This window comes from Donghicola sp. XS_ASV15 (assembly GCF_041224595.1).
GTDB lineage: Bacteria > Pseudomonadota > Alphaproteobacteria > Rhodobacterales > Rhodobacteraceae > Donghicola.
The window spans coordinates 1-55408 of sequence record NZ_JBGFGN010000108.1 but is presented as its reverse complement, the minus strand read 5'-3'; the positions used below and the strand labels follow the sequence as shown (position 1 = coordinate 55408).

Sequence of the window (55408 nt, the reverse complement as noted above, 5' to 3'; positions counted from 1 at the left end):
TGAAACCATGGAAGTCTGGGACCGCAACGCGCCCCTCCCCATGGAGACCGAGCGCAAGATCGCGTGGCCCGAAGCGGAGAAGATTGTCATGGACGCCTATGGCGACTTCGACCCGCGCATGGCCGAACTGGCCGAGCCGTTCTTCTCCAAGGGCTGGATCGACGCGGGCGTCAAACAGGGCAAAGCGCCTGGTGCCTTTGCACACCCCACCGTCACCGATGTGCACCCCTACGTGCTGCTGAACTACCTTGGCAAACCGCGCGATGTGATGACACTGGCCCACGAACTGGGACACGGCGTCCACCAGCGTCTGGCCGCTGGTCAGGGCGAGATGCTGTCCTCGACCCCGCTGACGCTGGCGGAAACCGCGTCGGTGTTTGGCGAAATGCTGACCTTTCAGAAGATGCTGGCCGGCGCCAAGGACGACAACGAGCGCAAGGTCATGCTGGCTGGCAAGGTCGAGGACATGATCAACACGGTCGTCCGCCAAATCGCCTTTTACGACTTCGAATGCAAACTGCACGAGGCGCGCCGCGGTGGTGAACTGACCCCCGACGACATCAACGCCCTGTGGATGAGCGTCCAGGCAGAAAGCCTTGGCCCCGTCTTCGACTACATGCCGGGTTACGAGACCTTCTGGGCCTACATCCCGCACTTCGTCCACACGCCCTTCTACGTCTACGCCTATGCGTTCGGCGACGGCCTGGTGAACGCCCTTTACGCCGCGTATCAAGAGCAGCCCGAAGGTTTCCAGGACAAATATTTCGACATGCTCAAGGCGGGCGGCTCGAAGCACCACAAAGAGCTGCTGGCCCCGTTCGGCCTTGATGCGTCCGATCCGAAATTCTGGGACAAGGGCCTGTCAATGATCGAAGGTTTCATCGACCAGCTCGAGGCGATGGAATAACCCAACCGCCCGCACCAAGAATACAGCACGCCGCCCGATCAGGGCGGCGTTCCTTTTTGTTGATCAGCGCTTTGCGTCAGCGAACACGCGGTCGATCATGGCCTGTGTCCCCTGTGAAAACTCCAGCGGCACCGGATAAGCCGAACGGTCCCCGGCGATCGCTGCACAGAAATTCTCGACCTGTAGCTTGTAGTGCTGCGCGGCCGAGAAGCGCTCTTCTCGGATGACACCACCAGAACATTCCACGGTCAGACGTGCCTCGCCAAATGCCTGCGCATTGAACGGTGCAGTCAAAGCCAAAGTGCCTTTTTCCCCGTGGAACTCCATCCGCTGACGGTTCGCCATTCGGATCGAGTTGATCAGGGTAAACGTGATATCCCCGAACCGCCCCGTGACATTGGCATAGGTGTCGACGCCGTTCTCGAATTCGACATCCGCACGCAATTCGGTCGGCTCTTGCCCCGTCATAAACCGGGTCGAGCCATACGTATAAACGCCAATATCACGGATGCCGCCCCCGCCGGTTTCCGCCTTGTTGCGGATGTTGCCTGTGTCTGCGCGGTTATCAAATGTAAAGATCCCGCTCACATGGCGCAGCCGTCCGATCTCGCCGCTTTCGACGATCTCTTTGGCGCGCTGCCATTGGGGGTGGTGCAAGATCATATAGGCTTCGGCAGCCATCAGGCCGGTCTCGTCCCGAAGGGCGATGATCTGGTCTATGTCTGACGCTTCCATTGCGATCGGCTTCTCGCACAGCACATGCTTGCCCGCCTTCAGGGCCTTCAACGCCCACTCAACATGCAAATGGTTCGGAAGCGGAATATAGACAACGTCAATCTTGGGGTCATGGATCAGCGCGTCGTAGCTTTCGTAGACACGGATGTCCGGCGCAAAGGCGCGGAACGGCGCGGATTTGTCGTAGCTCGAGGTTGCCAAACCCGCCAGACGGGCCTCATTCGCCAAATGGATTGCAGGCCCCATCTGTTCGCGCGCAAACTTCGCTGCCCCCAGAATACCCCAGTTGTAGATTTCGGTCATAATGCCTCCCAAAATAAAATCTCCCCGAGCCTAGGGCCCGAGGGGATGTTCTACAACTCTGTCTGGGGGTCAGACTGCGGGGAGCATGCCCTTTTCCCGCGCAAGACCGGTCATCCGCTTCTGTAGCTTTTCAAACGCACGCACCTCGATCTGGCGAATGCGCTCGCGGCTGACGCTGTATTCTGAAGACAGATCTTCGAGCGTGATGTTCTCTTCGCTCAGGCGGCGCTTGACTAGGATGTCTTTCTCGCGGTCATTCAGCACGTCCATCGCTTCGGCCAGCAGTTCGCGGCGTGAGTCCATTTCGTCTTGCGCCTCGTAGGCTGCGGCTTGGTTCGCATCTTCATCCTCAAGCCAATCCTGCCACTGAGCGCCGCCATCATCCTCGGACCCGACAGTCGCGTTTAGCGACGCATCACCACCCGACAGGCGGCGGTTCATGCTGATCACTTCGTCCTCGGTTACGCCAAGGTCGGTCGCGATCTTCTGCACGTGCTCTGGACGCAGGTCGCCATCTTCCAGCGCTCCGATGCGGGACTTCGCCTTGCGCAGGTTAAAGAACAACTTCTTCTGCGCAGAGGTTGTCCCCAACTTTACCATCGACCAGCTACGCAGGATGTATTCCTGAATGCTGGCGCGGATCCACCACATTGCGTAGGTGGCCAGACGGAAGCCCTTTTCGGGGTCAAAGCGTTTGACCGCTTGCATCAGACCCACGTTCGCTTCGGATATCACCTCTGCTTGGGGCAAACCGTAGCCACGGTAGCCCATCGCGATTTTAGCCGCGAGACGCAGGTGGCTGGTGACCATCTTGTGGGCCGCCTCTGTGTCTTGTTCCTCGACCCACCGCTTGGCCAGCATATATTCTTCTTCAGGCTCCAGCAGAGGGAACTTGCGGATCTCTTGCATGTAGCGCGACAGTCCGCCCTCTGGGGTCGGTGCCGGAAGATTTGCATAGTTTGCCATTTGTCCCTCCTGAATGTAACAGGCTTTAACATGCAGCTAGGTAGCTGACTTCATGTATTCAAGTCCTCAGCCTCGCTTTGGTTCCATATAAAATGATAGATACTTGGCTGGATAGAGGGATTACTGCGCACTCACGCACACGTGCGTGAGGATCACTTCTTGGTGCGCAGTGCGTCGAGGAGTGAAACCATGTCATCGGGCAGTGGCGCTTCGAAGGACATTTCCTCTTCGGTGACGGGATGGATGAAACCGAGGATGCGCGCATGCAGGGCCTGACGCGGGAAATTCGCTGCGGCCTCAATCCCTGCAAGGGACAATGCCTTGGGAGAGAGCTTCCGCCGTCCACCATAAACAGGGTCACCGATCAGAGCATGGCCTGCATGTGTCATGTGCACGCGAATTTGGTGAGTCCGCCCCGTTTCCAGCCAGCAATCCACCAACGTCGCACAGACGGGTGTCCCGAATGTTTCAACCACCCGCGCACGTGTCACCGCATGACGACCGGTGTTGAAGCTGACGGCCTGCCGCTGACGATCCGTCTTGTGGCGTCCAAGAAACGAAGTGATCTTGATGATATTGCCGGGCTCAAAGCTAACGCCCTTCACCCCTTTTAGCCGGGGCTCGTTGCTATCCGGCACTCCGTAGACCACAGCCGAATAGACCCGCTCTACGCTGTGGTCCTCGAATTGAGCAGCGAGGCCATGGTGGGCACGGTCTGACTTGGCAACGACCAGCAAACCGCTCGTTTCCTTGTCGATACGGTGCACGATGCCCGGCCGCTTCTCGCCGCCGATGCCAGAGAGCGTATCCCCGCAATGGTGCAGCAGAGCGTTAACAAGCGTGCCACTCGGCGAACCGGGTGCAGGGTGGACCACCATGCCTGCAGGCTTATTCACCACAATCAGATCATCGTCTTCATAGATGATCTCCAGCGGGATATCCTCGGCGACGGTATCAACCTCTGCCGCAGCCTCGACCTGAATGGCGATTTCGTCATTCTCAGCCACCTTGGCTTTGGGATCGGTCAAGACCTCTGCCCCACGCGACACCTTACCCTCGGCGATCAGTTTGGCCAGCCGTGTGCGCGACAGGGACGCTTCCTCTGGCACATCGCGCGCCAAAGCCTTATCCAGACGGGGCGGCGGATCTGCCGCGATGATGACGGTAACCAAGGTCTCGCCCATGTCGCTTCCTTCTGACCAGACGCCCCCAGACGCCATGTTCCTGCGCCGCCTTGTGACGGCGCTGACCGTGGTGATGATGGCAGGCATGATCGCCATCGCCCTGGTCATCGTATTTCGGTTTCCAGATCCTACGCCAGTCCTGCCAGAGAACCTGACCCTGCCTGCGGGATCAACAATCAGCGCAGTTACACAAGGCAAGGGTTGGATTGCAATCGTCACCGATCAACAAGAGATCCTGATCTATGATGCGAAAAGTGGTGCGCTGAGGCAGACAGTTCACGCAGAAACTGACTAAAATGTAGTCATTGTAAGAAATTCTCACACCTTATCGCACATTCTGCGGTCACATTCGGTTTTCGCATCAATTGACGCAGGGTTTTCATGTTTCCAGAAACCGGATTGAGACACCATCTAATACCAGTTTGATATTTATTGTAATCTTTAATTACAAATATAATGGTTTGATTGCGTCAATAATGCAATTGATCAAGATCAAATCTCTAATTGCGCCTTTCAACCTTGACGGACAATCCGCCCCGCAGCTAATCGGTAACTGTAAATTTTCACGCATAATTTGGTGTTCAGGTCTACTTACACTTGAGCCCAATCGACAATTAGGTGACGAACCATGGGCGGTGATTTAGCCAGTTACGATCGATCCCTGATCTTTGGGGTCTACTCGACAATCAACATAATCGTTTTCATCAGTGGCGTCTTGATTTTCCTGATGCAAGCCGGGTTCATGATGCTCGAGACCGGCGGCATGTCGCGGAAAAACGCGATCAACAATATCTTCAAAAACTTCGTGGACGCCTGCGTGTGCGGCATCTTTTTCTACTGGTTCGGTTATCCGATTATCACCGGAGACTCTATGCTGGTCGATTGGATGCGTGAAATGGGATTTGCGCACAGCACTGAAAACAACTCCCCCGGTCCGATCGTGAGCCTGAACGACGACATCTCGCTGTTCTTCAACTTCGCATTCGCCGCGACATGCGTCACCATCTGCTCGGGCGCGGTCACCGGACGAATTGCGCCGTACGCCTACCTGTTCTTTGGCGCCGTTTTTTCTGCCCTGATTTACCCTGTTGTCGCCTTCACGGTTTGGAATGCTGATGGGATGCTCTACGGCATCCTGCACGACTTCGCCGGTTCGCTTGTGGTCCACGCGCTTGGCGGATTCGCAGGCCTCGCTGGCGCGATCATGCTGAAACCACGAATCGGTGAATTCGACTACGGCAAAGGCCAGATCGATTCCTATCGCTTTGCCGGATCGTCGATCAGCAACTCGGCGCACAACATTCCGGTCAGCGCGCTTGGTGTGTTCCTGCTGTGGATTGGTTGGTATGGCTTCAACGCAGGCAGTACCTTTGCCGGCGGTTTCGATTTGGCCTCTATCGACCTAAGTGCGACCGAGAACCAGCCTGATTTGGTGGCGAACGCGATCTTTGAACAGCTGATTGGCGGGTTTGGCCAGGTGGTCATCAACACCACGCTCGCACCTTGTGCTGCTGTTTTCTCGGTGCTGGCTTTCTTTATGGTGACGCAGAACAAGTACAACATCTCCGATCTGATGAACGGCGCGCTGGCTGGCCTTGTTGGCATCACCGCGAATGCCGACGCAGCGACCGCACCCGTTGCGGTCCTGATCGGGATACTTTCCGGTGCAGTCTACGTTCTGGCAGTCATCTTCATCTTCAAAATCAAGGTCGACGATCCCATCGGTGCCTTCCCCGTGCACGGAGCGGTGGGCCTGTTTGCGGGCGGTATGTTCGCGCTGACCACCGGCGACATGGAGCTTGGTCCGATCGTGTTCGGCACCCAAATGTTCTATGGCGCCCTGATCTGCCTCTTTGGCTTCCTGTCGGCGATTGTCACCTTCTGGTTGGCGTCGCGCCTGATGTACGTGATCAAGAAGCTGGGGAATTCGAAGTACTTCGATTACGGCGCGATGCCCCGGAACCACTTGCGAGTCACCCCCGAGCAGGAACTGGCAGGGATGGATCTGGAGCTGCATGGTCAAGACGCCTACTCGATCAACCTAACAGCTCCGGGCAAGGCAAAGACCACGTTCTAAGCTCAGTTTAGGGACACAGATTTCAAGCGCGGTGCTCTCAGGGTGCCGCGCTTTTCCTTTGCAGCGCTCGGAAACAAAGACACGAAAAAAGCGCCACACAGGGCGCTTTCGAACATCGGCAGAGGTGAGGATGGTACCACCTCCCCGGCTCGAACGGGGGACCTCCTGATCCACAATCAGGCGCTCTAACCTACTGAGCTAAGGCGGCACTGGGGGTCATTTACCCCTAGCGAACTCGGATTGCAAGAAGCAGTATAACAAAAAATTCACATGATATTGCCAAGAGCCCGAACAGGGTTTACCCGCGATATTCAACAGGAAAACGGAGCCTTTCATGGGTATCAACACAGAACGCGACATCGAAGCCAGCTTGCAGATCGGACCGACAGACAAAGGCATGATCCGCCTGTATATCGAAGCGGGTGATCTGGAAATCCCGATGGACTTCACGCCGGATGAGGCCGAAGAGATCCTCGAGGAAATCAAGTCTGCCATCCAGACCGCCAGGGATCTGGGCAGCAAAGGCCGTCGCTGATTACAGCCGTGGATCGCGCAGGGTCTGAAGACGCAGTGCCGCCGTGCGGGCAAAGTCACGCGTCAGGACCTTGCGGCGGGCCGCAGCGAGCGGCATTGCATCCGGCATGCGAATAATCTCTGCGTCATACGCGTCTGCGATCATCAAACCTGTCCCTTCGGGCAGGAGGTCCGTCGGAAAATCAGCGTCCACAGCCCAGAAAAATCGCTCGCAGTAGGGCAAATAATTCTGCCATTTGGAATCACTTTGGAAATCTGCGCGGCAGGATTTGCACTCCACACACCAAAGCTCCCCCTTCTTTCCCATCCCCATGACGTCCATGCGCAACCCACGCGCGGGCACGAATTCGTCGAGGCAGGCAAAGCCAAGTTGCGCCAAGTGGCGTGCAACACCGCGCGCCAAGAGCTGACCTGGCTTGGGATCAATGGGAGTTTGGCTAGGGATGATCTGCATATCATCCAATATGAACATAAAGAGAACAAAATCAAGTCACATGCCCCCTTGTCGAATGGGGTTTGTCACATTACCTGTGCTGCGTGGCGGGCGCTGCCCCTCTCGTATGTCGGTTTCATTCCGGTGGCCTTAAGCAAATCCGAGGGAGCTGGCTCTGTTCTGGCCCTGGCCTGATTACCTGGCGCCCACCTGTATATACAGGTCCTCGGGAATGCAAAAACCTAGACGGTCGCGCGCGGGCCCGCCACACTGAACTCCCTAAAAATATTTGAGAATTTCACGTCGAAAGACATGAAAAAAGGGGGCGTTGCCCACGTCGCGCAAAGCGCGCCTCCCCCAGAGTATTTCTGCAAAGGTGAAAGCGCTGAGTGGGTGTTCTTAGATGTGGCGGCGCTTGCGCTGCTCATCCGCACGCACTGGGATTGGCGCGAATTCCCGAACAAGAGCTTGCTGGCGGGGGCCACGAGGCGTGTCATCATCGTCAGCCAAGCGCATGATAGAGATGCCGAACTGCACACCCGCGAAAACAATGCCGTTGAAAACCCAAAGCATGATCACAGCCAGAAGACCGCCAGTCGAGTGTGTAACAAGATGCCAGAGGTTTGCGACATTCAATGTCAGGAGCGCAGCAACAAAGGCGGCAGACAGGCCGAAGCCCATGATCACTTGGCTAATGTAGAGACGTACGAGCTTGGGCATTTTGCATCTCCTGTGCTTTGCACAAGAAAGGTAGTGCCGCACGGAGGGAGTGTCTACCTGATCAAGCGGATAATGGGCGAAATCGCGCCGTTGTGACACATCCTGACGGAACGGAAATCCCGGCTGCGAGGATCGCGCCGGGTTGTGTCAGTCTCTTTGTCTCAGCCGATCAGAAGGATTCGGGGCGCATCTCGCGGGCGATGTGGTCGAGCACCGCGTTGACGAAACCGGCTTCCTTGCCCTCGGGGAAGAAGGCGCGGGCCACGTCAACATATTCGGTGATCACCACCTTGGGCGGCGTCTCTTTGGCTTGGAACTCGCCACCAGCGGCACGGAAGAGCGCGCGCAGAGTGGTGTCGATCCGGCCCAGGGGCCATTTCGCAACCAGCGCGCGGTCGGTGCATTGGTCAATCCGCGCCTGCCAGTTCACAGCCGCTTCGAGGATGGTCGAGAACAAGTCAATATCACCGTCGATGAGCTCTTCGCCGTCGATCTCTGCGCCAAAGCGCAGGTCCAGGAACTCTGCTTTGACGCGGTCAAAAGACAGGCCGGTCAATTCCATCTGGTAGAGCGCCTGCACCGCGTACAGACGGGATGCCGAGCGCATCTTGCGCTTCTGGTTGCCAGACAGGGGTGCGGAATCTGTGGTCATCGGGTCAGCCTGAAGATGGGGTTAAGCGATGCGGTAACTGTCATCCTCGGTGGGCATGAAGCCAACGCCACGCTTTGAGCCGCCCCAGTTACGCGCCAATGCGATCAAATGCAAGGCCGCAGTCGCCGCTCCGCCACCTTTATTCTGCCCGTCCGGTTCCGCGCGGACTTCGGCCTGTTCACGGTTTTCCACGGTCAGGATGCCGTTTCCGATGCAGTGCCCCGATAAACCCAGCAGGGTGATCCCGCGCGAGCTGTCGTTGCAGACGGTGTCGTAGTGGGTCGTCTCGCCACGGATCACGCACCCCAAGGCCACGTAGCCATCGTAGTTGGCCAGACGTCCGGCCATGCCAATCGCGGTGGGGATTTCCAGCGCGCCCGGGACCTCGACCGTCTCGTGGGTGCCCCCAGCGGCTTCAATTTCGGCGCGGGCACCAGCAAGCAGGTTGTCCGCGATATCCTTGTAATAGGGTGCAACGACGATCAGGATTTTCACGGGCTTGTCGAAAGTCGGGCGCTCTAGAGTGTAGTGCTGTTCATTGGCGGCCATCAGTTTGCCTCCGGAATTTTGCGGGTGCCGGTGATTTCGATACCGTAAGCATCAAGGCCGATCACCTTTGGGGTGGGCGAATTGGTGAGAAGGGTCAGCTGTTTCAGGCCCAAGTGTGTCAAGATTTGCGCCCCAAGGCCATACTGGCGCAGGGTTTGGGGGCTGGCCCCGCCGCCAAGCTGCATGGTCAAGTCGCGGAGCAAGACGATGACACCCCTGCCCTCTTCGGCAACCATCTTCATTGCCGAGCTGAATTCAAAGGCGCGGCCTTTGGGGCCCGTCCCCAACATATCAAGCATCGGGTCGAGGGTGTGCATACGGGTCAGGACCGGCGCATCGCCAGTGATGTCCCCTTTGATCAGAGCAATGTGCTGTGCGCCTTGGGTCGTGTCCGTGTAGACCCGCATGGTCCACTCACCACCGAATTCAGAGGTGATGTTGCTCTCGCTCTCGACCTTGACCAAATTGTCGTAGCGGCGGCGATAGGCGATCAGGTCGCTGATCGTGCCAATCTTGAGCCCATGCCGTTGGGCAAAGGCCACCAGATCAGGCAGACGCGCCATGGAGCCGTCGTCATTCATGATCTCGCAGATCACACCAGATGGGTTCAGGCCAGCCAGACGGGCCACATCGGTCGCAGCCTCGGTGTGGCCAGCGCGGACCAGAACGCCGCCGTCGCGCGCGCGCAGGGGGAAGATGTGGCCGGGGGTGGCGATATCGGCAGCCGTTTTGCTGGAATCAATCGCGACCGCCACAGTACGGGCGCGGTCATGGGCGGAAATGCCGGTACTCACGCCTTCGCGCGCTTCGATCGAGACTGTGAACGCGGTTTCGTGGCGCGAAGAATTTGTGGTCGCCATCAACGGCAGACCCAACGCATCAATGCGTTCGCTGTTCAGGGTCAGGCAGATCAGGCCGCGCGCGTGGGTGGCCATAAAGTTGATGACCTCGGGCGTGCACATCTGCGCGGGGACGCAAACGTCGCCTTCATTCTCGCGGTCCTCGTGGTCCACCAGGATGTACATGCGACCGTTGCGGGCATCCTCGATCACATCCTCGATCGGAGAAATTGCATCGCGCAGGTTTTCTTCGACGGGGCCGGGTGTTTCAAAACGACTGTTTTCGGACATACCGTCTCTCCTTCATCGTGTACCGCTAGGTACCGCAGCAGGCCCCCTCGAACCACCCGAAGGTGTGGGGGTGCGGCGCTCGGTCCCTGTGCGGCAAAGCACGTTTCCGGCTCTACTCTTGATCCTTAAACATCCATGCGTCCAGAGCGGAACCGACCCTCTGTTCGACCCAATGGACTTCGGACTGCATCTCACTGCGAAATTGGGCGCAAATCTCTGGCTGGCGGCGACGGCTGCGCACACGCGCCAACATCTCGGCCACCACGCTTTGTCGTCGACGTGGCAGGGATGGCAAAGAGCCCGCGTCTGGTCTGATCCCCAGAAATGCACAGAGCTGCGCCACAGCCGCATGAGGTGCGCGCTCAGCCTCTTCTGCTATCAGGATCAAAACGTTGTCGCGCCCGAAAAGGTCATCCACAGGCTCGATTATCTCGCGATAGCGGCTACCCCGTGCATACTGCAGAAATGGGGAGCCACCCTGCTCTTTCCGTTCAGACTCGAGCAACAGAGCCTTCTCGAAATGGGGCTCGGTTTCAACATCTAGCGTCAGATTATAAGCATGTGCCGTCATGGCCCTTTGAACGGGTGCTTCGAGCATGAAAACCAGCTTGGCATCCGGTGCGTCTTTGAACATCCGACGCGCTGCACCGGGCACGAGGGAATAGACCGAAGACCCGTCTCCACTCAGCCTCCCGCCCGACGGGACAAAAGCCTTGGCATACCGGTTCTGGTCTTCGATCACATCCAGAAGGCGCGGATCTTCGGGCCTGCCCAAAAAGGTCTCTAGATCCGGGACAGCATAAAACCCCAGCTCCCGCCGAGCCGGCAAGAACAGATCAGGATGGGCGCTCAACCAGCGCCACATCGTTGTGGCAGATCGACTGGGTGGCCCCATCAGAAAGAAATCTGGATGACGCAAGGTATCCTTTAGCCTCTATCCGTGGTTACCTCCACGATGTTGCCGTCCCGAGAGATACGGTAGAGAGCAAAAAGGATAATCGCGTCTAACCTTTGAAGTGCCAGAGTGCAGGCAAGAAGCGATAGCTGCCCGCTTCGCGCATAACATGGCCAACGCCGGGGAACGGGAAGTGGTATCCACACACCGTAATGCGGTCTTCGGCGGCCCGGTCCAGCAGGCTTTGGCGCGTCGCGACAGTCTGCGCGCCGTCCATATCAAAGCCATTATACCAATCTGGATGAGCAAAGTTCGTGTAGGCGTGATTCATGGAATCTCCAAGGGCGACAAGCTGTTGACCCTCGCTTTCCACATGAACAGAGATATGGCCCGGTGTGTGACCGGGGGTGGCAATCGCGCGGACCCCCGGACAAATTTCGTCACCATCCGACAGGAGCACCCAATCTGCGCCCTCAACGTTCAACGAGTTCACGGCACCAACCACGAACTGCTGCATCTCTGCCGGAGAGGAGGCCGCCAGCCCGTCTTGCAGCCAGAACGCATGTTCGTCAGCCCCGATGAAATATTGAGCGTCGGGCAAGATCGCCTCGTCGAAGTCATCGCGGACACCCCAGATGTGATCTGGGTGCGCATGGGTGATGACCACATGAGTGATGCTGCTGGGGTCGATTCCCGCAGCTTCGAGGTTGGCCATCAGACGGCCCGCTGTAGGCATAAAGCGGCTGCCAGACCCGACATCCACCAGCACCCGCGCCTCGCCCAAGTCGATGATCAGATGGTTGGTGTGGGCGAGACTGCTCTCGGTAGAGAGGTAATGCGCAGCCAGAAAGGCCTGCACCTCTGCAGGGTCAGCATTGACGCCAAGGCCGCTCACAGGCGTTTCGAAAAACCCGTCTGAAATCACGGTGACCTGCGCAGCGCCAATGGCAAATTTGAAATGCGCTGGGTTATCTGATGTAGGGGCTGCGACTTGGGCCTTGGGCGCCGTCGCGGTCAAGGCAAAGGCGGGTGCCATCGCAGATAGCTTGAGCAACTCGCGACGGCTGGCTTTGAATTTGGTCATAGGTTTCCTCCCTGTTCGGGAGGAATGCTAGATCATTTTTTGCGACGGACAAAGAAATATGAATATGTGCAGCTGTTAGTCCCATTCACGCAGACGCGCGACATACCGAGCCAAGGTGTCAATCTCTAGGTTGATACGCTGACCGACTGCCACGCCGCCCCAAGTGGTGACCTGTTTGGTGTGTGGAATAAAGTTGATGCCGAAATCGCAGCCCTCGACTTCGTTAACGGTCAAGGAGGTGCCGTTTAGCGCGACAGACCCTTTGGGCGCGATGTACTTTGCCAGAGCTTCGGGTGCACGTAGTGTCACCCGCGTGCTGCCGCCATCCTCTTCAATTTTGACGACCTCGGCGACACCGTCCACGTGGCCCGAAACAATGTGCCCTCCAAGCTCGTCGCCGACCTTGAGCGCCCGCTCGAGATTCACGCGCTTGTCGACCTGCCAATCCCCGATATTGGTCTTGGAGATGCTCTCGGCGCTGATCTCGACATCGAACCAGTTTGGCCCCACCTCAACCACGGTCAGGCAGCAGCCGTCACAGGCAATCGACGCCCCCAGATCCACAGTGGACATGTCATACACTGTCTCGATTCGTGCGCGCAGGCTATCGCCGTGGTGCAACTCTGCGAGCCGGCCCATATCTGTAATGATGCCTGTGAACATAGGGATCCTCCATCGTTTCCAAGCCGAGGTAGACCTTTGACCTAGATTTCTCAAGCATGTGCCACTGTTTCCACTTATTTTTGACGAAGGACTCCCATAGAAATGATGAAATATAGTCCGTTATAAGTACCCATGACCCAGTTACCCAACTCCGACCGCACATTCCTGTTCTTGCAGGGGCCTCACGGGCCGTTTTTTGCCCGTCTGGCAGAGATGTTGTGCCACGCCGGAGCGCGGGTTCTGCGCGTTGGGTTCAACGCTGGGGACGCGGCCTTCTGGCGGGACAGCGCAACTTACATTGCGTTTGACAAGCCCCAAGCCGAATGGGCCGACACTTTTGAGACACTGATTAAGGACCGTAATGTGACGGATATCGTTCTTTACGGCGATGTCAGGTCAATCCACGCCAGCGCGGTCGAGATCGCCAAAGCGCAGGGCTTGAACATTCACGTCTTCGAAGAGGGCTACATGCGCCCTTATTGGATCACCTACGAGCGGGGCGGCAGCAATGGCCATTCCCGCTTGATGGAGATGACCGTCAAAGAAATGCGAGAGGCGCTCGCCGGCATTGATCAGGACGCTCCTCTTCCGCCCGCGAAATGGGGCGACATGCGTCAGCACGTATTCTACGGGGCGCTCTACCATTGGCACGTGATGTTCCGGAACAGAGCCTACCGGAACTTCCGCGCCCATCGCGACATTCCAGTGGCGCAAGAATTCAGGCTCTACCTGCGACGCCTGTTGCTAATGCCCGCGCAATGGCTGGAACGGGTACTTGCGACAGCGCGCGTTCGGCGGGGCGGGTTTCCCTACCACGTGGTTCTCTTACAATTGGCCCATGACAGCAGCTTTCAGGCGCATTCATCCTTTGGCTGCATGCGGGACTTTCTGGAAACTGTGATTGACGGGTTCACCAAGGGTGCGCCGAGACATCATCACCTCGTTTTCAAAGCCCATCCGTTAGAGGATGGCAGGGTCCCCGTGCGCGCCGACATCCGCGCCCTCGCGCGGGAGCGCGGGATCGAGGACCGTGTGCATTATCTACGTGGCGGCAAGCTAGCAGCGCTGCTAAATGATGCGCGAAGTGCTGTGACCGTAAACTCGACCGCCGCACAACAGGTGTTATGGCGAGGCATGGCCCTGCGCGTCTTTGGCCGAGCAGTCTATGACAAGCCAGAGTTCGTGAGCACCCAACCCCTGCCCGAATTTTACGCCCAACCGACCCGTCCCGACTTGCGCGCCTACAAGGACTATCGCCGCTATCTTCTTGAAACTTCTCAGGTTGGGGGCGGATTCTACTCGGCCCAAGGGCGACGGCAGGTCTTGCGGCAGGTGGTTGATATGATGTTGATGGCGGATGACCCCTATGATGCGCTTTTGCACGGGACCGCGGCACCTCGGCAACATCTTCGAGTCGTGCACTAACTGTTCTTGCCCATCGCGCTAGCTTTTTAATTGCTTTTCCGCTAGCCTCTTCAAAAAACAAGGCAAAATAATAGGTCGAGGAGACCTGAGCAGTGAAGAAAACATCATCGCGTCTGGTGCGTGGGGCCATTCTGGCCGCTATGACTATTGGTCTGACCGCTTGCGGATTGCCGCGCTCTGGTCCCTCCAAAAACGAGATTTTCGAAGGCTCCGTCATGCGCAGTGGCGATGCCTTTGTTGTTAGTGTGAATTCGCGGGTCACCCGTGCCACCGCTGTCACACCGGCACTTGGTTTTTCTGACAGTTTCGTCAACGCAGGCATTCTGGGGTCCGACACCATTCGCCCTGGTGACACCCTGGGTCTGACTGTCTGGGAAAACGTTGATGACGGTCTGTTGTCCGGTGCCGAGGGCAACGCGACCACCCTGCAAGAAGTGCAGGTTGATGGCGCGGGCTTCATCTTTGTGCCCTATGCCGGTCGGATCAAAGCGGCGGGAAACACCCCCGAAGCCATTCGCCGAATCATCACCACCCAGCTCGAAGAGCAAACCCCTGATCCGCAGGTCGAGGTCCGGCGTCTTGCCGGTGACGGCGCGGCGGTCTCGGTGATCGGCTCTGTCAGCAGCCAAGGCCTCTATCCGATCGAACGCCCGAGCCGGACCCTCTCCGGTATGCTGGCACGTGCAGGCGGCATCACCATTGAACCGGAAATCACCCAGATCACCGTCGTACGCGGCAATCAGCAGGGCGAAGTTTGGTTCCAAGACATCTTTGACGACACCCGTCTCGACATCGCGCTGCGCAACGGCGACCGCGTTCTGGTCGAGCAGGACACACGCAGCTTTACCTCGCTTGGCGCAACCGGCAACCAGACCCGCGTTCCTTTCGAGAGCCAGACCATCTCGGCCATCGAAGCGATCGCGACCGTGGGCGGCTTGCAGACCAATGCGGCGGATCCCACCGGCGTCTTCATCTTCCGCAACGAACCTGCAGAAGTAGCGAACATGGTTCTTGGCCGCAGCGATTTGATCGGCGCCCAACGCATGGTCTACGTTCTGAACCTGACCGAACCCACCGGCATGTTCGAAGCCCGCGACTTCGCGATCCGTGACGAAGACACCCTCTACGTCACCGAAGCGCCCTTCGTTCGCTGGAACAAAACCATCAGCGCCCTGCTTGGCGGCCTGAACTCGGTCAACTCCCTCGCAGGGGCAGCTTCCGGCCTTGGCGGCTAAGACCCTGTGACGGACCCGTTCGATCATCCCACCGCCGAAGGACAGACCCTTCGGCGGTGTTTTGCATCCAGCCTCACCATGCTGACAGATGCGCGCCTGCGGCGTATTCTGTCTCTCGCTGGTCACACGCCGCGGCTGGGATGGCCATCAGAGCGCGACGGCCTGCTGATCTGGGGGGCCGCGGGTACGTCAGAGCGCGGTGCACGCATCGTCAGCAAGACCGGTGCGCAACCGATCTATCTCGAAGATGCCTTTCTCAGATCAATCCACCCGGGCCGCGCAGGCGATCCGCCGCTAGGGCTATTGATCGACGATAGGGGCCTGCATTTCGATCCATCCCGCCCCTCTCGGCTCGAAAACCTGCTTGGGCATCATCCGCTAGACGACACAGCGCTTCTAGAGCGTGCGCGGGGCGCGATTGCCCGCTTGGGTGCTCTGCATTTGTCCAAATACAACGCCTTTGACCCATCGGCCCCTGCCCCCGCGCCGGGCTATGTCTTGGTAATCGATCAGGTGGCTGGGGACGCCTCGGTGCACGCCTCCAAGGGCTACCGCGCACGCTTTCAGGAAATGCTGTGCGATGCCCAAGAGGAGAACCCCGGCCAACCCATTCTGATCCGCACGCATCCCGAAACAACCCAAGGGCACAGAACGGGAATGTACGGCGCAGAGGATTGCAACGACCGGACGCAGATCTTTGACGCGCCGATCAGCCCCTGGCACCTGCTCGAAGGCGCCACAGCGGTCTACACCTTGTCCTCTCAAATGGGCTTCGAAGCGATCCTCGCAGGCCACCGTCCTCACGTCTACGGGCAGCCCTTCTACGCGGGATGGGGCCTGACCGAGGACCGAGATCCCATCTACCGCCGCCAGCGCCGCCTAACGCCCGCACAGCTCTTTGCCGCAGCGATGATCCTCTATCCCACGTGGTATGATCCCTATGGTGACCGGCTCTGCGAGCTTGAGCAGGTGATCGATACGCTTGAGGCTGAAACACGCGCTTGGCGCGACGACCGCAAAGGATGGGTAGCCTCCGGTATGCGGCTCTGGAAACGCGGAACTTTGGCCAAATTCTATGGTCATGGCGCCGGAGTGCGCTTTGCCACTGACCCAGAAAACGCGGTCGAACTGAGCGCAGAGACCGGCCATGAATGGATGGCATGGGCGGGCAAGACAGAGCCCGATTGGGAGGTAACGCGGGTCGAGGACGGTTTCATTCGGTCGCGAGGACTTGGCGCGGAACTGGTGCCGCCGCTATCCTTGGTGACCGACAAACGTGGCATTTACTACGATCCCACGCGTAAGAGCGATCTTGAGGTCATCCTGAACAACTCCACCGGTCTTCGGCGCGACCAGATCACCCGAGCCGAGCAGCTGATCCGTACGCTCATTGATCAAAACATCAGCAAGTACAATTTGGAGGGCGATCTGCCCGAGTTGCCAAAACGGCCACTCATTCTGGTGCCTGGCCAGGTCGAGGACGACGCCTCAATCAGACTTGGCGCGGGGAAAGAGAAGTCGAACCTCGCCTTACTACAGCGTGCGCGTGCGGAGAACCCGGATGCAACGATCCTCTATAAGCCCCATCCAGATGTCGAAGCGGGCCTCCGTACCGGCGTGATCCCAGAAGGTCAGATGAACGAACTGGCCGATCTGGTCGTGCGAAATGTCGATCCGGCAGCATTGCTCGGGCATGTAGATGAAGTGTGGACCATGACCTCGACCCTTGGGTTCGAGGCGCTGCTGCGCGGGGTGCCTGTCACGACCCTTGGCGCGCCGTTCTACGCGGGCTGGGGCCTGACACGAGATTTGGGGCCAGTCCCCACACGCCGCCGCGCGCGACTGACCCTGCCAGAGTTGGTGCACGGCGCGCTGATCTGCTATCCGCGTTATTTCGATCCGCTGACGGGCCGCCCCTGCCCCGTCGAAGTGGCCGTCGCACGGCTAGCAAGCGGCCAAGGCCCGAAGGCTGGCCTTTCCCTGCGTCTATTGTCCAAAGCCCAAGGATTGCTGGCAGGCTACGCCCACCTTTGGCGCTAGATTATCGCCGCCGGAGCCAGCGGTGCAGCACATCGGGCCCAATGGGGCGTGTCTCGACCAGATCAAAGCGCGGCGCCTCTGCCAAGGCATCAAGCCCCATCGCCCCAATGGCCGGTTGCCCCTCGGCCCCCAGTGCGAGACCAGCGGTATACCCGACCAGTTCATCTACCAGGTCCGCTTGCAAGAATGAGCCTGCCAACGCACCACCACCCTCGCAAAAGACGCGCGTGAGGCCATGATCCCCAAGGCCCTGCAGCACGCTTTGCACATCCACGCGGCGCCCATCGAGCGCGCATTCCACGAGCGTTCCACCCTGATCACGCCAAGGCGCCAGTGTGTCTTCGGGCAGGTTTGGCCCGTGGCACAGGATCATTGGGACCTCGGGGATGCTCTGCCACATGCGGCCTGCGCGGGGCAAATCCAGCTTGCGCGAGACGATGACGCGCGTCGGTTGGTGGCTGACGCCCATGTCGCGCACGGTCAATTGCGGATCGTCGGCGCGGGCTGTGCCGCCACCGACCATGACCGCATCGTGGCGCATCCGCATTCCATGGACATGTCGGCGCGCCGCTGGCCCTGTGATCCATTGGCTTTCGCCCGAGGCCGTGGCGATCCTGCCGTCAAAACTGCTGGCCAGCTTGAGGGTGACTCTGGGTCGACCTTTGGCTAAGCGAAAGAAAAAGCCGGACAAATCCTCTAGCGCTTCGGCCTCCATCAGGCCGGTTTCGACGGGGATACCTGCGTCCCGAAGCTTGGCGATGCCCTGCCCTGCAACGCGCGGGTCCGTGTCCGTTGCGGCAACGACAACGCGGGCCACACCCGCCTCGATCAAGGCATTCGCGCAGGGCGGTGTTTTGCCGAAATGAGCGCAGGGCTCTAGCGTGACATAAGCGGTGGCGCCACGCGCTTCAGGACCCGCCTGGGCCAGAGCTACAACCTCTGCGTGCGGCCTGCCGCCGGGTTGGGTCCAACCGCGACCAACAATGCGCGCACCGTGGGCCAGCACGCAGCCGACGGCGGGATTGGGCCACGCATTGCCCATACCCCGACGCCCCAAAGACAGGGCGAGCGCCATGAAGCGCCGGTCTTGATGTCGGTCGATCACTCTGTCGTGGGCTCTGCCGGAGCGGTCGGGCGCAGCTCGCTGACAAACTTGTCAAAGTCATCCGCCGCTTGGAAATTCTTGTAAACGCTTGCAAACCGCACATAGGCAACGGTGTCGATGCGGGCCAACGCCTCCATCACGATCTCGCCGATCATTTTGGACGGGATGTCCGTGTCGCCAAGGCTTTCGAGACGGCGCACGATGCCAGAGATCATCTGATCCAGACGCTCAGGCTCCACGGGGCGCTTCTGGGCCGCGATGCGGATCGAGCGTTCCAACTTGTCGCGGTCGAAATCCTCACGGCGGCCAGAGGTTTTCACGACCACCAAATCGCGCAGCTGCACACGCTCATAGGTTGTAAATCGACCACTGCACGACGGGCAGAAACGTCGACGTCGGATCGCCACGTGATCCTCTGCAGGGCGGGAATCCTTCACCTGAGTGTCGACACTTCCACAAAACGGGCAGCGCATGGCAATTTCCTTTGTTCAGACCGCTGAATTGGGGGCGCCGCCCCAGTTATCCACAGGCACTATAGGACTGCCTCTACAATTTGGGTAGAGCTTTCTTGATCCCCCTATATGCGGCCTGCACTTTCGTCTTAGCCCTGAATCAATTTTGCAACGACTTCGCGGTGATGGGGGCGATCTCGGTGTTCAAACAGGTAGATGCCCTGCCATGTTCCCAGCGCCAGCCGCCCACCAATCACAGGAATCGTCAATGAAATCGGCAGGATAGAGGCTTTGATGTGCGCGGGCATATCATCTGGGCCCTCGTAGGTGTGGGTCAGATAGGACATGCTGGGATCAGTCGAAGGCGGCACGAGGCGCGAGAAGTAATTGACCAGATCCACTTTCACTTCGGGGTCGGCATTTTCCTGGATCAGCAAGCTGGCCGAGGTGTGCCGGATGAACAGGGTCAGCACCCCGTCCCCGCGCACCCAGTCAGCGACATCGCGGGTGAATTCGTAGATGCCCTGACCGCGGGTCGAAATGGTAAAGGTGGTGTGCATGGCGCGCTCTGCTCTTTTCTAGGGTCTGCGCAGCGTACCCTGCTGCGCGCCGCCCGTCACGGCCCAACCCCTTGATCCAGCGGCCAAAGCGGATGCCAGCTCGCGTATGGTTTACGTATGGCTCACGTCATGACGTGGCTCGCGCCAACGTGACCTTGGACCGCGCGCCGGATTTGGAACGATCCCGCGCATCTCCCGTTGAGCCAGCGACGCGGCTGCGGCCTCGAATTTGAATAGTTTACAGGAGATTACCATGACCCGCTTTACCGGAAAAACCGTCATCGTGACCGGCGCCTCTTCGGGGATCGGCGCGGCAACCGCCCGCCGCTTTGGCCGCGAAGGCGCGCATGTCGTGCTTGTGTCCCGCAGCGAGGACAAGCTTCAGGACGTGGCCAAGGATATCCCGAACAGCACGGTCGTCGTGGCCGATGTCAGTCAGCAAGAGGGCGCGGACAAGATCGCCCAAGGCGCGCTCGACGCTTATGGCCAGATCGACGTCTTGGTGAACAACGCGGGCACCGCCGTCATGGGCAGCATCGACGATGTCACCCCCGAGGACTGGCACAAGGTCATCGAGACCGATCTGACCAGCGCCTATCTGGTCACCAAGGCTGCGTGGTCCGCGCTGAAAGAGTCTAAGGGCAACGTGGTCATGACCAGCTCTGTGTCGGGGATCGGTGGCGACTGGAACATGTTTGCCTATAACGCGGCCAAAGGCGGCGTCACCAACCTGACCCGCGCGCTGGCCTTGGATGCCCGCAACAGCGGCGTGCGTGTGAATGCCGTCTGCCCGTCCCTGACGAAATCCGAGATGACGACGGGCATCTTGGGCAATGACGACAAAATTCAGAAATTTATGGAGCGCATCCCCCTTGGCCGCCCCGCCGAGCCCGAGGACATCGCGGACGTCATCGCCTTTCTGGCCTCGGACGATGCGCGGTTTGTCAACGGCGTGAACCTGCCCGTGGATGGCGGCCTGTCCGCCAGCAACGGGCAACCGCCGCAAGCGTAAGCGGCGGCAAGACGTGCAAAGGGCGCCCCATGGGGCGCCCTTTTCGTTTGGGTCAGAGTATCAGCCACAACACTTATGCGCGGCCAGTTTTGCCTGGGCTTGCGGTGACAGCGATACAGTGTCTGTGGCCGCCGCTGGCGCCTTGGCCGCAGCGGGTGCTTGGGTCGGCTGAGGCGATGACGCAGCAACCTGTGCTGCCATCGCGCTGCTTGCAGACGAAACGTTCATCGGTCTTTTCCTGATTACAAGTTACAGTCACAAGGTGTCCCTGCGATGATTGGCACCACCGCGGTTAGAAACGCCTTGGAGTGTCCAACGACCTCTCACTCAAACTGTTAGCTTGCCCTAGGGTCACCCAGAACGCCACGCGCCTGCGGCACCCGTCAGGGTGTATTCTTGGCGTCCGCGTCCAGCCTGGCCCGCGCGGCGGGGGACAGGGAGATCGTGTCCGATGCACGATCCGCCGGGGTCTTTTGCGGAGCATCGCCTTGTTCCAGCTCCGGCTTATTGGTCGCTGCGATCTGTGCAGCCATCATTGATGACGAAGAAGAAACTTCCATGACTGACCTTCCCTTGATGATTTCATCGAAGCGCGCTTTGCCCCGCTCCCAAAGGCCGATGAGGCCTCGCAAATTGCCTGTGCGCGCACTCCCTTTGAATAGGTACGACTTGGGCAACACCCGTTTTAGAGCGCCCCCAAGCGAAACGGCGTCAGGGGACGGAAAACCCTTCTAAGAAAGCCACCGCAAGAGCAGTGCCAGCGCCAACAAGATCATGAGGTAAACAAAGATAGGCAGGCCAAGCGTGAAGGAGGACAGCAGGATCATGGCATACACGACCTCTGCCATGTAGCGCAGGTCGGGCGTATCAACGACGCAGTAGTCCACCTGCATCGTGCCTTCGTTCCAGCCACCACAATTGAAAAGCGCGAGGATCGGTATCCCGATCCCCGCGCCAAACACGATCAAAAATATGACCAGCGTCCTCACTGGTCGAGGAAGCTACGCAGCTTGCGCGACCGCGAGGGGTGCTTGAGTTTGCGGAGCGCCTTCGCTTCGATCTGGCGGATACGTTCGCGGGTCACGCTGAACTGCTGACCGACCTCTTCCAGAGTGTGGTCGGTGTTCATGCCGATGCCGAAACGCATACGCAGAACGCGCTCTTCGCGCGGTGTGAGCGAGGCCAGTACACGGGTGGTGGTTTCGCGCAGGTTGTCCTGAATCGCACTGTCGAGGGGCAGAAGCGCGTTCTTGTCCTCGATGAAATCGCCCAGTTGGCTGTCCTCTTCGTCGCCGATGGGCGTTTCCAGAGAGATCGGCTCTTTGGCGATCTTCATGACCTTGCGGACCTTCTCCAGAGGCATCTGGAGCTTTTCTGCCAGTTCCTCGGGGGTGGGTTCGCGGCCAATTTCGTGCAGCATCTGACGGCCGGTGCGGACCAGCTTATTGATGGTCTCGATCATGTGGACAGGGATACGGATGGTCCGTGCCTGGTCCGCAATCGAACGGGTGATCGCCTGACGGATCCACCATGTCGCGTAGGTCGAGAACTTGTAACCACGGCGGTATTCGAACTTGTCCACGGCCTTCATCAGGCCGATGTTGCCTTCCTGAATGAGGTCGAGGAACTGCAGACCACGGTTCGTGTACTTCTTCGCGATCGAGATCACGAGGCGCAGGTTGGCCTCGACCATCTCTTTCTTGGCCTGACGGGCTTCTTTCTCACCCTTCTGGACCTGCTGCACGATGCGGCGGAATTCGCTGATATCAAGGCCCACATAGGTGCCGACCTGCGCCATGTCGTTGCGCAGATCCTCGATCTTGTCCGAGGAACGGTCGATCAGCGCCTGCCAGCCGCGGCCGGACTTCTCGCGCATGCGATCCAGCCAGTTCGGGTCCAGTTCGTGGCCACGGTATTCGTCGATGAACTCGCGGCGGTTGATGCGGGCTTGGTCCGCCAGCTTTACCATGGCCGAGTCGATGGACATGATGCGGCGGTTGATGCCGTAGAGCTGGTCGATCAGAGCTTCGATACGGTTGTTGTGCAGGTGAAGCTGGTTCACCAGAACAACGATTTCCGAACGCAGCTGCTGGTAACGCGCCTCTTCCCCGTCAGAGAAGCTCTCGTCCTCGTTCAGAGTTGCGCTGATCCGCAGGTCCTGCATTTCCGACAGAAGCTCGAAGTCAGCCGCGATCTGGTCCAGCGTTTCCAGAACGCGGGGCTTGAGGGCAGCTTCCATCGCGGCCAGCGACATGTTGGCCTGTTCGTCTTCGTCGTCGTCATCGTCGTTGTTGATCGGGTTGCCGTCGGCGTCGTATTCCTGCTCGTTCGAGCGGGTTTCCGAGTTGGTGTTCGCAGGCGCCGCAGCGGGCGCACCGATCACGGGCTCGTCGCCTTCTTCGCCATCTTCACCACCCGAGCGGCCAAAGGTCGTCTCTAGGTCGATCACATCGCGCAGCAGAATGTCTTCGGACAGAAGTTCGTCGCGCCAGATGGTGATCGCCTGGAAGGTCAGCGGGCTCTCGCAGAGGCCTGCGATCATCGTGTTGCGGCCAGCCTCGATCCGTTTCGCGATCGCGATTTCGCCTTCGCGCGACAGCAGCTCAACGCTGCCCATCTCGCGCAGGTACATGCGGACAGGGTCGTCCGTGCGATCCAGCTTCTCTTTCTCGGCACCGGCTACGGCGACAGCGCCGCCCTGCTCTTTGGTGACGAGTTCGGTCGAGCCCTGCTCTTCTTCTTCGGCTTCGTCATCTTCGATGATGTTGATGCCCATCTCGGACAACATCGACATGACGTCCTCGATCTGCTCCGAAGACACTTGATCGGGCGGCAGAACCTGATTGAGCTGATCGTATGTGATGTAGCCCCGTTCCCGCGCCTCGCCGATCATCTTCTTGACCCGGGCCTGGCTCAGATCGAGCGAGATTTCCTGGTCCTGATCCTGATCGTCGGACTTACGGTCTTCGGTATCTTTGGCTGCCATGTGGTCTTTGCTCCTTGGCGGGCGTGATTCGCGCCGGTCAGTACGACTCAATAACTGATTCGTTCTGATTCGCGCACCTCTTGATCAGGGTTTTTCGCCCGATTCCCCTTAACGTTCAATGTTTCGGCGTTTTTCCGAGGTTCGCGAGCAGCCCATGAAGGGCCTCGCGCTCTTTTCGGTCCACGCGCATGCCGTTGTCGGCCTTCTCGTATTCTGTTGTGTCTTCCTGCTGTGCGCGGGTCGCACGGTCAAAGGCCAAGGCAGCCTGCCCCAGCCGGTAGGTGATCGCTTCGTCCGCGGCGCCTGTCAGCTCTTCGGTTGCCTCGGCTATTTCCGCCAGACGGCCATGTGCTGCCTTCAGCTTTGCCGTCTCTTCCATGAGGGTCAACTTGGCCGTTTCCAGATCGCCTGCACGCCGGACCGACGGGCAAATGGAGATATGGTTCTGTCTCAGCAGGTTTTCAAGGATTTCACCGCCCACCAATGCCTCGAGCTCCGCGCGGAAGGCATTGGACCGTCCGTTCATCATCAGCAGCGCCCCGCGCAGGGTGTTGTGATCGGCGGACTGACATTCCATCGCCTCAAGCAGGTCCATCGCCTCTTCCAGCACCATGGGGGTCGATACGATGGTAGCCAGCACCACGGCCTCCCGCAGGGAAATTTCGAAATTCTCGTCCTGCACCAAGGCCGACGTCAGTGTCGTACCCAACGGTTTCGACGGCGGCGCCCCCCAAGGACGGCGCCCCCCGCCCTGACGCGGCTGCCAATTCTGGCGCGGGGTCCATTCGCGGCGCGGCTCTTCGGCGCTGACCGCAGTGCCAAAGAGCCCTGCCCGCAACTCCTTGATCGCGTGGCCGTAATGGCTGCGCAGATCAGGGCTGCGTATCTGTTTGATCTCTTCGCGCAGGCGTTTGTCCAAGCCGGCCTTACGCTCTGGGCTGTCGAACACCTGATCCTCGATGGCGCGGCGCCAGAGGATGTCGATCAAAGGCATCGCGGTGCCCAAAATCTCGGCCATGCCCTCGGGGCCTTTGGCCTTGATCAGATCGTCGGGGTCCTGCCCTTCGGGCATCAGGCAAAAACGTAGGGCTTTGTCCGCTTCGAGTAGCGGCAGCGCCACATCCACCAACCGGTAGGCGGCGCGCACGCCAGCCTTGTCCCCATCCAAAGCAATCACAGGCTCGGGGCTGATCCGCCACATCAGTTGCAGCTGCTCTGGCGTGATCGCCGTGCCGAGTGGCGCAACCGCCCCCTCGAACCCCGCCAAAGCCAGCGCGATCACATCCATATAGCCTTCGGCCACAATCAGGGTCTGCCCCCGCCCCACCGCCTCGCGCGCAGGTCCGTGGTTGTACAGGCTGTTGCCCTTGTCAAAGAGCTCTGTCTCGGGACCGTTCAGGTATTTCGCCCGCGCATTCGGGTCCATCGCCCGCCCGCCAAAGGAAATACACCGCCCCCGTGCATCGCGGATCGGGAACATGATGCGCCCGCGAAACCGGTCATAGGGCGCCCCGCCCCGATCAGACTCCGCGCACACTCCGGTGGCAATGATCATCTCGTCGGGGATGCCCTTGCCCTTCAGATGGTTCCACGTGGCTTGGCTCTCGTTCGGAGCATAGCCGATCTCGAACCGGTCCTGCCCTTTCATCCCCAAACCGCGCCGATCCAGATAGGCCCGCGCGTCCTGCGCGGCCCCTGTCTTGAGCTGCATCCGATAGAATTTGACAACCTCTTCCATGACCTCAGCCAATTGGCTGCGGCGGTCCGCCTTCTTGGCGGCCTGCGGATCACGGGCGGGCATAGGCATGCCAGCTTCACGGGCCAGAATCTCGACCGCTTCCATGAAACCGACATTCTCGGTTTCTTGAACAAAGGTCAGCGCGTCCCCTTTGGCATGACACCCAAAGCAATAATAAAATCCCTTGCGGTCATCCACATGAAAAGACGCAGATTTTTCCTGATGAAAGGGACACGACGCCCACCAATCCCCCTTGGCGCGGTTGGACTTTTTCGACCACACGACCTTGCGCCCGACCACTTGGGACAGGCTCACACGGGTGCGCAGCTCTTCGATGAAATTGGGGGGCAAACTCATTGGCCGAATATCCCCCCACGCTCGCGGGATGTCCAGCCCCCGAACGCAGAGACAGGCCCACCCTTTCGCGCGGACCTGCCTCTTTCTGCTTTGCAAAAATACTCACGGCTCCACGTAGACCAAACAGCCCCGCCGCCGCAGAGTGTAGCGCTACAGTCCCTTGGCCTGATAGCTCATCGCAACCTTGCTGATCGCCACCAGATAGGCGGCCGTCCGCAGATCCTCAACGTCATCACGGCTGTGCCAGACCTCGCGCATGGCCTGATAGGCAATCCTCATGGTGTCATCGAGGCCAGAGCGGACCAGTTCCAGCTCTCCTGCCCCGCGCAGGTATTTCTCTTTGAAATCCGGTGTCATCGACCAGCTGTCGCCCAGATAGTGGTCCAGACGCTCCAGTTCCTTGACGATCAGCTCGTGCCGCGCCTCTTCCTGACGGCGCTGCATCCGGCCAAAGCGGATCTTACTCAGGTTCTTGACCCACTCGAAATACGACACCGTCACACCGCCCGCGTTGGCGTACATGTCGGGGATGATCACAGTGCCCTTCTTGCGCAGGATGTCGTCCGCGCCCGCCGTGACGGGGCCGTTCGCGGCCTCGATGATCAGGGGCGCTTTGATCCGGTCGGCGTTGCCCATGTTGATCACGCCTTCCATCGCGGCGGGGATCAGGATGTCGCACGACTCTTCCAGAACCGCGGCGCCCTCGGCGTGGTGGGCGGCGTCGGGATAGCCGCTGACCCCGCCATGTTTGATGATCCACTGGCGGACGGCTTCGACGTCGATCCCGCTCTCGTCAAAGAGCGCGCCGTCCCGCTCGATGATGCCGATGATTTTGCAGCCATCTTCTTCGCCCAAGAACTTGGCCGCGTGGTAGCCCACATTACCCAGACCCTGCACGATGACTTTCTTGCCCTCGAGCGTGCCCTTGAGGCCTGCGGCCTTGATATCCTCTGGGTGGCGGAAGAATTCGCGCAAGGCGTATTGCACACCCCGCCCCGTGGCCTCGACCCGTCCGGCGATCCCGCCCGCGTTCAGGGGTTTGCCGGTGACGCAAGCCTTGGCGTTGATGTCGGTGGTGTTCATCCGCGCATATTGGTCCGCGATCCAAGCCATCTCGCGCTCGCCAGTGCCCATGTCAGGGGCGGGCACGTTCTGGCTGGGGTTGATCAGGTCGCGCTTGATCAGCTCATAGGCAAAGCGGCGGGTGATCTGCTCTAGCTCGTTGACCTCCCACTGGGTGGGGTCGATGCAGAGCCCGCCCTTGGAGCCGCCGAACGGCGCCTCGACCAGCGCGCACTTAAAGGTCATGAGCGCCGACAGGGCCTCGACCTCGTCCTGATCGACGGACAGGGCATAGCGGATGCCGCCCTTTACAGGCTCCATATGCTCGGAGTGGTTCGAGCGATAACCTGTAAATGTGAATATCTGCCCGCGCAGCCGCACCCCGAACCTGACAGTATATGTAGAATTACACACACGGATCTTTTCCTCTAGGCCCGGGGACAAGTCCATCAGCGCCACGGCGCGGTTGAACATCATATCGACGCTTTCGCGGAATGTCGGTTCCTTTGGTGGACGCATCGGCAGGCCTCTCCCTTGATTACTGACCATCTTCTCCACGCCTGTGGATAAAACAGCCTCCCACAATCACCTGCACCGCGCATCTGAACTATCGAGACGATGCCTATCCTTCGAGGCAGGCATCATCGAACTACGCCAAACAAAAAGGAAATTCCGTTAATACAAAATTAACTATTACCCCAAGTTTGCCCGCCGGATGCCCCAATCCTGCCATAAGGTATTGAAATACACCCTTTCGAATATGAGTGACCTTTTTCGAGAGTAAGATGAAGAAGTCGGAGCAAACCACCAATACAATCGCCCGCCGGTTCAAGGGCTTTTGCGCCCAATTTGGGCGCAACGAGGATGGTGTCATCTCGCTTCAGTTCCTCTGGCAATTCCCCTTCATGATCTGGTTCGGCTACATCGCAATCGACGTCATGATGCACGAGTTCGAGCGGACGCGACTTCAAAACACTCTGGACCGTGCGGTTCTGGCTGCAGCAGACCTTGACCAAATGGCAGACCCCGAAGAGGTGGTGCGCAGCTACTTTCGTGCCGCAGGGATCGAAGAGTCTCTTACGTCGATCAACGTCGAAGAAGGCCTGAACATGCGCCGAGTCGAGGCGACGGCGTCAATTGACGTGCCGACCGTGTTTCTGAACGCGACCGACGCAGGCTATCGCAAGAATGCGGACACGCCCTACGCCTACGACAAAGATTCAAAGTCCATGGACAATTTCGAAGCCAATGGCACCAGTATGCCCGCCCGTGCATCTGGCGCTGCCGAAGAGTCCGTGAACAACGTGGAAATCTCGTTGGTGCTGGATGTGTCCGGGTCCATGGGCAATAACGGACGTCTCGACCGGATGCACACCGCGGCCAGCGATTTTGTCGATGCGGTCGTCAAAGAGGGTGAGGATGGCATGACCACCGTGTCTATCGTCCCCTACTCCGCCACAGTGAATGTGGGCCCCCAGATGGCGGGCTACTTCCCAATGACCACCGAGCATAGCTACTCTCAATGCATGAGCTTCAGCTCCGAGGATTTTAACACCACCGCGTTGTCGCTGTCGAAAACCTATCAGCGCGTGGCCCATTTCGATCCCTACTCGAACGATCAGAACAGCACATCTATCACTCAGCCGTGGTGCCCGACGGGAGACACCGCCGCGCTGTGGCCTCTGGCGAACAACACGGGCTGGATGAAGGCCCACATCAAAGCCCTGACTGCGGGCGGCGCCACGGCAATTGACGTCGGCATGAAGTGGGGGGCAGCCCTTCTTGATCCGGCCTTCCGCCCGATCACGCAACAAATCGCCGGATCAGCGTGGGTCGATGCGCGCGCGGCAGACCGCCCTGCCGACTTTGACGACGAAGATACGCTCAAGGTTATTGTCCTTATGACGGATGGTGAAAACACCAGCCAATACGACCTGCAAGACAAATTCCGTAGTGGAGACTCGTACGTCTGGATTGATGATCGCGGCAACAGCAACCCCGCTGACGACCGGTTCAGTTACGATCTGTCCAGATTCAACCACGGAACCATCTATTTCTGGGAACGGCTGGAACAGTACGAGGAAAGGTACCGCTACCATAGCTCTATAGACGGCGGATCGAACGCACGTCGCATGACCTACCCCGAGACCTTTGCCCGGTGGGCCACCGCATCAATGGCTTACAAGTTCATTGAATACCCCTACTATGATCGGCGTGCGCCACTCGATCAGTTCTACGATTACGCCTACGCCTATGAAGAGACGGCAAACGCAGCCACGGCCAACGCCCGCCTGAACTCAATCTGCAACGCGTCCAAAACGAACGGGATCATCATCTTTACGGTCGCGTTCGAGGCCCCCGACAACGGCAAGACCGTCCTGCGCAACTGTGCGTCGACCGAATCCCATTATTTTGACGTCACCGGCGTCGAAATCGAAGAGGTCTTCTCGGCCATCGGTCGCCAGATCAACCAGTTGAGACTGACCCAATGATGTGTGTTCTCAAATCCCTGCGGAACGCCCTGCGCCGCGACGACGGCACGGCCTCGGTCGAGTTCGTCATGGTCTTTCCGATCTTTCTCTTTGCCCTGCTCTGGAGCATCGAGACCTGCGTTTGGATGTTGCGGGCCACTTCGTTGGAGCGCGGACTGGATATCGCAGTGCGAGAAGTCCGGATCGCAACCCAGAACAACCAGCCGACCTATGACGAGCTGAAAACCCTGATCTGCGAGGGTTCTGGCATGCTTGGGTCGGACTGTTTCACCGACTTGATGCTGGAAATGCAGGTCGTGTCGCCCCGCGCCTTTGCGGGCCTACCCGCCCAAGCAGATTGCCGCGACAACTCTGAACCGATCCGGCCTGCGGTGAACTTTAACCCCGGTCAGCCGAACCAACTGATGCTCATGCGGGCCTGCGCGCGAATCGAACCGATCTTTCCGACTTTGCCGATCGGGAATGCGATGATGCGCGAAACTGACGGGGGTGTCGCCCTGATCGCGCTGAGTACCTTTGTTCAGGAGCCCTGATATGATCAATGCACTTCACCAGAAGCTGCGCCGGTTCCTGAAGCGCACCGATGGCAGCATCACCCTAGAGGCTATCCTGTATATGCCGCCGATTCTGACCCTGTTCCTGATCTCTTTGGTGCTGTTCGACGGGTTTCGTACAAACAACCTCTCGCAAAAGGCGTCCTATGCCATCGCGGATGCGATCTCGCGCGAGACGGTGCCGATGGACGATGACTTTCTCAACGGGATGGAGCAGGTTTACACCGAAATCGTTGGCCGGCGCGCCGGGTACGGTCTGCGATTCACGGTGTTGCGCTGGAGCGATACGAGCGACGCCTACCTCGTGGATTGGTCTCGTGTGCGCGGCGATTTGATCACGAACACGCTCAATGACGCCGATCTGACCGGGATGGAGGATTCACTGCCCATTCTTCAGAACGGTGAGCGCATTATCATGGTCGAGTCGCGAACCGATGTGAACGTCCCGGATGGCCTGCGCAGAGAGGATGGCACATGGGCGCCTCCGCTCGCGATGCGGCTCGACATGGACAAGTTCGAGATGGCGGCGAACGTGATCACACGCCCACGCTTCACTCCGCAGGTCTGCTGGGAAGCGTGCTAGGGAATTACAGTTCCATGCCGGATTTGCGGACGGCGATCATATCGGCCACGGCCTTGGTCTCGCCTCCGGGCAGGACACCGCCAACGGCCACGCGGCGCCCCATGCGCCACCACACCCCCGGAAACCATGCGCGCGGCATGGGTTCGTTCAGGTGAAGCAGGAACCCGTGCGATGGTTTGAACGCGAAAGCCCCGCGTTCGACCTTTTCGATATTATCGATGGTGGCGACCACACGGCCGGCACTGTCTGTCAGGCTGTCGCCCTCTAGGATCAGGGACAGCTGACCCGATTGCATCATTTTCCAACCGCCAAAGATGGCGAGCCCCGCGAACACCAGAAGGAAGCCCCGCAACACCAAGGTCACAGGCGTATGCCCCAGCGCCAGATAAATCAGGATCGCGCCCAGCCCCATCATGGCGGCCACGCCCAGCCAGATGCGCATAGGCGACGGGGAGATACGGATCGAGATGCTATCGGTCATAACCATTGTCCTGCGCTGGATCATTTCAGTGCAATCAGGTCGCACGGGCAGGCCCAGAGGTCAACGTAGACCCGTATCAGGACCAAAAATCTGGGCAAAAAAATACGGGGGCCGAAACCCCCGCTGTAAGTATGAGTGCAAGGAGAGCGGCTACTTGCACCCCGGTCCGATGGTCTGCAGGGAACTTGCTGACCGTCTCGCCGTGTAGGCATATATGTAACTCATAATATCATATTCGGCTATAGCGACAGGTGCAGGACTGACGTTGCATTTCCGCATTAACCATTGATTTTACTTGCACATTTCCGAATGCGCGCATGTGCAGTTTCGCACGAAACCCCTGTTCAGCCCCACAGAGCTAAGGTTTGGAAAGGCCCACGGGGCACCCTATATCTGGCGTAACTTCAAATTGGAGATGCGCCAATGTCCCTGCGACCGACCCTAGAAACCCGCCTTGCCCAGCCCACGATGGAGGGCGCGGGCGTGCACCTGCACCGTGCCTTTGGGTTTCATGATCCGTCAGAGCTGGACCCGTTCCTGCTGTTCGATGACTTCCGGAACGACATTCCGCAGCATTTCGAGCGTGGCTTCCCTTGGCATCCCCACCGCGGGATCGAAACCATCACGTATGTGCTGAACGGCACCGTCGATCACGGTGACAGTCTGGGGAACACGGGGACGCTTGGCGCGGGCGATGTGCAGTGGATGACGGCTGGGTCCGGCATCTTGCATCAGGAAATGCCCAAGGGGAACGAGAACGGACAGATGCATGGCTTTCAGCTGTGGGCGAACCTGCCCGGCAGCCTGAAAATGACCGCGCCGCGCTATCAGGATGTTCAGGGCAAAGAGATCCCTGAAATCATCGATGACGACGGCACACGGGTCAAGGTGATCGTCGGATCGTTCTGGGGCAAGACCGGCCCTGTCGATGGGATTGCCGCTGATCCGCAGTATCTGGATATCTTTGTGCCTGCGGGCGTGAAAAAGACCTTCAAGATCGACACCTACCGCCGCGCGTTCGCCTATGTGTTCGAGGGGGCCGGTGCCTTTGCCGATGCCAGTGCACCCACCGGCGTACTGCTGGAGAAAGAGATCATGGGCGAAGAGGTGAACATTCGCGACATGTCGGGCAACCGCACCCTGATCCGGTTCGGCACGGGCGAGGAAATCACCGTGCAGGCTGGCGAAGAAGGCATCCGGTTCTTGCTGATTTCCGGCGCCCCGATTCAGGAACCTGTGGCATGGCATGGCCCGATCGTCATGAACACGCAGGCCGAATTGCAGCAGGCGATGCGGGAGTTGCGCAACGGGACATTCATCAAGCCCGCCCACTAAAACAGCTTTGGCCCCTGCGCACTGCGCGGGGGCTTGTCGTTTTAGGCCCCGACCGCCTTGCGCACCATGTCCCAGTAGATCGTTTCGACTTCGGTCAGGGTCAGGCGCCCTTCGCGCCGGTACCACGTGGTCACACCGTTCAGCATCGAAATGATGGCGCGGGTCGCCACGCGCGGATCGACCAGAGTGAATTCGCCTGCCTCGACCCCTGCGCGCAGAATGCCCGAGAGTTCATCCTCGTATTTGCCGCGCAATTCTTCGATCACTGCGAAGTTTTCCGGCGTCAGGTTTCGCAGCTCCATGTAGGCGATGAAAATCTCGTGCGGGCGCTCTTCGTGATAGCTGATGTGGAACCGCGTGAAGGCTTCGAGCCGATCCGTCGGCGTGCCTGTGGTGCCAGCCTCTGACCGCGCAGCCAGCAGGTCCTCCATGTGGCTGTGCATCAGATCGAACAGCAGGCTTTGTTTATCGGGCGTGTAGTTGTACAGCGCCCCTGCCTGCACCCCCACCTCGGCTGCGATTTTCCGCATGGAAACGGCGGCATAGCCTTCGGCCGCGAAAAGACGCAGGGCGACCTCGCGGATGCGGGGACCAGTGATGTCGGAATGAGAGCCTGTGGTACGTGCCATATCCCCATCAATAACTGAACGGACGTTCATGGCAAAGCCCTCCGTTCGTGCTTGATGCGAAGGTCGGGTCTGCCTATGCAGGTCTGGACCATTTGATTGCCGACGGAGAGCCCGCATGCGCCCGATCATCTGCTTTGCCAGCCTTGCCTGCCTGTTGGCGGCATGCGAGCCGATGCCCGACCTGACCGAGGTCGAAAGCGCCTATGTCGAGACGGCCCCCTACCCCGACCTGATCACGTTGACCCCCGGCATCTCTGCCCCCGCGCCGACGGACTCGGACGACGAATCCATGGCGGCGCTGCAGGCGCGGGCCGACCGGTTGGCGGCTCAGGCCCAATAAACCTGCGTCTATTGCGCCAATAGCCCCTGCGCCGCATTGAAGCGGTCCACAAAAGCGGCTAGATGGCGCGCGATCAGAACTAACCAAAGACAGAAAAACTGGAGGCCCCGATGACCCAACCCCTGCGCCTTGGCATTGCCGGTCTGGGCACCGTCGGCATCGGCGTCGTCAAGATCGTGAAACAGCAAGCCGAATTGCTGTCCGCCCGCACCGGTCGCAAGATCGAAATCAGCGCCGTGTCCGCGCGCACCCGCGACAAGGATCGCGGCGTCAGCCTGAGCGGTTTCGCATGGGAAGACGATCCCGTTGCACTGGCGACCCGTGATGATGTGGACGTGTTCGTCGAACTGATGGGTGGCAGCGATGGCCCCGCCAAAGCCGCGACCGAAGCCGCCCTAAAAGCTGGCAAGCACGTGGTCACCGCCAACAAGGCAATGCTGGCCATCCACGGTCAGGCCCTGGCCGAAGAGGCCGAGAGCGCAGGCGTGAATCTGCGGTTCGAAGCGGCGGTCGCTGGCGGCATCCCTGTCATCAAGACCTTGACCGAGAGCTTGGCAGGCAACCAGATCACCCGCGTCATGGGCGTGATGAACGGCACCTGCAACTACATCCTGACCCGCATGGAAAGCGCGGGCCTGACCTACGAAACCGTCTTTGACGAGGCAAACGCGCTTGGCTACCTCGAGGCAGACCCGACCTTGGACGTGGGCGGCATCGACGCGGGCCACAAGCTGGCCATTCTGGCGTCGATCGCGTTTGGCACGCAGGTGGACTTCAACGGGATCGAGATTGAAGGCATTGAGCGCATTTCGATTTCCGACATCCGCCATGCGCGCGACATGGGCTACCGGATCAAGCTGCTGGGTGTCGCACAGATGTCTGGCCGTGGTCTGGAAAGCCGTATGTCGCCTTGTCTGGTGCCTGCGAATTCGCCCCTTGGCGCGCTCGAAGGGCCGACCAACATGTGCATCCTCGAAGGGGACAGCGTGGGCCAGATCGTGCTGCGCGGTGCCGGCGCGGGCGAAGGTCCGACCGCAAGCGCTGTGATGGGCGACATCTGCGATATCGCACGCGGTCTGAAGATCGCGACCTTTGGCGTTCCGGCGGACCAGTTGGTTCAGGCGGAGTCGGCCCGCAGTGCGGTCCCTGCCCCCTACTATCTGCGCATGGAACTGGCCGACAAACCCGGTGCTCTGGCCAAAGTTGCGACCATTCTGGGCGAAGCTGGCATCTCGATCGACCGGATGCGCCAGACTGCACACAACGAGTCGACCGCGTCTGTGCTGATCGTGACCCACAAGTGCACTCGCGATTCGCTGGACAGCGCACTGGCGGCGCTGCCTGCGACCAATGTCTTGGACGCAGAGCCCGTCGCTCTGCGCATTGAGCAGGTTTAACTGACTTTTGCGCCCTGTTTCGATAGGCTAGAGGCAGGGCGTATTACCAAAAAGGAAGTTTTTATGTCTGCGCCGGATGATTTTCAGGACCGTATGCTCGCCCTTGGACTGGGGCGCGTTGCCGAAAAAGCAGCTCTTGCCACTGAGTATCTGATCGGGCGCGGCGATGAGCGCGCGGCGGACGAGGCGGCAGGTCAAGCGATGGAAGCCGAACTCAGCCGGCTGGACCTGCGCGGGACCGTTGTGATCGGTGAAACCGACACGAACCGCATGAGCGTTGGCTCTTCGGTCGGCAACGGTGATGGTCCCGAGCTTGATGTGGCCGTGGACCCGCTAGAGGGGACGACCCTGACGGCCAAGGACCTGCCCAACGCCATGAGCGTGATCGCAATGGCCCCCAAAGGGTCAATCACGCAGGTCCCGAATATTTACATGGAAAAGCTGGCCTTTAGCGGCACCTACGCGCCGGACACGGTCACGCTGGACATGACCCCGACCCAGCGCATCGAGGCCTTGGCCAAGGCCAAAGGCTGCGCACCCAAGGACGTGACCGTCTGCATGCTGGAGCGTCCGCGCCATATGCCCATGATCGACGAGCTGCGCGACACCGGCGCGGCTGTGCGTCTGATCACTGACGGCGACATCTCTGCGGTGATCAACTGCGCAGAGCCCGAAGACACCGGCATCGACATGTATATGGGGTCCGGCGGCGCGCCCGAAGGTGTGCTGGCGGCGGCAGCGCTGAAATGCTTGGACGGGCATTTCTATGGGCAGCTGATCTATCGCAATGAAGATGAACGCCACCTCGCCCGCTCCTTCGGGAATCGCGAGTTGGATCGCGTGTATACGCGGGATGAACTGGTCACCGACCACGTGATTTTTGCCGCAACCGGCGTGACGAACTCCAGCCTGTTGCGCGGCATGATCCGTGCCCCGCGCTATGTGCAGACCGAAACCCTGCTGATGCGCAGCAAAACCGGATCCATCCGGCGCATGAGCTACCGTATTCCGAGGACACGCAGCTGATTTGGCCTTTCTGGACGTAGAGTATTCCCTGACCGGACGCACATGGGAGGGGCCCGGCCCCGAAGTGGAGCGTTTGGGACTGGCCATGGCCCAACAGACCGGCCTGCCAGAGCCGCTTTGCCGTGTGATGGCGCGGCTCGGGGTCTCTGCGGATGGTGCGGAAAAGTATCTGCGTCCTCAGCTGCGCGACCTGCTGCCTGACCCGCGCTCTATGCGGGACATGGAGGTCGCGACGCGCCGGTTTTTGGCTGCAGTCAAACGGCGCGAGAAGATTGCGGTTTTCGGTGATTACGACGTGGATGGGGGCAGCTCAGCGGCGCTGCTGCTGGTGTGGCTGCGGGCGATGGGCCGCGAGGCAACGCTCTATATCCCAGACCGTATTGACGAGGGCTACGGCCCCAACGTGCCCGCTATGCAGGCGCTGGCGCGGGATCATGACCTGATCATCTGTGTCGACTGCGGGACGCTGTCCTTTGAACCGATTGCAGCGGCCCAAGGCGCGGATGTCATCGTGCTGGACCACCATATGGGGCTAGAGACCCTGCCTGATTGCGTGGCGGTGGTGAACCCGAACCGGCAGGATGAGTCCGGTGATCTGGCGCATTTGTGCGCGGCAGGCGTCGTGTTCTTGATGCTGGTCGAGGCGGGACGACAGTTGCGCGAGGATGGTGCCAAAGGGCCCGACCTGATGGGCCTGCTCGATCTGGTGGCGTTGGCGACTGTTGCGGACGTGGCCCCGCTGATCGGGGTGAACCGCGCGCTGGTGCGTCAAGGTCTGGCGATCATGGCGCGGCGCGAACGGCCCGGTCTGGTTGCCCTGTGCGACGTGTCGCGGATGGACACTGCGCCGACCTCTTATTCGCTTGGCTTTGTTTTGGGGCCGCGCGTGAACGCCGGTGGCCGCGTGGGCCAAGCCGATTTGGGCGCGCGCCTGTTGGCCTGCGCAGATCCACACGAAGCACGCGCTCTGGCCGATCGGCTGGATGGCTACAACACAGAACGCAGAGAGATCGAGGCGGCCGTGCGCGCCGCCGCGATGGAACAGGCCGAGGGGCGCGGTCTGGAGCTCCCTTTGGTCTGGGCTGCGGGCGACGGCTGGCATCCGGGCGTCGTGGGTATCGTCGCCTCGCGCTTGAAAGAGGCGACCAACCGCCCCTCGGTCGTGATCGGTTTCGCGGATGGCGAAGGCAAAGGGTCGGGCCGCTCGGTGAACGGCGTTGATCTGGGGGCGTCAATCCACAAGCTGACCCAAGAGGGACTGCTGCTCAAGGGCGGCGGCCACAAGATGGCGGCTGGTCTGACCGTCTCGCAAGAGCAGTTGGAGCCCGCGATGGCGCGGCTGTCAGAACTGCTTGAACGCCAAGGCGCTGGGGCTGGCGGTCCGCGCGCTCTGCGCATCGATTCCCCGATCATGCCTGGCGCGGCGACACCTGAACTGATCGAGCAACTGGAATCGGCGGGTCCCTATGGCGCGGGTGCGCCGGGGCCGCGCTTTGCCCTGCCCTCGTGCAAGATCACCTTTGCCAAGCGCGTCGGCGAAAGCCATCTGCGGCTGACCGTATCCGACGGCATGGGGGGACGCCTGCAGGGCATTTGCTTTGGCGCGTATGACACGGACCTCGGGTCGCGGCTCGAAAATCATAATGGCGCGCCATTCCATCTCGCCGGGCGTCTGGAACTGAATCACTGGCAGGGGCGCACCAGCGTTCAATTGCGGCTCGAAGATGCGGCGCCCGCGTCCGAAGGTTGAGACTCCGCGCAAAGGTTTTCAAATACCGCTTTGTTATCACGTGGGTTTTCGGAATTCTGAAAAATGATGCTATGTTCTGCATTTTGTGCTTGCACCAATCTGCGCAGAACAGTAAACACCCCTTCACCGACAGGATGGTCCGTTCGTCTATCGGTTAGGACGCCAGGTTTTCAACCTGGAAAGAGGGGTTCGATTCCCCTACGGACTGCCACTGTTGTCGGGTCAAAGGCCGCTCTTCGGAGCGGCTTTTTTGTTTTCTGACGGCCCTGCAAGCAGGCGAAAACAAATTGCAGCGACAGCGTAAATTGGCACTTGCGTCCGCCGCTCGGGGCGTTAAATAGCGCCCTACCGACAGGATGGTCCGTTCGTCTATCGGTTAGGACGCCAGGTTTTCAACCTGGAAAGAGGGGTTCGATTCCCCTACGGACTGCCACTTTTCCCCATCGAAATTCGATAGATTTGCTTTGGACTTGATGTGCTTTGCGGCCTTCAAAAAACTGTCAAAATCTGCGGATTTTCTCTTGCACAGACACCGCCCCAACAGTAAACACCCGTCACCAAGGCTGGTCCGTTCGTCTATCGGTTAGGACGCCAGGTTTTCAACCTGGAAAGAGGGGTTCGATTCCCCTACGGACTGCCACCTTACCCCAGACAGTGCGGACACAAAAAAACGGCGCGAACGCCGTCTTTTACTTTGAAGATTTTTCTTAGATCAGCAGAGCTGCCGATCCCTAGCGATCATAGCGGCGTGGGTCCGGTTCCGTGCGCCAAGCTTTCGGCTCAGGGTCTTTACATGCAGCTTCACAGTCACCTCTTGCAGCTCGTGGCTGCGGGCGATCTCTTTGTTCGATTTGCCTTCGCAAATCCCCTGTAGCACCTGCAATTCGCGCCGGGTCAAAGGGGCGGCAGCAATGTCCACTTCTGCCGCAATCAACGATGAGAACGGCAAAAAGACTTCGCCTGCGGCCATCAGCCGGATCGCCGAAATCATCGAGACCGGCGCGATTGTTTTCGGCAAGAAGCCGGATGCCCCGCGCGCAACGGCCTCTTCTGCAACGATGCGCCCGTTGTAGCCAGAAATAATGGCAACGCGCGCGCACTCGGCAGCGGCCATAACCCGCTCCAGCCCTTCAAGGTGGTTCATACCAGGCATGTTCAGATCCAGAAGGATCAAGTCGAACCGGCGCTGGTGCGCCACCATCTGCAGCACCTCTTCAACATTTGGCGCAACCGTAACATCGGCATGTATCTCTGACCGAAGATACGCCGCAATTGTTTGCGCGACCAATTCATGGTCGTCAGCCAACAGAACTCTCATTCACATCCCTTTCGGTGCAGCCGAGTGAGCCGCCCTCTTTTTAGATTGGCATACTTACGATTGAAATCCACACGAAAGCAGCCCCCCATGAAAAAAGCGAAAGTGAAAATTAATCAACCCCCTGAAGTATTTTACAATTTCTAGGCGACCCTCGACATGACATGACAACTGCGCCCATTTTCCTTGGCCTGATAAAGCGCTTTATCTGTAATTTCTAATAACTCTTCAAAGTGATCCAGCCGTTCGGGGGAGATCAGGCTCCAACCCACCGAGGCACCGATGCAACAGGTTTCGCCCTCAACAGAGATCGGAGCCGCGACCGCAGTGATCAGCCCATCGAGTCGCGCCCCCAGATCGGTGGCCGAAATGTCCGGCAGGACCAAGGTGAATTCGTCACCGCCGCAACGTGCAAGAATGTCGGATTTGCGGGTGTGCTCGCGCAGCAGGCGCGCCACATGTTTGAGGACGTGATCCCCTGCCCCATGGCCAAGACGGTCGTTCACCGCTTTGAAATGATCCAGATCCATCAAGACCAGCGCACAGGGCCGCGGCGCTTGCCGAAGATCCGCAATGGCGCTTTCCAGTCCGCGGCGGTTCAAAAGACCCGTCAGTGCATCCGTCAAAGACGCCGACTCTGCACGCTGACGCGCAGTTTGCAGACGGCGCGTGACATCAATGGCCGCAGTCATCGCGAGCGCGTTGGCTTCCATCAAGTAGAGCATTTCCACGGCCAGATCGGCGGCGGGAAAGTCCTGCTGGGTCAAGTGAAACGTGTCGACGGCGTCCTTCACCGACAGGCCAAAGGACAAGTTCAATACCGCCCCCGATTGCACAGGATAGAGCGCTCCCTTGAGGCGCAGTTTGGGAAATTCCTTGGGAGTCAGCAGCAGCCGGTCTGTGCGCGTTCCGAGCAAAGCCCTTGGGTCCGAAAGCCCGACTGGACGCTTCAGAGTAAAAAGATCCAGCAGCGGCGCCGACTTTGTGGACCCCAAGATTTTTGCCAGCGTAGGGCCCATCGACACGACGTTGCCCTCTTCATCAAGCAGCGCATGAAGGGGACAAAGCCGCGACAGCAGAGATTGGCAGTCCGGTGTCATCTTAGCCCGCCCGCAGGGTAAAGGCCCGCCCCGCTGCATATGAAATCTCGATGACCTGCACTTCGAGCGCGATTTCGGGCCCATCGTCAGACAGATCGATCAGAACGAGTACGCCATATTCATCCGCCATCGCGCGCAAAACACCTCGGATCACCTGTAGAAACCCCGGCCAGCCCCTGCCTGCGCGCACCAAGAATAGGTCAGGCCGGCTTTCTTGGACAGACAGTTCGGGCAGGCGCAGATCCGGAACGGCCAGCGCAATACGGTCCGGCAGGTCATCAAGCCCGTAGAGAAAATCCACGAACCCGTCGCCCGAAAACCGAAGCAGCCTGCGCGTTGCGACGACTGCATCATCTGTGCCGGTAATCAGCGAACTCCCCAGGTCTTCGAGCAATTCTTCGGCAGAGCGTTTCAGGATTTGGCTGGCCGATGTGATGATCGCTTGGGTGATGTCGTCAGAATACGTCAGCAAAGGTTCGAACCGCTGCTCGGGCAGCGCTGCGGCGGCGCAAATGGTCCGCCACTGCTGATCGCCGTAGGTCGTCCGTACAAAGCGTTCGATCGCGCAATTTACCAAACCGTGCATCTTTGGCCTCCTGTTCTGGAACAAGGCCTAGCGCGGGCGCACTTAACCTGCGCCTAACAGATAAAATTGCATGTACTTTCTGGGAGCGCAGCAATGGTTAGCGAGAGCTTTCTCAGCTTGGCCACAGACCCTCTTGCCTTAACCAATCAGGAAGGAAGCCGATATCGGGCAAAACGACGTCCGCGTCTTCGGATAGATCCGGCCCCGATGCCAATCCGGTCAGCACGCCAACACAGCGCATGCCAGCCGCACGGCCCGCCCTGAGATCATGCAGGCTATCTCCGACCATGACGGCATCTGCGGGGTCAATTCCGGCCTCATCCGCAAAGGCCAGCAGCTGTCCGGGCGCAGGCTTACCACCAAAACCGCTGTCGAAACCGGCAACGAAATCGAACAGCTCCAGCACGCCGGCACGACCCAAGTGGCTCTTTGCAGGCATTTCGGCGTCATTGGTTGCAACCCCGAGCCGAAGGCCCGCCGCACGCATCTGGCTCAAAAGGGGCGCCAAGGGAACCGCTTCGACTTGGGGCGCCGCAGCGGCGGACCCATTCATGCGTTCTAGCAACTCGGTATCGGAAAGCTCGGGCAAGAACGGCCTGATATAATGCGCGATTTCTTCGGCCGTTCCGGCGATCACCGGGCTTTCAGGATGAAAGCTCTTGCGCGCATAGTCGAAACCAAGGGTGCCCCCCAGAAAAGCCGCTTTGGATGCGTCCCCTTCGGTGATGTCCGTCAAAAAATCGAACGCCCACACTGCCCAAGTCGCGTTGAAATCGAACAGTGTGCCGTCTTTGTCGAACAAAATGCCCTGGATGACGCCGCTCATGTCCAATGCACCTGCTGACCACCCGGCAAAGCCTGACGGGCGCGAATAGGATCCTCGTAGGCAAGACCTGTTTCGTTGCAGAATTGGACCACCCAAGCGTCATCCATCGTGATGAAATCCAGCACTGCGCCCAAAAACTCGGGGTCTCCTGCCTTGGTCCGCAGCTCGTCGGGTTGCACACCGCTCGCTCCCATAAAGACGCCCAACAGCTCGTCCTGAGCGGCGAGCCAGCCCAGTGCTTTGATTGCCAAAACCTCTGCAGCAGCGCTATTCATTCGAATTCCTCTGAATTTGGAAAGGAAGTTTTAACCCGCATTTCCGAAAGTGATCTTGTCAGCACCCAAGAAGGAGTCAGGCAAATCATGGCGGGTCATATCCTTGTCATTGATGATGCGGCGATCAACAGGATCATGCTCGAAGTACGGTTGTCCCAACTGTCCTATCAGGTCGGCTTGCTCTGTTCTATCGCCGAAATCGACCAGAACCAGACGTATGATGCGGTGATCGTGGCAGGGCGTTGTCTGGGGCTGGATATGCGACGCAACCTCAACAGCCTCCGACGCCTGCTCAAAACGCCTGCACCGGTCATGGTGCTATTGGATCAAGAGGATGGCCTGACAATCGCCGATGCCCTCGAGGCCGGAGCCGACGATTCCATTCTGCGAACAGCGAACCCAGCCGAGCTTGTTGCACGGCTGCGCGCCCTGACCCGCCGCGAGGGATTTGCCCTATCTGGCGCCGCGCCGCTGACCCATCGAAGGCACATGGCCGAACAGGTGCCTCATGCGCCGGTACTCGTTGTAGGGGCAAGCAACAAAGTCGCGACTGATGTCGCCCATGCACTTCGGGCAGAATGGAGAGGCCCGATCCTTGCGAGCGGATGGGCTGATGCGACGCGGTTCTTTGCCCAGCCTGCACCGCCAGAGGTTGTGGTGTTTGCGGTCTCGGACAGCGACCCTTTTCCCGCCGCGCATTTACTGGTGGCCCTGCGTGCCCACCGCGCGTCAAGCAAGGTTGCCATCCTTGGGGTCTTCGATAGCGCGCTCGAACGTCATGGGCTCGAAGTGATGAACATGGGCGCCGATGATCTGTTTCTGGGACCGATTGATCCCCGCGAGGTCGGATTGCGCATCAAAGCGCTGCTGCGTCATCAAGCGCAGGTCAAAGCAGAGCGGGCAGCGCTGCATCAGGGCTTTGCCGAGTCCCAGATTGACCCATTGACCGGCCTGCAAAACCGACGCGGCACAATGCCGGCTCTGGCGCGCGAGAGTGAACGCGCGCGGCGTAATGGCCAATTGCTGGCGCTCATGTTGGCAGATGTGGATCACTTCAAGCGGATCAATGACACCTTCGGGCACGCCGCTGGGGACCGGGCGCTGATTGAACTGTCACGCCGGCTCCATGCCGCGCTTCCCGATGCGCCCGTGCTGGCGCGCATTGGCGGCGAAGAGTTTCTGGCCGCCACTTCGGTCAAGAACGCCGAAGAAGCCCGCGCGATCGCCGAAGAAATGCGGCACGCGGTCTCATCGGTTCCCGTGACTCTGGGGTCGTCCGTCGGGCCGATCGCGCTGACCATCTCGGTCGGTGTACAGCTCTATTCTGAGGGGATTTCGGGGATCGACACTGCCCTGCATGGGGCAGACGACGCGCTGTATGCGGCCAAAAGCGATGGCCGCAACCGTGTGTGTTTTGCGCCGCTTAGTGCGGCTTGAATGGACGATCCTTGGCCTTTTCGAAGCCTTTCTGCATCCGCTCTTCCAGACGGTCCGCGTAAGCCGCACGCTCTTCGGGGGTCATCTCGTTGATGATACGGATCAACTCCGCGTCACCCGCCTTGCGCCCCACTTCGAAGCGTTCCGCCATCGCAGAGAGCTGCGCCTGAAGGGCCTCTGGATCAAAGGGTTCGGCGCGGATCAGTGTCAGCATATCTTGAGCCTGACTCATGAAACGCTCTTTGGTCGGCGGCTGAGGCAGAGCATCCCGCACCTTGGTTCCGAACTCTTTGCGATGATCGTGATCCAGTGCACGCACATACCCGCTGATGCCCACAAACCCGCCGTCCGGCCGCGGAGGCGGTGGCGGCCCATCATCGGACAGCACCAGCCCAACAGCCCCCGCTATCACGGCAAAGTTCAAAGCCAGCGATCCCGCCAACAGCACCTTGATCCAGCGAGGCGCTAGGGCGGCAGAGCGTTTTTCGTTGTCAGCCATGGTTATTCGCTCCCTTCGATCACGAGCAGCGCGTAGTCGTCCATATCGGTCATGTAGGTGGGATCAAAGGCGCTCTCTTCGGTGTAGGTGATGCCGCCAGAGATCAACCCTGTGAAGGTGGTCGGCGCACTCAGCCCGATCCACAGACCTGCCACGGTCGCCGTGCCCAGCCCAGCCAAGCCCGACCAGCCCCCAATCGCCCCGGTAAACTGCTGCCAGATGGACTGGCGCCCTTCGGGTTCGGGCGCGGTGCTCACCACCCCCGGCGCATCGGGTTGGACCATCGCGGCGTCCGCCAAAACGCGGGCCAACAGGTCCTTGGAGGGGTCAGGTGTGTGTTTGCGGGACGCACTGAACCAGAGTTCCAGGTCCAAGCTGTCGTCGTCTTTATTCATCGACATATCCCAGTTCCTCTCGTTTGCCCTGCAATATCTTGGTCAGGGCGCGTTTCCCGCGGGCAATCAGGCTTTCGACAGCCTCGACACCGCAGTCCAGAATTTCTGCAATTTCAGGGTTCGACAACCCCTCGAGGTGGCGCAAGGCCACAGCTTGGCGCTGACGTTCCGGCAGTTCCATGAGCGCGGCGTTCAACGCCTGTGCCCGTGCGGCATCCTGCATCGCCTCGCCTGCGCTCGGGGTGTCATCCTCGGGCTCTGGCGCGGCATCCAGCGGGACACTGCGGCGTTTGCGGATGCGGTCAGTGCACAGGTTTGCTGTGACGCGGTACATCCAAGTGGTCACCTGGGCTTCGCCCGCGCGCCAGTCCGGCGCGATCTTCCAGAGCCGGAGCATAGCCTCTTGGGCGACATCTTCTGCCTCGGCCTGATCCTTGAGCACACGTGTGGCATGGGCCAGCACGCGCGGCAGGAACCTGCGCGACAACACTTGGGCAGCCAACGAGTCCCCCTTGGCATACAGTACCAAGAGCGCTTCGTCCGAAAGCTCGCTCACTGCGTCATAAGGCATCGTCATAAAGCCCTGATTACTCCGTTACCGCCGAGACCGGCAACCGGTGGCGCGCCGAAACGCGCCACCCCTTGTTCAATGCCGGTTACTGGCAGCGGGGCATGTGCTTGCCACCTTCGCCACGCTCACCTCCGCCATGGCGACCACCATCGCTTTCACAGGTGTTCTTCATACCGCGGGGGCCGTCACCCTTGCGCATCATCGGGCGTTCCATAGCAGCGAACTCTTCTTCCGAGATGGTGCCGTTGCCGTCCTTATCCATCTTCTGGATCATGTCACCGGGACGTTTGGCCTCCATTTCCTCGGGCGAGATTTTGCCGTCGCCGTCAGTGTCAAAGCGCTGCAACATGCGGCTGCGCATCTGTTCGGCGCGCTGTGCTTCCATCCGCGCGATCATCTCGTCAGGGCTCAGAGCGCCGTCGCCATCGGTGTCTGCATCGGCGAATTTTGCAGCGCGGAACGCGTCGAGTTCTTCGGCAGAAACTTCCCCGTCGCCATTGGCATCCAGCTCAGAAAAGGCAGGGCGATCGCCATGGCCCATCATGCCGCCGGGGCGCGCTTGGGCCGCAGTGACCACCAACATGCCGCTCGCGGCCAGTCCAGCAAGTCCCAGTACGATTTTTGTCGAAGTCTTGGTCATCCTGTTCGTCCTTCCAGTTTCCATTTACAGTGTGGCCTCGAACCTCGGCGAGAGGCCTCAACTCTCGCCGTGTTCATGAGGTAAAACGCGAGGGCTCTGGAATTCCGTCGCAGGTGCATCGATTTTTTTGTGCAAGAGTCAGAAGAGATTGCACATTGCTTCGCGACATGGAGACGCAAGGACACTCCGCACCCTTTTACTTTGAGCGCTAACGTATAAGTTTCCCGCACATTCAGCGTGAACGAGGATGGAATGTCTGAAAACACCCAAGCGGGCGTCGGCGAGGATCGCCCGCTCTACCCGTCATTATGGAAAGGCTGGCGCCGCAAATGCCCGAACTGTGGCAGTGGCCCCCTGCTCAAGGGCTATCTCAAGGTCCGCGACACCTGTCCTGTGTGTCACGAAGAGCTGCACCATCAGCGTGCCGATGACGGTCCCGCCTATCTGACCATCCTGATTGTGGGCCACCTGATGGCGCCGATCCTGCTGCTTGCCTTTGAAATATGGCGCCCTGATCCGTTGGTGCTGTTCACCATTTTCACCATTGGCTGCGTTGCGTTCTCGCTCTACCTTTTGCCTAGGTTAAAGGGCGCGATGGTTGCGCTTCAGTGGTCAAAAAGGATGCACGGCTTCGGGCGTGCAAAGGGGTAGCACTATTTCGACAGGCATCGACAAAACCGCCATCCGTGACGCCGCCACCGTGATCGTGGTGCGTGACGCGTCCACCGCCCCACGCATATTGATGGGGCAGCGCGGAGCCAAAGCGGCGTTTATGCCTTCGAAGTTTGTCTTTCCCGGCGGGGCTGTGGACGCAGGGGATAGCACCATCCCGCTGGCTGCGCCCCTGCCCGATCCCTGTAGTGCGCGGCTCGCCGAACAGACCCCAGAGGCCGTGGCCCGCGCCCTGCCCATCGCCGCGATCCGCGAGTTATGGGAAGAAACCGGCCAGATTTTGGGAACAGCAGGCACTTGGCCCGACGCCGTTCCCGAAGATTGGCTGGGGTTCGCAGAGCGCGGTTATCTGCCTGCGGCAGGTGCGATGGAGTTTGTGTTCCGCGCAATCACCCCGCCCGGCCGTCCACGCCGGTTCGATGCGCGTTTCTTCTTGATCGACGCAGAGGCGCTGGTCACGGATCCCGACGATTTCTCGGCCGCTTGCGATGAACTCAGCCACTTGCAATGGATCCCCCTGCCCGAGGTGCGCAAGTTCGATCTGCCCTTTATCACAGAGGTCGTTCTGGCCGAAATCGCCGCCCGTTTGCGAGGCGGCCCAGTGCCCGACAGCGTGCCGTTTTACAAAGATCGGGACGAGGATATCCACTTTGCCCGTCTTGGCGGGGGCAGCCCTCTTAGCTAACCAATACCAGCACGACGACGCTCAGACCGATGGTCGCGATACCCACAAGTTCGCGCCGCGAGAGACGTTCGCCAAAGATCAGATGCCCCGCCATGATGCTCAGGATCAGTTCGATCTGACCGACCGCTTTGACCAGACCTGCGGGCTGCAAGGTAAACGCGGTGAACCAACTCAGAGAACCAAACAGGCTCATGATCCCGATCAGACCCGCACGGTTCCACGCCTTGACCACTTTGGTGATCTGTCCGGGGTCTTTGATCTGCAACCATGCCGCCATCACGACGGTCTGGAACAGAGTCACCATCGCCAGTGCCACAGAGGACCGCAAGAAGGGATCGTCGCTCAGAACCGCGAGGGTCGCCCCGCGATAGGTCACGCCCGAGATCGCAAAAAGCAGACCCGATCCCAGCCCCAGCGCGACCGCTGCATTGTCCCATGCCGCGCCCTTGGCCTGTTTTGACAAAAGCAGCACGCCGACCATTCCGATCAGCACCGCCCCAAGCGCGGGCAAAGTGATCACGTCCCCCAACACAATCAATCCGACGATGACCGCCAGAATGACCTCGGTCTTTTTAAAGGTGATCCCGACCGCAAAATTGCGCCGCCCCAGAAGCATCACCACACACAGCGTGGCAAGGATTTGCGCCACGCCGCCAACCGCGCCGTGCAGCCAGAACATTGGGGTCAGTTGGGGCCACTCGAACCCGCGCAACTGCTGGTAGGCCAGTGTGATCGCAAAGGCGAAGGGGAAAGAATAGATGAAGCGGGAAAACGTCGCCCCCGCCGCGCTCAACTCTTTGGCGCTCAGGCGTTTTTGCAGCACAAACCGCAGGGTCTGAAACGTCGCGGCGGCAAAGGTGATCAGTATCCATGCATCCATAGGGCGATATTGCACCCTGCGGCCCGCCCCGCCAGAAAATTCACGCGCCGCCCCAATGAAAACGGGGCCCGAAGGCCCCGTGATGGTTTAGAATGGCAGCGGGTGCTGTTTGTGCACCTCGTCAATCTCGGTCAGCAGCTCTGCAGGCAGCTCCAGATCGTGGGCGCACAGAACCTCTTCGAGCTGGTCCATCGTGGTCGCCCCGATGATGACAGAGCACATGCCCGGACGGTCCCGCGCCCATGCCAGCGACATTTGCGTCAGGCTCAGACCGTATTTGTCCGCCAGCGTCTGATAGGCATCCACGGCATCAAAGACGCGCTCGGTCTTGCGGCCGCCCAGATCACCGTTGATCGCCATGCGCGAGCCCTCGGGGATTTGGCCCTTTTGGTATTTGCCCGTGAGCAGACCCGCCGCCAAAGTGGTGTAGGACAACAGGCCCACATCCTCGTTCACGCAGGCTTCGGCCAGATCGGTGTCATAGTAACGCGCCAGCAGCGAATATTCGTTCTGGATCGAAGCCACCCGGGGGCCTTTGCCCGCTTCGGCATGCTGGACCCATTTGGTGGTGCCCCACGCGGTTTCGTTCGATAGGCCGAAATGCTTGATCTTGCCTTGATCGACCATCTTTTGCAGCGTGCCAAGGCAGTCTTCCATGTGCTGCTGGGTATAGGCCGCATTCTGACTAGATGGGTCGTAGTTCCACATCTTGCGGAAGTGATAGCTGCCGCGGTTCGGCCAGTGGAATTGGTAGAGGTCGATAACGTCAGTCTTCAGACGTTTGAGCGATCCCTCGATGGCCTCTGGGATGGACTTTGCAGTGATCGGAGCGCCATCACGGGCGAAAGAGCCGGCGCCGCTGTGCTTGGTGGCCAAGATCAACTCGTCGCGGCGGCCGGACTTTTCGAACCAGTTGCCAATGATCTGTTCAGTCAGGCCGACGGTCTCGGCGCGGATGGGGTTCACCGGATACATCTCGGCGGTATCGATAAAGTTGATCCCCGCCTCGATGGCGCGCTCGATTTGGCCATGGCCTTCTTCTTCGGTGTTTTGCGTGCCCCATGTCATCGAACCGAGGCAGAAAACGGTCACGTCTAGGCCGGTGCGTCCGAGCGGTCTGGTCTTCATCAGGTCGTCCTTTGTCATTGCAATAACTTGTGGTCAAAGTTGCGCCCCCACGTGGGAAACTCAAGGGGAGCGCCTGCATTTCCCGTATCATGGGAATGCAATGTTACGGGCGGATGTAGATGTAGCCTTGGGACTGCAAATCCGCGATGCGCACCACCCCGCCCTCGTCGCGTCGGGTGAAGTTGGGCATCAGGTCATCCAAGGACACCGATTGCGCGTTCATGGTGTTGCCGCAGGCCTCGAACGTGACGCCATTGCCCTGAAGGGCGGTCAAACGCTCCAGCACCTTGGGATTAGCATCGACACCATCGTGAAACGCCTTGAGCGCGGGGCCGTGGACGACCAACACGATTTCCACATTCTCTGGGCCGCCTGCGCCCTTGATGTGGTTGGCCATATTGCCAAGGGCAAAGCCGACCTTCTCCGCGTCAGCGACGTGGTAGACGACTTTCATCTTCTCTCCGGCTTCGGCCAGCTGGCCCCAGAGGGCCATGCAGGTGATCGCCAAGGCGCATAGTAGTCGGGTCATGATATCTCCTCCCTTTATCATGTCTCTTCTGTCAGCAGCCTAGCCGCGTTCCAGCACATCACAAACTGCCCAAACGATAGAATGCCTTTACGGAACAAAATAGGAACATAAAATGGGAACATGGTGAATCAGGCCCATCTCTTGGACCGGCGGCCCCATCGGGACGGACCGGAGCTGACCCTCGCAGGCGGGCTGCGGGTGGCGCGGGCGCGCGTGCATGAAATCTGCGGTGCGGCGCGCTGGGTGTTCGCTCTGGAATGGGCGGGACGGACCAGCGGACCGGTGATGTGGATCAAACCTGCATGGAGCACCGAAACGCTCTTCGCCCCCGGCCTAGGACCATGGTGCGACCCGACCCGCATCCTGACGGTCAAGGCTGGCCAAACCCGCGACATCCTGTGGGCCATGGAAGAGGCGCTCGACAGTGGCGCGGTTTCGGCGGTCATCAGCGAGGTCAGCGAAATCCCCGAACTGACTCCGATCCGCCGTCTGCATCTGGCCGCCGAACGCGGCGCGCAGAAAGGCGCCGAAGCCCCCATTGGCATCCTGCTGACCCCTGAACGGGGCGGCGCACCGGGGGTCGAGACGCGCTGGATGGTGACCCCTCTGCCCTCGGGTCATCCGGCGTGGCGGCTGGACCGCGTGCGTGCCCGCATGGCCGCCCCCGCCAGTTGGACCATGGCGCGGGACCACAGCGGGGCACTGACCCTGACGCCCGCCGCGGGACCCGACTAGCCCAGCAAACAAGCGCCAGTTCTGCTGGAACACCGCAGCCTCATGCGCTAAGGGAGGCCCGACAACAGAATTCTGGGGGCACCTCATGGCACGGCACCTGATCACTTCGGCCATTCCGTACATCAACGGCATCAAACACCTTGGCAACCTTGTGGGCAGCCAGCTGCCGGCGGACCTGTTCGCCCGCTACCAGCGCGGCCGCGGCAACGAGGTTCTGTTCCTGTGCGCCACCGACGAACACGGCACCCCCGCCGAGCTGGCCGCCGCCAAGGCCGGTAAACCCGTCGCCGAATATTGCGCCGAAATGCACGAGGTTCAGGCCAAGATCGCCGAGGGCTTCCGCCTGTCGTTCGACCACTTTGGCCGCTCATCCTCGGACGCGAACCACAAGCTGACCCAGCATTTCGCAGGCCGTCTGGCCGACGCTGGCCTGATCCGCGAAGTTTCCGAGACGCAGATGTACAGCCACGCCGATGGCCGCTTCCTGCCTGACCGGTATATTGAGGGCACCTGCCCCAACTGCGGTTTCGACAGTGCGCGCGGCGACCAGTGCGACAACTGCACCAAGCAGCTGGATCCCGTGGACCTGATCAACCCGCACTCGACAATCTCGGGCTCGACCGAACTGGAGATGCGCGAGACCAAACACCTGTATCTGTGCCAGAGTCAGATGAAGGACCAACTGGAGCAGTGGATCGACACCCGCGAGGGCTGGCCCGTGCTGACCACCTCGATCGCCAAGAAATGGCTGAACGACGGTGACGGCCTGCAGGACCGCGGCATCACCCGCGATCTGGACTGGGGTATTCCGGTCAAGAAGGGCGATCAGGACTGGGACGGCATGGAGGGCAAAGTCTTCTACGTCTGGTTCGACGCGCCGATCGAATACATCGCCTGCGGTCAGGAATGGGTCGATGCGGGCAAAGGCACCGACTGGGAACGCTGGTGGCGCACCGACAAGGGCGCGGACGACGTGACCTATACCCAGTTCATGGGCAAGGATAACGTGCCGTTCCACACCCTGTCCTTCCCCGCGACCATTCTGGGCTCGGGCGAGCCGTGGAAGCTGGTCGACTACATCAAGTCGTTCAACTACCTGAATTATGACGGCGGCCAGTTCAGCACCTCGCGCGGGCGCGGTGTGTTCATGGATCAGGCGCTGGACATTCTGCCCGCCGACTACTGGCGCTGGTGGCTGCTGAGCCACGCACCAGAATCCTCGGACAGCGAGTTTACTTGGGACAATTTCCAAGCCTCCGTGAACAAAGACCTTGCGGACGTGCTGGGGAACTTTGTCAGCCGCGTCACCAAGTTCTGCCGCTCGAAGTTCGGCGAAGAGGTTCCCGCAGGTGGCGACGAACTGCCCGTAGATCAGGCCTTTATTGATCAGCTCGAAGCGAACATCCGCGCTTACGAACAGTTCATGGAAGACAAAGAAGTCCGCAAGGCCGCTGGCGCCCTGCGCGCGATCTGGGTCATGGGCAACGAATACCTGCAAGAAGCCGCGCCGTGGTCGACCTTCAAGGAAGACCCCGAAAAGGCTGCTGGTCAGGTGCGTTTCGCCCTGAACCTGATCCCGCTTTATGCTGTGCTGTCCGCGCCCTTTATCCCCGATGCCGCCGACAAGCTGCTAGAGGCGATGAAGGTCGACGCCCAATGGCCCGGCAGCGCCGCTGACGCGGTCAAGCGTCTGCCCGCCGGTCACGCCTTTGCCGTGCCGGACAACCTGTTCGGCAAGATCAGCGATGATCAGCGCGAAGAGTGGCAGGAACGTTTCGCAGGCACTCGCGACTAAGGGTAGCGCTCTGAAAACCATGCAATGCCACCCCGAAACGGGTGGCATTTTTCAAATCACACCACAAAGGATGATCCGATGGCACCCCGCGCGCCCATGGCAAACTGGCTTAACGACACAAACGACGTGACCGCCGTGTTTCTGGCAGCGGGGCAAATCCCCGATCTGATCAACCTGGCCGGTGGCCTGCCCGCCCCCGATGCGTGGCCTGTGACCGAAATTTCCGAGCTGGCCGGCGAAGTGGTCCGCGATTACCCCGCCGAAACTCTGACCTACAGCCCCGTCCCGGGACTGCCGCGACTCCGCGATGTGCTGGCCGAACGCTACAGCACCCCGACCCTGCCGCTGACCCGAGACAATGTGATGATCACCACAGGCGGGGCGCAGGCCTTGGATCTGATCGGCAAGGTTCTGTTGGAGCCCGGCCAGAAAATCGCCGCCCAAAGCCCTGCATATCTAGGCGCATTGGACGCATGGCGCCCGCGCACGCCTGTCTACGCGCCGATGCATCTGGAAGACCCAGCCTGCGACATCACCGCAGCGATGACCGGTGCCCAATTCGCCTATACGGTCCCAAACTTCTCGAACCCCAGTGGTCGTCTGGTTCCGGTCGCGCAGCGCAAAGCCTTGCTCGCCGCCGCGCAAGAAACTGGCGCTTGGCTGGTCGAGGATGACCCCTACGGCAAGCTCTATTATGATGGAAATCCCCTGCCCACGATGCTCGAGATGTCGGCAACTGGGAAATCCTATGACGGGCCGGTCATCTATTTGGGCACAGTCTCCAAAGAGTTGGCGCCCGGACTGCGTATCGGCTGGATTATCGCGGCCCCCGAAATGATCGCAGCCCTGACAGTCGCCAAACAAGGCTCGGATATGTTCAGCAGCGGGTTGTGCCAGATGATCGCTGCCCGCGCCTATTCCGAAGGTCTGGCCGACCGCATCCTGCCTGCTAATCTTGAGCTGTACCGACGCCGGCGCGATGCCCTCTGCACGGCTATGGACGAACACTTGTCCGATTTCCTGACATGGGAAAAACCCAGCGGCGGTATGTTTGTCTGGGCCAGAGTCAAAAACCCTGCCATCGCCACCGATGCATTGATGAAGGTCGGCCTAGAGCACGGCGTCTGCATCTCTCCGAGCAGCGTGTTCGACCCAGAGGGGCTGGACCAGTCGGGCATTCGTCTGAATTTCACGCTGAATGAACCAGAGCAACTGACCGAAGGCGTCCGGCGCCTCGCCAAGGCCCTGTCTGAAATGCAGTAGACAATGGAACTGATTGTTTCTTTAGATCAGTAACGCAATTCACACATTTCTCTCTAATAGTTGCAGCCTACGCCGCAACACTTGCGGCGCAAAGGTTGGCAAGGGGGAAAAAATGCTCAGAAAATCACTCGCCGCAGCTCTTGTGGCTCTGATGCCGGTTGCGAGTTTCGCCGCCGGCGCTTGCTCCGGCTACGGCCCGCAAACACCGCGCGACATTTCACTCAAGGATGGCGCCAACACTCAGCTGTTCACTCTGGCGCCAGACGCGAGCCAGATGAACCTGTGCAACATTCACACTCATACCAATGCCGAACACAAGGGCCCGGATTTTTCGGTTTCTGCCGGATCAGGCGAAAACGGTGGCTGGCAATGCAACGAGACGCCAGAGCTGACTGCCGCCGCACTCGAAGATCCCTTTGACGGCCACGGCCCATTGGGCGGCGTGGCACCCGGCGACACGATCGAGGTGCACTGGGTCTACTCCTCTTGCGATGTGGAGCCCGGCGAAGGGCTTGGTGCCTGCATGAGTGAAAGCTGCGCGAACCCGCAGCTCCGTGTCGAAAGCCAAGTCTTTCTGGTCGTGAACGACCCCTATGCGCTGGACTTCCGGACCTTTGACTTTCACGGCAAAGAGGTCGGCGGCTTTTATCAACCCGACGCTCTGCCGACCGACACGGGCACACCAGTGGTTTTCGCTGGATCGACCACCGGCCCGAAATATACCGAGCAGCAATGCTCTCCGCTTCAGGTCACTTGGTCGGTCCGCCCGGCCTGCGCCAAGGTGGATATCCGGTCGCTTCATGCTTGGGCCGAAGAGAACAGGTTCAACGAACACCACTCTCATGGGGTTCGTCAGATCGTGACAAACCCCGAATTGCTCGCGCCGATCAACTAAGACTAGGCGCGTAAAAGCCCCAAGAACTGGGACTGGGCTTTCATCCCCTGTCCCAGCATCGCTTGCGCCGCGTTCAGGATGATCCGGCTTTGGGCAAAGCGGCTTACTTCCTGAGCCATATCGGCCCCCATGATATAGGCATGGCTGCCTTCAAGGTTATTCTGCAATCGCCCAAGACCGCGAGACAGAGCGTCTAGGGTGTTCTGCGTCGCACCCAGTTTGCCGCGGCCTTTCTCAACCCGTGCAATCGAATGATCCAGAATAGACACTGCGCGCAGCGCGCCATCGACATTGGTCAGGTCAATATCCCCTAGGCTGCTGAAGCTACTGTTCTTGAGCGCGCTTTCCACAAACCCCTGTCCTGCACCTGTATTAGCGTCTTGCTGGATCGAGATGCTCTCGTTTCCGCTCAGTGTCACCTGACCAGTAATCGTTGCACCAAGATTACCGCCGCTTTCCAGAACACCCAGATGTACGCCCGAAGTCGCCCCCGCAGCGACCCCATCCTCGAGTGCCGTCAACATCAGCCGTGCGCCGTCCGAGCTTTGAAAGTCAGCCAATCGAATATTGTCGCCGCGCGCATCCGTGAGCGTCAAAGCGGTCTTGGATGCATCCAACCGCGCCGTAATTCCCGTCTGGTTCGATTTTGCATTCAGCTGCGAGCCAAGCCCCGACAGATCGCCATCCGCGCCAATGACGCTGGTCAGCGCTTGGCCGTTCACAGAAAACGAGAGTGTCCCGCCAGCCAGAGCCGACAGCTTCACCTCTGTCTTGGCCTCCAAGGTGACACCTGCGGCCTCCAAAGAGTCCCGCCCTGACGTCTGCAACTTGTCGCGCAGATCCCGCGCCGACATGCCCTGATCCAGCGCAACTGATGCACTGGTGCCCGCACTGTTCACGACAAAATTCGCGCCGCTCTGGATCGACCCTGCAACCTCGCCCGCGCCAGTCGTCAGTGTCAAAGAAGCCTCGGTCCCGACACGGAACTCCCCAATATCGGGGAGTTGGATCGAGCGAATGCTAATCTTCAATGCAGAGTCGTCCCCTGCCCCAAGCGTCAACTGCTTGTCACTAAATGACCCATCCACCAAGAAGCGCGCCGCCAGTGTCCCGCCAGACGTCTCTTGTCTGAACTGAGTTAGATAGTTCTGCGCAGAGTCATTCAACGAAAGGCGCTCGTTGGTCGAATTCGCCGCGCTTGCCGATTGCAAGGCGAGAACACGGATGTTCTGCAGGACGTCAATGGCACCGGTGTGAATGGACTCTGCCGTCTTCAGGAAACCACCAAAATCTCCGATATTCCGGATGCCTTGTCCGACAGCGGTGATCTCTCCGCGCAGCTTGGCTGCGCCAGACACACCTGCCACATCATCACCGGCCTTGTTGATCCGGTTCCCAGATTGCAACGCTTGCATCGATTTCTGGCGCTCCTGATCCGCCGCCGAAATCGCTTGCAGTGCGATGTTCACATTCGATGTCGCGCCAGATTTGATCATCTTCGTCGTCCTCTACCCTGCGACTGTGTAAATGGGTCGCTATCGTAGTGAACGGGCGCATTTAAGTTTTTGTTTAGGGCTTTTGGAAAAAGAGTGTCTCTCTTTGAGCGAACACTTCTGCCCGAACGGACTTGCACAAATGATGCATTCTGCATGTTAGTGTCCGAGCACGTGGTGTAATTTCCGCACCGCCAACGGTGTAATCCCGGGTGGCCATCGAGGTGTATGGTCGAGGTGGAGTTTGACCGCTTCAACCACGAACCACACGGAGACCCCGATGACCAAAACCAACATG

At 59.7% G+C, this 55408-nt stretch carries 57 protein-coding genes and 4 tRNA genes (1 of these 61 cut by a window edge); 26 read left to right on the top strand and 35 right to left on the bottom strand.

Going from position 1 to position 55408, the window contains the following annotated elements; translation table 11 throughout:
* Positions 1 to 907 carry the end of a M3 family oligoendopeptidase gene (locus tag AB9K37_RS04650; protein WP_369835767.1) on the top strand. 911 nt of this gene lie to the left of the window's left edge, so 907 of the gene's 1818 nt are visible here — the last part of the coding sequence; its start codon lies beyond the left edge, outside the window; it ends in the stop codon at positions 905 to 907.
* Positions 908 to 970: 63 nt separating this feature from the next.
* Here the strand turns inward: AB9K37_RS04650 and AB9K37_RS04645 are convergent, their stop codons facing one another.
* From AB9K37_RS04645 to AB9K37_RS04635, 3 genes are all read right to left on the bottom strand, one after another.
* Positions 971 to 1945, bottom strand: a complete 975-nt coding sequence (locus AB9K37_RS04645) for a Gfo/Idh/MocA family protein (protein WP_369835766.1) — start codon at positions 1943 to 1945, stop codon at positions 971 to 973.
* A gap of 69 nt (positions 1946 to 2014) precedes the next feature.
* Complete coding sequence (gene rpoH, locus AB9K37_RS04640) at positions 2015 to 2911, bottom strand: RNA polymerase sigma factor RpoH (protein ID WP_369835765.1); 897 nt, start codon at positions 2909 to 2911, stop codon at positions 2015 to 2017.
* 152 nt (positions 2912 to 3063) lie between these two features.
* On the bottom strand, positions 3064 to 4095 hold the full coding sequence (locus tag AB9K37_RS04635; RefSeq protein ID WP_369835764.1) for an RluA family pseudouridine synthase: 1032 nt from the start codon (positions 4093 to 4095) through the stop codon (positions 3064 to 3066).
* On the opposite strand from AB9K37_RS04635, the gene AB9K37_RS04630 reads away from it, so the two are divergent.
* Positions 4094 to 4390, top strand: coding sequence for a DUF6476 family protein (locus AB9K37_RS04630; protein ID WP_369835763.1), 297 nt, complete (start codon positions 4094 to 4096; stop codon positions 4388 to 4390). The genes AB9K37_RS04635 and AB9K37_RS04630 overlap by 2 nt on opposite strands.
* Before the next feature lie 333 nt (positions 4391 to 4723).
* Complete coding sequence (locus tag AB9K37_RS04625) at positions 4724 to 6172, top strand: ammonium transporter (RefSeq protein ID WP_369835762.1); 1449 nt, start codon at positions 4724 to 4726, stop codon at positions 6170 to 6172.
* A 131-nt stretch (positions 6173 to 6303) separates the two neighbouring features.
* Here AB9K37_RS04625 and AB9K37_RS04620 read toward each other — a convergent pair.
* Positions 6304 to 6380: transfer RNA gene (locus AB9K37_RS04620), tRNA-His, on the bottom strand.
* Between the two features lie 126 nt (positions 6381 to 6506).
* Between AB9K37_RS04620 and AB9K37_RS04615 the strand changes: the two genes are divergently transcribed.
* Positions 6507 to 6707 carry a DUF6324 family protein gene (locus tag AB9K37_RS04615; RefSeq protein WP_369835761.1) on the top strand — a complete coding sequence of 67 codons (201 nt, stop codon included), beginning with the start codon at positions 6507 to 6509 and terminating at the stop codon, positions 6705 to 6707.
* Here the strand turns inward: AB9K37_RS04615 and AB9K37_RS04610 are convergent, their stop codons facing one another.
* From AB9K37_RS04610 to AB9K37_RS04575, 8 genes are all read right to left on the bottom strand, one after another.
* Positions 6708 to 7160, bottom strand: coding sequence for an MmcB family DNA repair protein (locus AB9K37_RS04610; protein WP_369835760.1), 453 nt, complete (start codon positions 7158 to 7160; stop codon positions 6708 to 6710). It abuts the gene before it with no gap.
* A 378-nt stretch (positions 7161 to 7538) separates the two neighbouring features.
* Positions 7539 to 7859 (bottom strand): hypothetical protein, encoded by a 321-nt coding sequence (locus AB9K37_RS04605; protein ID WP_369835759.1) that lies wholly within the window; start codon positions 7857 to 7859, stop codon positions 7539 to 7541.
* A 169-nt stretch (positions 7860 to 8028) separates the two neighbouring features.
* Positions 8029 to 8511 (bottom strand): transcription antitermination factor NusB, encoded by a 483-nt coding sequence (nusB, locus tag AB9K37_RS04600; RefSeq protein ID WP_369835758.1) that lies wholly within the window; start codon positions 8509 to 8511, stop codon positions 8029 to 8031.
* A 21-nt stretch (positions 8512 to 8532) separates the two neighbouring features.
* The gene (locus AB9K37_RS04595) at positions 8533 to 9060 is read right to left on the bottom strand and encodes a 6,7-dimethyl-8-ribityllumazine synthase (protein ID WP_369835757.1); all 528 of its coding nucleotides are present in this window, start codon (positions 9058 to 9060) and stop codon (positions 8533 to 8535) included.
* A complete protein-coding gene (gene ribB / locus AB9K37_RS04590; protein WP_369835756.1) occupies positions 9060 to 10190 on the bottom strand; it encodes a 3,4-dihydroxy-2-butanone-4-phosphate synthase in 1131 nt (376 codons plus the stop codon). Before ribB ends, AB9K37_RS04595 begins: the two co-directional genes overlap by 1 nt.
* A 112-nt stretch (positions 10191 to 10302) precedes the next feature.
* Positions 10303 to 10965, bottom strand: a complete 663-nt coding sequence (locus AB9K37_RS04585) for a hypothetical protein (RefSeq protein WP_369835755.1) — start codon at positions 10963 to 10965, stop codon at positions 10303 to 10305.
* Positions 10966 to 11194: 229 nt separating this feature from the next.
* Positions 11195 to 12169 (bottom strand): MBL fold metallo-hydrolase, encoded by a 975-nt coding sequence (locus AB9K37_RS04580; RefSeq protein ID WP_369835754.1) that lies wholly within the window; start codon positions 12167 to 12169, stop codon positions 11195 to 11197.
* A gap of 75 nt (positions 12170 to 12244) precedes the next feature.
* Positions 12245 to 12832: a riboflavin synthase gene (locus AB9K37_RS04575; protein ID WP_369835753.1), complete on the bottom strand. Its 588-nt coding sequence runs from the start codon at positions 12830 to 12832 to the stop codon at positions 12245 to 12247.
* Positions 12833 to 12964: 132 nt separating this feature from the next.
* Here AB9K37_RS04575 and AB9K37_RS04570 point away from each other — a divergent pair, with 132 nt between their 5' ends.
* The 3 genes from AB9K37_RS04570 to AB9K37_RS04560 all read left to right on the top strand — a co-directional run bounded on the left by AB9K37_RS04570 (position 12965) and on the right by AB9K37_RS04560 (position 17532).
* A complete protein-coding gene (locus AB9K37_RS04570; RefSeq protein ID WP_369835752.1) occupies positions 12965 to 14257 on the top strand; it encodes a capsule biosynthesis protein in 1293 nt (430 codons plus the stop codon).
* Positions 14258 to 14397: 140 nt separating this feature from the next.
* Positions 14398 to 15492, top strand: a complete 1095-nt coding sequence (locus tag AB9K37_RS04565) for a polysaccharide biosynthesis/export family protein (RefSeq protein ID WP_369835806.1) — start codon at positions 14398 to 14400, stop codon at positions 15490 to 15492.
* A gap of 78 nt (positions 15493 to 15570) precedes the next feature.
* Positions 15571 to 17532 (top strand): capsular polysaccharide biosynthesis protein, encoded by a 1962-nt coding sequence (locus AB9K37_RS04560; RefSeq protein ID WP_369835805.1) that lies wholly within the window; start codon positions 15571 to 15573, stop codon positions 17530 to 17532.
* A gap of 1 nt (position 17533) precedes the next feature.
* Here the strand turns inward: AB9K37_RS04560 and ribD are convergent, their stop codons facing one another.
* The 3 genes from ribD to AB9K37_RS04545 form a co-directional block, all read right to left on the bottom strand.
* Positions 17534 to 18607, bottom strand: a complete 1074-nt coding sequence (gene ribD / locus AB9K37_RS04555) for a bifunctional diaminohydroxyphosphoribosylaminopyrimidine deaminase/5-amino-6-(5-phosphoribosylamino)uracil reductase RibD (RefSeq protein WP_369835804.1) — start codon at positions 18605 to 18607, stop codon at positions 17534 to 17536.
* 26 nt (positions 18608 to 18633) lie between these two features.
* On the bottom strand, positions 18634 to 19110 hold the full coding sequence (nrdR, locus tag AB9K37_RS04550; protein WP_072705825.1) for a transcriptional regulator NrdR: 477 nt from the start codon (positions 19108 to 19110) through the stop codon (positions 18634 to 18636).
* A gap of 128 nt (positions 19111 to 19238) precedes the next feature.
* Positions 19239 to 19649, bottom strand: coding sequence for a secondary thiamine-phosphate synthase enzyme YjbQ (locus AB9K37_RS04545; protein ID WP_369835751.1), 411 nt, complete (start codon positions 19647 to 19649; stop codon positions 19239 to 19241).
* Between the two features lie 253 nt (positions 19650 to 19902).
* On the opposite strand from AB9K37_RS04545, the gene AB9K37_RS04540 reads away from it, so the two are divergent.
* Complete coding sequence (locus tag AB9K37_RS04540) at positions 19903 to 20661, top strand: SDR family NAD(P)-dependent oxidoreductase (protein ID WP_369835750.1); 759 nt, start codon at positions 19903 to 19905, stop codon at positions 20659 to 20661.
* Between the two features lie 383 nt (positions 20662 to 21044).
* Here the strand turns inward: AB9K37_RS04540 and AB9K37_RS04535 are convergent, their stop codons facing one another.
* The 5 genes from AB9K37_RS04535 to AB9K37_RS04515 all read right to left on the bottom strand — a co-directional run bounded on the left by AB9K37_RS04535 (position 21045) and on the right by AB9K37_RS04515 (position 27323).
* On the bottom strand, positions 21045 to 21221 hold the full coding sequence (locus AB9K37_RS04535) for a hypothetical protein (RefSeq protein ID WP_369835749.1): 177 nt from the start codon (positions 21219 to 21221) through the stop codon (positions 21045 to 21047).
* 171 nt (positions 21222 to 21392) lie between these two features.
* Complete coding sequence (locus AB9K37_RS04530; protein WP_369835748.1) at positions 21393 to 21629, bottom strand: hypothetical protein; 237 nt, start codon at positions 21627 to 21629, stop codon at positions 21393 to 21395.
* A gap of 17 nt (positions 21630 to 21646) precedes the next feature.
* On the bottom strand, positions 21647 to 23647 hold the full coding sequence (rpoD, locus tag AB9K37_RS04525) for an RNA polymerase sigma factor RpoD (RefSeq protein ID WP_369835747.1): 2001 nt from the start codon (positions 23645 to 23647) through the stop codon (positions 21647 to 21649).
* 115 nt (positions 23648 to 23762) lie between these two features.
* Positions 23763 to 25742 carry a DNA primase gene (gene dnaG / locus AB9K37_RS04520; protein WP_369835746.1) on the bottom strand — a complete coding sequence of 660 codons (1980 nt, stop codon included), beginning with the start codon at positions 25740 to 25742 and terminating at the stop codon, positions 23763 to 23765.
* 150 nt (positions 25743 to 25892) lie between these two features.
* Positions 25893 to 27323: a Glu/Leu/Phe/Val dehydrogenase gene (locus tag AB9K37_RS04515; RefSeq protein WP_369835745.1), complete on the bottom strand. Its 1431-nt coding sequence runs from the start codon at positions 27321 to 27323 to the stop codon at positions 25893 to 25895.
* 266 nt (positions 27324 to 27589) lie between these two features.
* Here AB9K37_RS04515 and AB9K37_RS04510 point away from each other — a divergent pair, with 266 nt between their 5' ends.
* From AB9K37_RS04510 to AB9K37_RS04500, 3 genes are read left to right on the top strand one after another with little or no spacing between them, the layout of a single operon-like run.
* The gene (locus AB9K37_RS04510) at positions 27590 to 29296 is read left to right on the top strand and encodes a pilus assembly protein TadG-related protein (protein ID WP_369835744.1); all 1707 of its coding nucleotides are present in this window, start codon (positions 27590 to 27592) and stop codon (positions 29294 to 29296) included.
* Positions 29293 to 29829 carry a TadE/TadG family type IV pilus assembly protein gene (locus AB9K37_RS04505; protein WP_369835743.1) on the top strand — a complete coding sequence of 179 codons (537 nt, stop codon included), beginning with the start codon at positions 29293 to 29295 and terminating at the stop codon, positions 29827 to 29829. Before AB9K37_RS04510 ends, AB9K37_RS04505 begins: the two co-directional genes overlap by 4 nt.
* A 1-nt stretch (position 29830) precedes the next feature.
* Positions 29831 to 30433, top strand: a complete 603-nt coding sequence (locus AB9K37_RS04500) for a TadE/TadG family type IV pilus assembly protein (protein WP_369835742.1) — start codon at positions 29831 to 29833, stop codon at positions 30431 to 30433.
* A 4-nt stretch (positions 30434 to 30437) separates the two neighbouring features.
* Here the strand turns inward: AB9K37_RS04500 and AB9K37_RS04495 are convergent, their stop codons facing one another.
* Entirely contained in the window at positions 30438 to 30914 is a 477-nt protein-coding gene (locus tag AB9K37_RS04495; RefSeq protein ID WP_369835741.1) for a hypothetical protein, read from the bottom strand.
* Positions 30915 to 31337: 423 nt separating this feature from the next.
* On the opposite strand from AB9K37_RS04495, the gene AB9K37_RS04490 reads away from it, so the two are divergent.
* Positions 31338 to 32249 (top strand): pirin family protein, encoded by a 912-nt coding sequence (locus tag AB9K37_RS04490; RefSeq protein ID WP_369835740.1) that lies wholly within the window; start codon positions 31338 to 31340, stop codon positions 32247 to 32249.
* 41 nt (positions 32250 to 32290) lie between these two features.
* Here the strand turns inward: AB9K37_RS04490 and AB9K37_RS04485 are convergent, their stop codons facing one another.
* Positions 32291 to 32878: a TetR/AcrR family transcriptional regulator gene (locus AB9K37_RS04485; RefSeq protein ID WP_072705901.1), complete on the bottom strand. Its 588-nt coding sequence runs from the start codon at positions 32876 to 32878 to the stop codon at positions 32291 to 32293.
* A 115-nt stretch (positions 32879 to 32993) separates the two neighbouring features.
* Here AB9K37_RS04485 and AB9K37_RS04480 point away from each other — a divergent pair, with 115 nt between their 5' ends.
* The 7 genes from AB9K37_RS04480 (at position 32994) to AB9K37_RS04450 (ending at position 38031) form a co-directional block, all read left to right on the top strand.
* A complete protein-coding gene (locus AB9K37_RS04480; RefSeq protein WP_072705811.1) occupies positions 32994 to 33218 on the top strand; it encodes a hypothetical protein in 225 nt (74 codons plus the stop codon).
* Positions 33219 to 33328: 110 nt separating this feature from the next.
* A complete protein-coding gene (locus AB9K37_RS04475; protein ID WP_369835739.1) occupies positions 33329 to 34615 on the top strand; it encodes a homoserine dehydrogenase in 1287 nt (428 codons plus the stop codon).
* A gap of 63 nt (positions 34616 to 34678) precedes the next feature.
* Positions 34679 to 35641 carry a class II fructose-bisphosphatase gene (glpX, locus tag AB9K37_RS04470; RefSeq protein ID WP_369835738.1) on the top strand — a complete coding sequence of 321 codons (963 nt, stop codon included), beginning with the start codon at positions 34679 to 34681 and terminating at the stop codon, positions 35639 to 35641.
* A gap of 1 nt (position 35642) precedes the next feature.
* Positions 35643 to 37391 (top strand): single-stranded-DNA-specific exonuclease RecJ, encoded by a 1749-nt coding sequence (gene recJ, locus AB9K37_RS04465; protein ID WP_369835737.1) that lies wholly within the window; start codon positions 35643 to 35645, stop codon positions 37389 to 37391.
* Positions 37392 to 37527: 136 nt separating this feature from the next.
* Positions 37528 to 37602 (top strand) — tRNA-Glu (locus AB9K37_RS04460).
* A gap of 147 nt (positions 37603 to 37749) precedes the next feature.
* A tRNA-Glu gene (locus AB9K37_RS04455) sits at positions 37750 to 37824 on the top strand.
* A gap of 132 nt (positions 37825 to 37956) precedes the next feature.
* Positions 37957 to 38031, top strand: a tRNA-Glu gene (locus tag AB9K37_RS04450).
* 72 nt (positions 38032 to 38103) lie between these two features.
* Here the strand turns inward: AB9K37_RS04450 and AB9K37_RS04445 are convergent.
* The 5 genes from AB9K37_RS04445 to AB9K37_RS04425 form a co-directional block, all read right to left on the bottom strand.
* Positions 38104 to 38709: a response regulator gene (locus tag AB9K37_RS04445; RefSeq protein WP_369835736.1), complete on the bottom strand. Its 606-nt coding sequence runs from the start codon at positions 38707 to 38709 to the stop codon at positions 38104 to 38106.
* Positions 38710 to 38849: 140 nt separating this feature from the next.
* A complete protein-coding gene (locus AB9K37_RS04440; RefSeq protein WP_369835735.1) occupies positions 38850 to 39806 on the bottom strand; it encodes a GGDEF domain-containing protein in 957 nt (318 codons plus the stop codon).
* Position 39807: 1 nt separating this feature from the next.
* Positions 39808 to 40392: a heme NO-binding domain-containing protein gene (locus AB9K37_RS04435; RefSeq protein WP_369835734.1), complete on the bottom strand. Its 585-nt coding sequence runs from the start codon at positions 40390 to 40392 to the stop codon at positions 39808 to 39810.
* Between the two features lie 112 nt (positions 40393 to 40504).
* Entirely contained in the window at positions 40505 to 41218 is a 714-nt protein-coding gene (locus AB9K37_RS04430; RefSeq protein WP_369835733.1) for an HAD family hydrolase, read from the bottom strand.
* A complete protein-coding gene (locus tag AB9K37_RS04425) occupies positions 41215 to 41493 on the bottom strand; it encodes a DUF3572 domain-containing protein (protein WP_369835732.1) in 279 nt (92 codons plus the stop codon). Before AB9K37_RS04425 ends, AB9K37_RS04430 begins: the two co-directional genes overlap by 4 nt.
* Before the next feature lie 87 nt (positions 41494 to 41580).
* On the opposite strand from AB9K37_RS04425, the gene AB9K37_RS04420 reads away from it, so the two are divergent.
* Positions 41581 to 42930, top strand: a complete 1350-nt coding sequence (locus tag AB9K37_RS04420; protein WP_369835731.1) for a diguanylate cyclase — start codon at positions 41581 to 41583, stop codon at positions 42928 to 42930.
* Here the strand turns inward: AB9K37_RS04420 and AB9K37_RS04415 are convergent.
* The 4 genes from AB9K37_RS04415 to AB9K37_RS04400 all read right to left on the bottom strand — a co-directional run bounded on the left by AB9K37_RS04415 (position 42917) and on the right by AB9K37_RS04400 (position 45035).
* A complete protein-coding gene (locus AB9K37_RS04415) occupies positions 42917 to 43429 on the bottom strand; it encodes a periplasmic heavy metal sensor (RefSeq protein WP_369835730.1) in 513 nt (170 codons plus the stop codon). The genes AB9K37_RS04420 and AB9K37_RS04415 overlap by 14 nt on opposite strands.
* A gap of 2 nt (positions 43430 to 43431) precedes the next feature.
* On the bottom strand, positions 43432 to 43830 hold the full coding sequence (locus AB9K37_RS04410) for a hypothetical protein (protein ID WP_369835729.1): 399 nt from the start codon (positions 43828 to 43830) through the stop codon (positions 43432 to 43434).
* Positions 43817 to 44401, bottom strand: coding sequence for an RNA polymerase sigma factor (locus AB9K37_RS04405; protein WP_369835728.1), 585 nt, complete (start codon positions 44399 to 44401; stop codon positions 43817 to 43819). The genes AB9K37_RS04410 and AB9K37_RS04405 overlap by 14 nt, the downstream gene beginning before the upstream one ends.
* 79 nt (positions 44402 to 44480) lie before the next feature.
* Positions 44481 to 45035 (bottom strand): EF-hand domain-containing protein, encoded by a 555-nt coding sequence (locus AB9K37_RS04400; protein WP_369835727.1) that lies wholly within the window; start codon positions 45033 to 45035, stop codon positions 44481 to 44483.
* 252 nt (positions 45036 to 45287) lie between these two features.
* Between AB9K37_RS04400 and AB9K37_RS04395 the strand changes: the two genes are divergently transcribed.
* Positions 45288 to 45686 carry a DUF983 domain-containing protein gene (locus tag AB9K37_RS04395; protein WP_369835726.1) on the top strand — a complete coding sequence of 133 codons (399 nt, stop codon included), beginning with the start codon at positions 45288 to 45290 and terminating at the stop codon, positions 45684 to 45686.
* Positions 45673 to 46392, top strand: coding sequence for a DNA mismatch repair protein MutT (locus tag AB9K37_RS04390; protein ID WP_369835725.1), 720 nt, complete (start codon positions 45673 to 45675; stop codon positions 46390 to 46392). The genes AB9K37_RS04395 and AB9K37_RS04390 overlap by 14 nt, the downstream gene beginning before the upstream one ends.
* On the opposite strand, the gene AB9K37_RS04385 is transcribed toward AB9K37_RS04390, so the two are convergent.
* The 3 genes from AB9K37_RS04385 to AB9K37_RS04375 all read right to left on the bottom strand — a co-directional run bounded on the left by AB9K37_RS04385 (position 46385) and on the right by AB9K37_RS04375 (position 48929).
* Positions 46385 to 47272, bottom strand: coding sequence for an EamA family transporter (locus AB9K37_RS04385; RefSeq protein ID WP_369835724.1), 888 nt, complete (start codon positions 47270 to 47272; stop codon positions 46385 to 46387). The genes AB9K37_RS04390 and AB9K37_RS04385 overlap by 8 nt on opposite strands.
* A gap of 87 nt (positions 47273 to 47359) precedes the next feature.
* Positions 47360 to 48400: an aldo/keto reductase gene (locus tag AB9K37_RS04380; RefSeq protein WP_369835723.1), complete on the bottom strand. Its 1041-nt coding sequence runs from the start codon at positions 48398 to 48400 to the stop codon at positions 47360 to 47362.
* Positions 48401 to 48503: 103 nt separating this feature from the next.
* Entirely contained in the window at positions 48504 to 48929 is a 426-nt protein-coding gene (locus AB9K37_RS04375; protein ID WP_072705794.1) for a DsrE family protein, read from the bottom strand.
* A gap of 120 nt (positions 48930 to 49049) precedes the next feature.
* Here AB9K37_RS04375 and AB9K37_RS04370 point away from each other — a divergent pair, with 120 nt between their 5' ends.
* The 4 genes from AB9K37_RS04370 to AB9K37_RS04355 all read left to right on the top strand — a co-directional run bounded on the left by AB9K37_RS04370 (position 49050) and on the right by AB9K37_RS04355 (position 53617).
* On the top strand, positions 49050 to 49664 hold the full coding sequence (locus AB9K37_RS04370) for an ImuA family protein (RefSeq protein ID WP_369835722.1): 615 nt from the start codon (positions 49050 to 49052) through the stop codon (positions 49662 to 49664).
* Positions 49665 to 49749: 85 nt separating this feature from the next.
* A complete protein-coding gene (gene metG / locus AB9K37_RS04365; RefSeq protein WP_369835721.1) occupies positions 49750 to 51459 on the top strand; it encodes a methionine--tRNA ligase in 1710 nt (569 codons plus the stop codon).
* Between the two features lie 78 nt (positions 51460 to 51537).
* Positions 51538 to 52722, top strand: a complete 1185-nt coding sequence (locus tag AB9K37_RS04360) for a PLP-dependent aminotransferase family protein (RefSeq protein ID WP_369835720.1) — start codon at positions 51538 to 51540, stop codon at positions 52720 to 52722.
* A gap of 112 nt (positions 52723 to 52834) precedes the next feature.
* Entirely contained in the window at positions 52835 to 53617 is a 783-nt protein-coding gene (locus AB9K37_RS04355) for a delta-class carbonic anhydrase (RefSeq protein ID WP_369835719.1), read from the top strand.
* Between the two features lie 2 nt (positions 53618 to 53619).
* On the opposite strand, the gene AB9K37_RS04350 is transcribed toward AB9K37_RS04355, so the two are convergent.
* Positions 53620 to 55113, bottom strand: a complete 1494-nt coding sequence (locus AB9K37_RS04350) for a flagellin (RefSeq protein WP_369835718.1) — start codon at positions 55111 to 55113, stop codon at positions 53620 to 53622.
* Positions 55114 to 55408: the final 295 nt, after the last annotated feature.

Bases quoted from the DNA above. Each gene is read 5' to 3' on its own strand.
- AB9K37_RS04610 (WP_369835760.1), bottom strand. From the start codon at position 7,160: ATGCAGATCATCCCTAGCCAAACTCCCATTGATCCCAAGCCAGGTCAG.
- AB9K37_RS04535 (WP_369835749.1), bottom strand. From the start codon at position 21,221: ATGGAAGTTTCTTCTTCGTCATCAATGATGGCTGCACAGATCGCAGCG.
- AB9K37_RS04605 (WP_369835759.1), bottom strand. From the start codon at position 7,859: ATGCCCAAGCTCGTACGTCTCTACATTAGCCAAGTGATCATGGGCTTC.
- nrdR (WP_072705825.1), bottom strand. From the start codon at position 19,110: ATGCGCTGCCCGTTTTGTGGAAGTGTCGACACTCAGGTGAAGGATTCC.
- AB9K37_RS04420 (WP_369835731.1), top strand. From the start codon at position 41,581: ATGGCGGGTCATATCCTTGTCATTGATGATGCGGCGATCAACAGGATC.
- AB9K37_RS04395 (WP_369835726.1), top strand. From the start codon at position 45,288: ATGTCTGAAAACACCCAAGCGGGCGTCGGCGAGGATCGCCCGCTCTAC.
- ribB (WP_369835756.1), bottom strand. From the start codon at position 10,190: ATGTCCGAAAACAGTCGTTTTGAAACACCCGGCCCCGTCGAAGAAAAC.
- AB9K37_RS04500 (WP_369835742.1), top strand. From the start codon at position 29,831: ATGATCAATGCACTTCACCAGAAGCTGCGCCGGTTCCTGAAGCGCACC.
- AB9K37_RS04350 (WP_369835718.1), bottom strand. From the start codon at position 55,113: ATGATCAAATCTGGCGCGACATCGAATGTGAACATCGCACTGCAAGCG.
- AB9K37_RS04615 (WP_369835761.1), top strand. From the start codon at position 6,507: ATGGGTATCAACACAGAACGCGACATCGAAGCCAGCTTGCAGATCGGA.
- AB9K37_RS04515 (WP_369835745.1), bottom strand. From the start codon at position 27,323: ATGCGTCCACCAAAGGAACCGACATTCCGCGAAAGCGTCGATATGATG.
- rpoD (WP_369835747.1), bottom strand. From the start codon at position 23,647: ATGGCAGCCAAAGATACCGAAGACCGTAAGTCCGACGATCAGGATCAG.
- AB9K37_RS04410 (WP_369835729.1), bottom strand. From the start codon at position 43,830: ATGTCGATGAATAAAGACGACGACAGCTTGGACCTGGAACTCTGGTTC.
- AB9K37_RS04510 (WP_369835744.1), top strand. From the start codon at position 27,590: ATGAAGAAGTCGGAGCAAACCACCAATACAATCGCCCGCCGGTTCAAG.
- AB9K37_RS04400 (WP_369835727.1), bottom strand. From the start codon at position 45,035: ATGACCAAGACTTCGACAAAAATCGTACTGGGACTTGCTGGACTGGCC.
- AB9K37_RS04570 (WP_369835752.1), top strand. From the start codon at position 12,965: ATGACCCAGTTACCCAACTCCGACCGCACATTCCTGTTCTTGCAGGGG.
- AB9K37_RS04565 (WP_369835806.1), top strand. From the start codon at position 14,398: ATGACTATTGGTCTGACCGCTTGCGGATTGCCGCGCTCTGGTCCCTCC.
- AB9K37_RS04645 (WP_369835766.1), bottom strand. From the start codon at position 1,945: ATGACCGAAATCTACAACTGGGGTATTCTGGGGGCAGCGAAGTTTGCG.
- AB9K37_RS04445 (WP_369835736.1), bottom strand. From the start codon at position 38,709: ATGAGAGTTCTGTTGGCTGACGACCATGAATTGGTCGCGCAAACAATT.
- dnaG (WP_369835746.1), bottom strand. From the start codon at position 25,742: ATGAGTTTGCCCCCCAATTTCATCGAAGAGCTGCGCACCCGTGTGAGC.
- AB9K37_RS04430 (WP_369835733.1), bottom strand. From the start codon at position 41,218: ATGAGCGGCGTCATCCAGGGCATTTTGTTCGACAAAGACGGCACACTG.
- AB9K37_RS04360 (WP_369835720.1), top strand. From the start codon at position 51,538: ATGGCACCCCGCGCGCCCATGGCAAACTGGCTTAACGACACAAACGAC.
- AB9K37_RS04355 (WP_369835719.1), top strand. From the start codon at position 52,835: ATGCTCAGAAAATCACTCGCCGCAGCTCTTGTGGCTCTGATGCCGGTT.
- AB9K37_RS04385 (WP_369835724.1), bottom strand. From the start codon at position 47,272: ATGGATGCATGGATACTGATCACCTTTGCCGCCGCGACGTTTCAGACC.
- metG (WP_369835721.1), top strand. From the start codon at position 49,750: ATGGCACGGCACCTGATCACTTCGGCCATTCCGTACATCAACGGCATC.
- AB9K37_RS04435 (WP_369835734.1), bottom strand. From the start codon at position 40,392: ATGCACGGTTTGGTAAATTGCGCGATCGAACGCTTTGTACGGACGACC.
- AB9K37_RS04425 (WP_369835732.1), bottom strand. From the start codon at position 41,493: ATGAATAGCGCTGCTGCAGAGGTTTTGGCAATCAAAGCACTGGGCTGG.
- AB9K37_RS04625 (WP_369835762.1), top strand. From the start codon at position 4,724: ATGGGCGGTGATTTAGCCAGTTACGATCGATCCCTGATCTTTGGGGTC.
- AB9K37_RS04370 (WP_369835722.1), top strand. From the start codon at position 49,050: ATGGTGAATCAGGCCCATCTCTTGGACCGGCGGCCCCATCGGGACGGA.
- AB9K37_RS04560 (WP_369835805.1), top strand. From the start codon at position 15,571: ATGCTGACAGATGCGCGCCTGCGGCGTATTCTGTCTCTCGCTGGTCAC.
- nusB (WP_369835758.1), bottom strand. From the start codon at position 8,511: ATGACCACAGATTCCGCACCCCTGTCTGGCAACCAGAAGCGCAAGATG.
- rpoH (WP_369835765.1), bottom strand. From the start codon at position 2,911: ATGGCAAACTATGCAAATCTTCCGGCACCGACCCCAGAGGGCGGACTG.
- AB9K37_RS04375 (WP_072705794.1), bottom strand. From the start codon at position 48,929: ATGACCCGACTACTATGCGCCTTGGCGATCACCTGCATGGCCCTCTGG.
- AB9K37_RS04405 (WP_369835728.1), bottom strand. From the start codon at position 44,401: ATGACGATGCCTTATGACGCAGTGAGCGAGCTTTCGGACGAAGCGCTC.
- AB9K37_RS04505 (WP_369835743.1), top strand. From the start codon at position 29,293: ATGATGTGTGTTCTCAAATCCCTGCGGAACGCCCTGCGCCGCGACGAC.
- AB9K37_RS04595 (WP_369835757.1), bottom strand. From the start codon at position 9,060: ATGGCCGCCAATGAACAGCACTACACTCTAGAGCGCCCGACTTTCGAC.
- AB9K37_RS04540 (WP_369835750.1), top strand. From the start codon at position 19,903: ATGACCCGCTTTACCGGAAAAACCGTCATCGTGACCGGCGCCTCTTCG.
- AB9K37_RS04490 (WP_369835740.1), top strand. From the start codon at position 31,338: ATGTCCCTGCGACCGACCCTAGAAACCCGCCTTGCCCAGCCCACGATG.
- AB9K37_RS04415 (WP_369835730.1), bottom strand. From the start codon at position 43,429: ATGGCTGACAACGAAAAACGCTCTGCCGCCCTAGCGCCTCGCTGGATC.
- ribD (WP_369835804.1), bottom strand. From the start codon at position 18,607: ATGGCGCTCGCCCTGTCTTTGGGGCGTCGGGGTATGGGCAATGCGTGG.
- AB9K37_RS04380 (WP_369835723.1), bottom strand. From the start codon at position 48,400: ATGAAGACCAGACCGCTCGGACGCACCGGCCTAGACGTGACCGTTTTC.
- AB9K37_RS04495 (WP_369835741.1), bottom strand. From the start codon at position 30,914: ATGACCGATAGCATCTCGATCCGTATCTCCCCGTCGCCTATGCGCATC.
- AB9K37_RS04485 (WP_072705901.1), bottom strand. From the start codon at position 32,878: ATGGCACGTACCACAGGCTCTCATTCCGACATCACTGGTCCCCGCATC.
- AB9K37_RS04575 (WP_369835753.1), bottom strand. From the start codon at position 12,832: ATGTTCACAGGCATCATTACAGATATGGGCCGGCTCGCAGAGTTGCAC.
- glpX (WP_369835738.1), top strand. From the start codon at position 34,679: ATGTCTGCGCCGGATGATTTTCAGGACCGTATGCTCGCCCTTGGACTG.
- AB9K37_RS04480 (WP_072705811.1), top strand. From the start codon at position 32,994: ATGCGCCCGATCATCTGCTTTGCCAGCCTTGCCTGCCTGTTGGCGGCA.
- AB9K37_RS04635 (WP_369835764.1), bottom strand. From the start codon at position 4,095: ATGGGCGAGACCTTGGTTACCGTCATCATCGCGGCAGATCCGCCGCCC.
- AB9K37_RS04630 (WP_369835763.1), top strand. From the start codon at position 4,094: ATGTCGCTTCCTTCTGACCAGACGCCCCCAGACGCCATGTTCCTGCGC.
- AB9K37_RS04440 (WP_369835735.1), bottom strand. From the start codon at position 39,806: ATGACACCGGACTGCCAATCTCTGCTGTCGCGGCTTTGTCCCCTTCAT.
- AB9K37_RS04475 (WP_369835739.1), top strand. From the start codon at position 33,329: ATGACCCAACCCCTGCGCCTTGGCATTGCCGGTCTGGGCACCGTCGGC.
- AB9K37_RS04545 (WP_369835751.1), bottom strand. From the start codon at position 19,649: ATGCACACCACCTTTACCATTTCGACCCGCGGTCAGGGCATCTACGAA.
- AB9K37_RS04580 (WP_369835754.1), bottom strand. From the start codon at position 12,169: ATGACCAAATTCAAAGCCAGCCGTCGCGAGTTGCTCAAGCTATCTGCG.